We start from the raw sequence: 57671 nt of genomic DNA, 5'->3' as shown, positions 1-57671 counted from the left end.
CGCTAGCAATTTAGCATTTGAGGCAACCAAAATAGACGGCTCATATTTTAGCTTACCGCATTTTGCATGGCTCAAATTTATTAAATCTAGCGTAGTGTGGTCTGCCTCGTTACAGTTCCCAGTGGGTCTGTACTACGAAGACTGGCCTTTTCATTGGCATATTGGCTTAGCTACTAATATTAAGTATCACCTGCCCATTGATTTTTATCTATACAGACAGCGTGGCACGTCGATCACAGGGTCAACAGATAAAAAACTATTAGACCTTTTCGTTATCCACGCAGAAGTCATCAATTTAGTAGAGGACTATCAAGCGGATGAGGTTAAAAAAACACTCGCCAATAAAATTAAACAAAGTCATTGGAGTATCCTTACTCGTATAGATAATGACTATTTAGCAGCTGCATTGGCACAAGCTAAAAAAGCAGATAAAACGTTACGACTAAAGGGTTATAAGAGCGATTTGACCGTAAGAAATATGATGATTAGTAATATAGTACGTATGCCGACGCAATTTGCCTTGCTGATGTTACAGGTGCTTCGTCAAGCGCTAGACAAAAGAGCAAGGGTTAAAGGTCAAGAGAAAACAGATTCAGAATAGTTTTGAAAAATACGTTTGGTTTTATGGCTTCTTAATAGGTAAAGAGATGACTATTCAGAGAGTGCTACACATCGTGGGAAAAATGGATCGGGCTGGGGCAGAGACCATGCTTATGAATCTATATCGTCATATAGATCATAGCCAGATTCAGTTTGATTTTATCACTTTTACCGACGAGGTCGGTGACTATGATGCTGAAATAATAGCGCTGGGCGGTAGGATTATACCGATTTTAGCGGATCATTCATTAGCGCGTATGTGGAAGCTTAAAAACTTCCTTAAACAACACCCTGACTATCAAATCGTTCATGCTCATATGCTATTAAACAATGCTTTTCATCTGTTGGCTGCTAAAGGTGCTGGCGTGCCGTATCGCATTTCACATTCTCATAGTACCAGTAATGGTAAAACCAATATTGTTAAAAAAATATATGAACAGTGGGCGTTCATTACCAATCGTAAATTGGCCACGGATAAAATGAGTTGCGGTGAACAAGCGGCAAATTACCTATTTGGCAGCATAAAAGATGTGTGGCTACTGCCCAATGCTGTTGACATACAGCAGATGATGACAGTCGCTAACCAATCAAGACAGTATATCGAGCAAGAATTTGGCGATGAGGGGCTAAAAATCATCCAAGTTGGTCGTCTAAATGAGGTTAAAAACCATCAGTTTTCTTTAGAGATCGCTGAGCAGTTAAAACAATGTCAGATCGCCTTTACCTTGTATATTGTCGGACAAGGTTCATTGGAGGCAAGGCTCAGGCAACAAGTAGCAGATAAGTCACTCCTAGATACAGTCAAGTTTTTGGGGATGCGTACGGATATCACAGAATTAATGGCCAGCGCCGACTATATGATCATGCCTTCGTTGCACGAGGGTTTCCCTGTCGTCTTGGTCGAGAGCCAAACAGTTGGGTTAAAGGCGTTGGTTTCTGACCAAGTATCGCCTGAAGTAGATTTAGGACTTGGATTAGTACAGTTTTTACCGATTCACTCAGCCAAGGATTGGGTTGATTACTTATTAGCGCCTAAACAGCCAAAGCCCAATGAAAAAGACATAACCGCAGCGCTGAATTTATATGGATTTAGTGCTGCTACCAATGCGCAAATACTAATGCAAAAGTACTTGAATATGTGACAAAGTGGTTGCTTCTTATCTATAGTCGTTTCAAGGTAGTTTGGACGGAATGAGAAAAAAGCGAGGTGGATAGGAAGGCTATAGTTATATAGGTACTGGACGGTACAAAAGATACTAGACGGTGTAAACCTGCCACTATATCCGATTTATATAAGATTGACGACATTTACTTTTATAGAGGGTTAAATGCTTCCATACCTGCTGGTTCTTAGCCTTGTTGTTTTTTGGATCGTACTGGAGAAAAAATCTCTCAATCGTACGTCTTTTTGGCTGCCGCTAATTATATTGACATTGTTTGCAGGCCTTCGTAGCTACCGAGTCGGTACGGATACAGGAAACTATACGAGAAATTTCAATAGTCAATTGAATGCCGAGTACTTTAGGTTCAACGAAGACATTGAGTTCGGTTATCAGTTATTAGAGTATGCGTTATTACGTATGACCACTCATTATTTTTGGCTGCTTGTTATTACCAGTTTAATTATTGTCTATTGCTATCTTAGAGTGATTAAAAAATACAGCGTAAATTATTGGTTTTCCGTATTTTTATTTATTACGTTAGGCGTTTATACTTTTTCTTTTAATGGACTGCGTCAAGGATTGGCAATGGCAATCTTTACCTTGGCCATTCCTTATCTGTTAGAAAAACGATTTATTCCATACCTGCTGATTTGTGCAATTGCTTCATTGTTCCATGTAACCGCATTATTTATGATTCTATTTTATTTTATCGTCAATTTAAGAATAAAGCCCTTGTATAAGATTTTGGCAACGTTCTTAGGGTCGCTATTAGTAAGTGGGGTGTTGGTCGCTTATATTTCTTCTACTAATGATAGATATGAGGGCTATGCGAAAGCATCCGATGAAGCAGGCGGATTTTTAACGCTTGGTTTTTATACAGCTATCATGATTTTAATCATCTTGGTCAGTTATCTGTATAAAATTAAAGATAAGGATTTTCAAAAATTAATAACATTTTATGCATCAGGCGTGGTTTTTATCATACCGTTAGCGATGTTGGGCACCAGTCCTTCAGGTCCTCAAAGGCTGCTTGCGTATTTTACATGGACATTGGTTTTGATACTGCCTATGATTTTAAAAAGGATTAATAATATTTATTTATATATAGCGAGTATCATTATTTTTCTCATGTATTTTGTCTTGACGACATCGAGATTTAGTAACTTGAGTCCGTATATTATCAATCCGATATTTGAGGTTTTCTAATGAAAAATCAGACATATATATCTATTGGTATTCCCATTTATAATGCTGAAGCGTACTTGGAAGATGCTATCAAATCCATATTGGCTCAAACGCATGAGTTATGGGAGCTTATATTAATTGATGATGGTTCTACTGATGCGTCATTGGCCATCGCCAAGCGTTTTGAAGAGTCTGACCATAGAATAAAGGTCATTGCTGATGGCATAAATAAAAAACTGCCTGCTCGATTAAATCAGCTTATTGAAGAAGCTAATTATGATTATATAGCACGCATGGATGCCGATGATCTCATTCATCCAGATAGACTGGCGATTCAATTAATTTTTTTAGAGAGAAATACAGATTATGATTTGGTTTCTACAGGTGTCGTGTCTATTGATAATTTTAATAAGGTTTATGGTTGCCGTCATGTCGATCAAATTTATACAGAATTTAAAGAAATAGCCGCTGCTTATCCTATTGTACATGCTGCTGTTTTGGCAAAAAAGAGTTGGTACGAACGAAATAAATATAATGAAAATTATCCAAGGTCTGAAGATTACGATTTGTGGTGTAGAGCTATCTCAAATCAAGATTTAAATTTAGCGGTATTGCCTGATTTATTATACTATTATAGAGAAGAAGGGAATTTATCGTTATCTAAAATAACCAGATCATATAAAGACAGTTTTAAAACGTACTGTGAATATAAGGGAAACAGTTATTTAGGTTCTTTGAAATTATCAGCAAAACTGACAACGGTCAATTTTTTAGATTCGATAGGATTGTTACAAAAGATAGCCAATAAAAGAAATAAATTAACAATATCTGACACGCTAAGAAATCATCATCAGTCAGTAGTAAATAGTATTTGTACTAAATGATATTTTTTATAAAACGTCACTGATAAAATAATATATAAAAAATACTGAGGTGCTGAAATGACATTAAAGATATGCTTTCTAATGACAGATGCGGTGTCATTTAATGTGCTATATCGCGATCAGCTTGAATACATTAGAGATCACGCGGATGTTGATATCACCTTAATCTGCGGTGGCGATAAACAGCAGCTAGATATTTTAGGTGAGCGCAAAATAGGCAAGGTGATTAATTTAAATTTTCAGCGTAAGCCTTCTTTGTTTAAAGATGCTCAGTCACTCGCGCTTTTAACCCGTTATATGCTATCGAATCGTTTTGATGTGGTGGTTTATTTAACACCTAAAGCCTTGTTGTTAGGGAGTATAGCAAGTGCTGTTACATTGCAAAAGAGACGAATTGCTTTTAGCGTGGGTAGAGCCTATGAGAATTTTTCAGGTTTAAAAAAGAGGGTGTTTCAGGGTCTGGATATATTAAGCTTTGGCTTATCTCACGAGGTTTTATTTGTTTCTGAGTCTTTGCTCAGCGTATGCTTAGCAGAAAATATCCTCAAAAAAAGTAAGGCAACTGTCATTGATAATGGCTCATTTAACGGCATCGATACTGATTTGCTGCAACCTATGGCTCAGCTAGAAAAAGAGGTATTAAGAAAGAAGTACAAGATACCTGAAAATACCTTTGTGATTTGCGTGGTAGGACGAGTTTGTGATGATAAAGGCTTCAAAGATATTGAGTATATATCCGAAAAACTAAGAGCAGAAAACGTCTACTTTATGTTCATAGGAGACTGTGAAGACGACGTAGGAACAGTAGTCGTTGAAAAAGTTGTCAAAGATAATAGAGGTGTATATATACCAGCCAACCCAAATGTACACGAGGTCTTTCAGTGTGCTGATTTACATTTATTTTTGAGCTATCGTGAAGGGTTTGGCAGTGTCGCTATTGAAGCAGCAAGTTGCGCTGTTCCAACTTTTGCTTATGATGTCGTTGGTGTAAAGGATAGTGTCAAAGAAGGGGTCAGTGGTCGAAAATTTAATTTTAAGGATATGTCGTCTGTCGCCGAAGCGATCAGTGCTGCTGCTACTGATAAGGAATTTGAAAAGAGATATCCTGATGCAAGAGACTGGGCCATTGCAAATTTTGAACGCAAGCAATTGTGGCAAAGTTATTTAAGTTTTTATTTACGTAATAGGGATGACCGCGTAAACGACAAAAGGCGGGCTACAAAATGATAAAGCGACTATTTGACATCACGGCTGCTACGGCTGCCTTGGTAATACTATCTCCTGTTTATGCTATTACGGCTTATAAAGTCAAAAAAAACTTAGGCTCACCAGTGATATTTAAACAAACTCGCCCTGGTCTAAATGGCAAGCCGTTTGAGATGATTAAGTTTCGCTCAATGAAAGATGCGATCGATACAGAGGGTAATCCTTTAGAGGATGATGAGCGTTTGACGGCATTTGGTAAGACCTTGCGTAATAGCAGTCTCGATGAGCTGCCTGAACTATGGAATGTGATTAAAGGCGATATGAGTTTGGTGGGGCCGCGACCACTATTAATGGAATATCTGCCGCTATATAATGATGAGCAAGCGCGTCGCCACCGTGTACGTCCGGGTATTACGGGATATGCACAAGTTAATGGTCGCAATGCGATTGGTTGGCATGAAAAATTTATGCTCGACACATGGTATGTCAATCATCAGTCATTATGGTTAGATATTAAGATTTTGATTGAAACAGTAAAAAAAGTCATTATCAAAGATGGCATTAGTGCTGATGGTGAAGCGACCATGAGTAAATTCACAGGTAATAGCGTCGATAAAAACACGCTTTGATGAGGAACGCATGCTAAATACTCCTTTTTCACCTTGGCCTAGTTTTACTCAGCAAGAAGCGGATGCGGTCAGTCAAGTATTGTTATCCAACAAGGTCAATTATTGGACAGGGCAAGAATGCCGTCAGTTTGAAGAGGAGTTCGCTGATTGGGCGGGTAGCAAATATGCGATTGCATTGGGTAACGGAACTTTGGCATTGGACGCGGCATTGCAGGCACTCGGTATAGGTGTGGATGATGAAGTTATCGTGACGCCGCGCACTTTTATTGCCAGTATTTCCTCAGTGATTAATGCAGGCGCGACGCCCATTTTTGCGGATGTTGACGAGGCGACAGGGAATATCACTCCAGAGTCGATAGCGGCGGTATTGACGGACAAAACCAAAGGCATCGTCTGTGTGCATTTGGCAGGTTGGCCCTGTGATATGGATGGCATCATGGCACTGGCAGATCAGCATCATTTATATGTCATTGAAGACTGTGCACAAGCGCATGGTGCACGCTACAAAGGTCGTGGTGTTGGTAGTATCGGTCATATTGGCGCGTGGAGTTTTTGCCAAGATAAGATTATGACCACAGGCGGCGAGGGCGGCATGGTCACCACCGATGACGAGCAGCTATGGCGAAAAATGTGGGCGTATAAAGATCATGGCAAAAGCTATGCGGCGGTCTATGAGACCGAGCAGCAGCCCGGCTATAATTGGCTACATGAGAGCTTTGGCACCAACTGGCGCATGACCGAGATTCAAGGCGTGATTGGGCGTATTCAATTGGCACATATGAGTGATTGGATAGCGAAGCGCCGTGCTAATGCTCAAGCAATATTAGAGGCATGTGCTAAATGGGAAGAAAAAGGCTATCTATCGGTGCCGACATTAGAGCAAGCTTCTCATTTTCCAAACTCTAATCATGCCTATTATAAATTGTATGTTTATGTGCAACCAAATAACCTAGCTGACGGATGGACGCGTGATCGCATCATTGAAGAAATAAATACGCTGGGCGTGCCTTGCTATTCAGGGTCTGCCTCAGAGGTATATTTAGAAAAAGCATTCGATGATACAGGCTTGCGTCCAGAAAACAGACTGCCAATAGCAAAACAGTTGGGAGAGACCAGCTTAATGTTTTTGGTTCATCCTACCTTAACCACTGCCGAAATCGCGCAAACGGTAGATGCAATCGATCGCGTATTTGCTTCAATGATTCAGTAATGTGAGAATATCGCTTATTAAGGCGTGTTGATTATTTATAAGGTGTTGCGGCTATTGGCTTTTATTTGTGAGTAGACTTTCTTATAAAACGGTAAAGGTTGTCAAGGTTGCATCGGTAATGACATGATATTGCTAGATTGGCGAGTGATAGAAACTTATAAGTATCCAAGTCTTATCTCACGCTAGGATTTTTTAGCCCAGACAGGTACAATATCAGTCTTAATCATACATTGATCAAGCATAAGACAGGCATGCAAGTAGTTGCGGGCGCTGTCTTTCTTTTTTTATCGCACCCTCTATTGGAGTTCTTATGTCTATTACGTCAACTGCCCAAGGATCTGCTACCGTTTTGGACGGTAAAGCACTTGCTAAACAAATAGAACAGCAACTGAGTACCCGTGTAGACGCTATTAAAGCTAAAACAGGACGTACCCCAAGCTTAGCGACGATATTGGTCGGCGACGATCCCGCTTCTGCGACTTATGTACGTATGAAAGGTAATGCTTGTAAACGTGTCGGCATGGATTCTATACGCGTTGAGATGCCAAGTGCGACGACCACTGAAGAGCTGATGGCAAAAATAGATGAACTCAATAGCAATCCAGACGTCCATGGTATTTTGCTGCAGCATCCAGTGCCTGCGCATATTGATGAGCGTGCTTGCTTTGAGCAGATTGACTTGGCAAAAGACGTTGATGGTGTGACCTGCCTTGGCTTTGGTCGTATGGCGATGCAGCAATCTGCTTATGGTTCATGTACCCCACAAGGCATCATGCACTTATTAGAGCATTATAATATCGAGCTTGCTGGTAAGGAAGCCGTAGTTGTAGGTCGCAGTGCCATCTTGGGTAAACCAATGGCGATGATGCTATTGAATGCCAACTGCACGGTGACGATTTGCCATTCAAGAACGCAGGATTTAGAGTCGCATATTAAGCGTGCGGATATCGTGGTTGGGGCAGTGGGCGTGCCTGAACTGATCAAAGCTAATTGGATCAAAGCGGGCGCTGTGGTTATCGATGCAGGCTTTCATCCAACGGATAATGGCGGCGTCGGTGATATCGAGTTGCAAGGTGTTGAAAACATCGCCAGTGCTTATACGCCTGTACCGGGCGGCGTGGGTCCAATGACCATTAATACCCTCATTCGCCAAACGGTTGATGCTGCTGAAAAATCTGCCGGTTTGAATATCGTCTAGCAAGAGAGTCATACGAATACTGATTGCCGATAAATAAGGGACCTGAGGTAATATGTACTCAGGCTAAATCAACCACATCTCAGTTGATAGGACCTAAACATGGCTAAAAAAAACGTAGGTGTTCATGAGCGACTACAAGGTATCGGTAGAGAGTTTGTCGATGTCTGTCATTACGTTATTTTATTTCTAATCAGTGTGGTTGTCGTTTGGACCGCTGGCAAAGAGTTCGTTGGTATTGTTCAAAAAGGCTCAGCGGATTTAAAAGACATATTGATGTTGTTTATTTACCTTGAGCTGCTGGCGATGATAGGGATTTATTTTAAAACCCACCGTCTGCCGGTACAGTTTTTGATATTTATCGCGATTACTGCTTTATCACGACATTTGGTGGTCGATGTACAGGCGGTCTCAGACTATTTTCATTTATGGCTGCTGGCGACAATTTCTGTGGCCATTATGCTATTGAGCGGTTCTATCGTTGTATTAACTTGGACAGCAAAAACGTTTGGCCGTCCAGAGGACAATCTAGATAAACAGCATGCAAACTTAACGATTAAAGCGCTGTTACCTGATAATGCTCAAGCGCCTGATAGTCATACCAAGCATCGCCGTGAATAACTATTAAATAGCAGCATAAAAAAGGGTTACCACTGGTAGCCCTTTTTTTGCTTTCTTAAATCTCACATTTTATTGTTTGAGCGTTAAATGCCCTTTAAGAAGGTCATTAATGTTTGTTTTTGCGTGGCGGATAACTGTGTAAAGCGCGTCTTTGTACTTTCTGCTTCACCACCATGCCAGAGTATCGCTTCAGTCAAGCTGCTGGCACGACCATCATGCAAAAACCGCGCTTCTGGATCACGTGCCACAATGCCAATTCCCCACAATGGCGGTGTACGCCACTCAAGGCTTTCTGCATTTTTCTCCTTCACGCTGTCATCTAGTCCAGCACCCATGTCATGCAGTAATAAATCAGTATAAGGATAAATGTTTTGCTGTGATAGGAGCGGGAAGCGCTCACTATTGCCTGTTTTTTGCTTGGGTGTATGACAGCCAGCACAGCCGACTTGTGCAAACAGTTGCGCTCCTTTATTAAAATCTGATAAATCGTCTATTCGCCTTTCAGGTACGGCAAGGGCGGTCATAAAATCGGTCACAGCGTCTAGACTGCTGTCTGAGACTTCTGGAGAGCCGCCATTCGCTGCTGTCCAACAAATAGGCTGATTTACCGTACAGTTAGGATCCATAAATACCGAAGTGGTCAAACCCATATCTTGCGACATGGCATTGGCGTTTTGTGTACGCAGGCTTGAGTTAATCGCCTTCCATCCAAAGCGGCCAATGCGCTGCTGTTTGCCATCTTGTACCCAATGTACGCGGCCACTGATACCGTCTTGATTGTTATCATCAGGATCAGCTGCCGCAATGATATTCGCTTCAGGAATCAGGTCGAGCAAGCCCATGCCGACCAATTGCGGTGAGATACGTCCGCTAATCGCTGTATTTCCTAAGGGTTGATTAGGGTCAGTTGGAGTAAAGCTAAACTGTATGCCAGCAGGTTTATCATTTTGACTGGGCATTGCTGCGTAGCGTATGCTCCCTTCGGGATTGATACTTGTGGCAATACTTTGATGCTGCATTTGTTCACCGTAATAAGCATGTGGCAGGCCTTGCTTATTACCCAACCGGAATAAAATTGCATCACTCAGCTGACCATTGGCTGCATAAATAGGTTTGCGACCTTCAGCGCTATGGCATTGGGTACAGGCATTGGCATTTAACAGTGGCCCCACACCATCGAACAGTACGCGACCCTCATTTGCTGGTGTCCACTCGGTGATAAATAACTCACGTCCAGGTGATACCCCGCCTAAAGCGCTGCTCGGTAGATTGGGCATGATTTGCAAAAAAGGCTGTGATCCACTGGCGGCAATCGTAGCACTGCCACCTGCTGGCTGCCAGTTGGTATCGATTTCTGGAGTGTCAGGAATAGTGGGTGGGTTGGGTGCATTAGTATTGCCATCATTACTGGAATTATTTGAATCATCTGAGCCACCACAAGCAGTGAGCAGCAGCGCGATACTTACACTGAGTAGTGTGTTACGTATGATAGGAGGTGATGTATACAATGAAGAATTTGATATGGTTGACGAGTTTGATCGTAAAAACATGGGCTGACCTGAAATGGCTAAAATATAATGGGCTAGGATGTATCTTCATCGTCAGCTTATTTAGAGGGCTGTCGATTTAATTGAGGATATCCTGAGGATTATGCGATAAGGTACCGCGCAATAGTTAGGCGTATTGACTCAAACAAGCAGCACAAACGAGGCTGCTTGTTTGAGAATTTTATAATAGGAAATTCAACCAACTATGCACTGTTCGCTTCGTCATGCTTAAAACACTTATAGCTGACTAGGTAAAGCAACTGGGATAGGGTTGTTATACATCCAAATATGAGTGGTGTCTTTGTTGCCGAGTGAGCCTTCAAAGCTCCAGCCCCACGTAAATAAATGACCAGCTTTCAGCGTATTATTATCTTGATCAAACGATTTTTCATGAGCAATCAGATGCATGGCACCCATGGCCATATTATCGATATTCTTTAGATTCGGCAGCTTATTGGTTGGTTCATCTAGGTCGTTGTAAATGGTCTTGCCTGCGCCATTTGTCTCCCCAAACATGCCCCATGCATAGAGAATACCATCCGTTGTTGATAAGCCATTATTAGTGGCGACATTGTCCAGTAACGCATAGCTGGCATTGCCATTGGCATAGACGCGGCGAACTTCTTTATCTGTAAACCAAGGCAGTTTGGTCGGTGAGGTAATGACATCTGCCCATGCCTTTTCGCTGCCATTAAATGTCTCACCATTGTAGCCCAATTGACTAGTGGCATTTAACCCCCAGCCATACACTGCGTCTTTATTGGTCAATGCTAAGATATGGTCTTTGCCAGCCGTCAATTGGGTCACTTTTTCTGCATCTATAGCGGGTTGGTCGTCAGCTTTTTGAGTGGCGTCATCTGTCTTAGCATTGATGGCGTTATTAATCGTTTCATTAATGACATGAATACGTACAGGGGTTGCATTGACGTTGATACAGTTGGTTGTAGTGTTACAGACTTTGCCTTTGCCAAGATTGGCGTAAGCATCGCTGCCCCAACCCCAAACCTGACCTTTGTCATCTAAGGCATAAGAGCTATTGCCACTGACAACTACCTGCACGATATGTCCTGCCTCTGTGGCTGCTGAAAAGTCAACTTTGACAGGGGTGCTGCTATCGGTGCTGGTATTATTACCAAGTTGACCGTGTCCATTGGCACCAAAGCCCCAAACCGTACCCTCTTCGGTCAATACCAAGTTATGGCTATAGCCGGGTGCGACCATGACGGCATTTTCGATACCTTCGATCGCGCTGATATCCAAACGACAGTCTGCAGTCTTGCTACAGTCATTACGACCCCCATCACCGCGACCCAGCTGCCCGTATTTGTCTTCGCCCCAACTATAAACTTGACCATTTTGAGCAATAGCGAGTGAATGATTTTGATTAAAGCCAATAGATAACAAATCTTTTGGTGCGCTGTTCATCAGCATCGGCGTGTCTGGATGTCCCATAATATCGCTGATTTTTGTGGTCAGGCCGAGTCCTGTCTGGCCATAGTTGTTGCGACCCCAACCATATAGCTGACCATCACGCAGGGCAGCGGTATGCGAACCACCTGCCGCTATGGTATCGCCTACGTAGAGGGTTTTGGTTGAGCGCATGATATTACCGGCATTGTCTGTGGCTTCTAAGACAATGGTATTGCTACCTAGCGTTAATAAAATACGATCATCAAAATAACCATCAGCATCTAGCGTTAGTGCTTGGGCTGATTCGTTATTATGCATATAAGTCAATGATTTGACGCCGCTGCTATCTTGTACTTGTCCTGAGACAAATACCGCGGCAACCGCGCTATAGCCATCAGTAAAGTTGCTATCAGTGGTTAGTAGTGGCGGTGTCCCATCGATGATAGCAGTGGCTGTATCGGAATCATTGCCACAAGCAGTAAGAATCAAGGCTGCGGTAACGACCGCGACAGCTTGAGTAAGACGGGATAAACGCATAAAAACCTCGATAGATGCAAATTGACAATATGTCAGTACGCCAGCCGTAAAATAACAAAACCGTCCCATACAAATCCGACGGTTGTAGGGTTTGTGCTATTGACTGAGTCAATCGTACATGGTGGCGTTGGAATAATAGAAATGGCGGCAAGAGTTTAGCAATAATAAATGTGAATAGTATTACAAATAAGAATTATTATCAATAATAAAGTGGAAAAACAGCACCATGAAGGATGCTGTTTTTAAAAGCTGAACGCTGACTATCAATGAAACATCAACTATAAATTTTGGTTATAACCATTTAAGCCTTTTAAAATTGTAATATAAATAGCCACATAATGACCCAATGATGAGCATGATGACAAAGTAGGAATATTGCCAATGCAGCTCGGGCATAAAATCAAAGTTCATCCCATAGATACCTGCAATGGCCGTCGGTACAGCTAAAATACCTGCCCAAGCAGCAAGCTTACGCACCACCTCGTTCTGTCCCATATTAACCATGGCCATATAGGTATTCATGACCACACTCAGCATCTCATTCAGACCATTAATGGCGTCTAATGAGTGTAGCAAATGGTCATTGACGTCGCGGAAGTAGGGCTTAGCGGCCTGAGAAAACCCAGAGACCATCTCGCTTTTTTTATGATTGATAAAAAAACTACAGATATCCTGTACTGGTAAAATAATCGCCCGCATATGTACGAGTTGCGATTTGAGCTCATAAAGGTTTTTTAATGTACCTTTATCAAACTCATAGGTAAACACGTAACGTTCTTGCTCACGCAAATAGCGACCTAAACGATCGGTAATCGGCATATAATTATCCACGATAAAATCGAGAATAGCATGCAGTACAAATATCGGTCCCATACGCAGCTTTTCAGGGCGACGATGACAATGCTCACGGACAGGTGCGTAGGAGTTTGATGGACCATTACGGATGGTAATCAGGTAGTTTTTGCCCATAAATATCGCGGTGGTGCCATAGCGAATGACATTGTCCTCAAGCTTAGCGGTACGCAATACCACAAACACCATGTCATTGTCGTAGTTCTCGACTTTGGCACGCTGGTGATCGGCGAAAGCATCTTCGATTGCCAACTCATGTAGCCCAAAGGCTTCTTTGACTTTGACCATGGTTTCTAGGCTTGGATCATAGAGACCAAGCCAAATAAACTGACCATTATTATTTAATGCACGACTAACATCGTTTAGCGCCACTTTATAGAGATTTTCACCCGTCTTACGTGAGTAAGCGTAGCAATTGACGACTTCATCGGCACTGGAAGAGTCAATATCCTCATAGCGTTCAGAGTCAGGATCGTAGACCGTCATGGTCTCGATGGTGTCCTCAGTGGTGGTATCAGCATCGCCATAGATATAGCTGTCATCATTGTCTAGATAGAGATGTTCATCATTCATATCGGCGTAAATACGATTGATATTAGAGTTAGGTGCAATACGCGCGGTTTTTTTTATCAACTGGTCGTTATTATTTTCCATACACCCTCCCTTTATAAAGTAAAAAACGTGTCACATTCAGAACTTATAATGATTGTTGTTAATAATGATCGTTATTAAAGGGCGTAACTTTTCAAAGTATCAATATCGACCAAGCTCAATAAGCTTTCATGGCAAGCTTCTAGTTTGATTTGCGGGGCAATATCAAAGTCCAAAGCTTCAACCCAGCGTAACGCGCAAATGCACCAATAATCACCAGGCTTAAGACCAGAAAATCCATACTCAGGTAGCGGCGTAATCAAATCATTGCCGCGACTGGCAGAAAAGTTCAAAAACTCGCTGGTCATCTTGGCGCATACGGTGTGTTGACCAACGTCATGGTTGCCAGTATGACAAAAGCCGTTGCGGTAATAACCGGTAATAGGGTCAAAGCAGCAGCTGGCAAGTGCCGTACCTAAGACATTGGCTTGATTGTTGGCAGGGTTTGGGTGGTAATCAGATGACATAAGGCTTCCGAGATAAAAATATGGCTTAGTGTACCATGAGTCGGTATCGAAGGCGTTGTTCTCACTTTGCTCATTATTTTCTTTATGATATAAAATGATGGGAATCATTTTTGAGTCAACGATTACTTATATAGTCTACAGATAACCTTCATAGATTAAGTGCTGATAAGACGTAATTAGATAGTAATTGTGGCTAATTGTCACTAGGCGAACCTTGGCTGCTATGCTAAAATAAAGCATAAAGTGCCTTGATTATTTAACGCCGTTTATTAGCGCATAAAGATACTCGTCTTATCATTCTAAATTATACTTATTACTCACCCTTTTGCGACTACCTAGTTTGTTTATAAATAATTGGGTCAATGATGTTGCGCGTTAAAAATAAAAATGCATGGCGTCAATGCAATTGTAAATATAACCTTTAAGTACCGCATCAGTACCGCGTTTTTGGTAAGCGATACGCCAAACAAGGATTTATTGTGTCTGTCAGTTCTGATTCTGCAAAACTTGCCCAGTTAAATACGACTAATGAAGCGGCGGCTCAGCCTGCTGAAAACACTGCTACCTCTACTAGCATGCCATATTTAAACAACCTTGCCAGCGACGTTGCTAATAGCTGGTTGTTGCCTGATGGGGTGGTGGATGTGCTGTTCGAAGATGCGCGTAAGCAAGAAGTGCTTAGGTATCAGCTGACTCAGCAGCTTATTGGTCATGGTTATCAGTTGGTCAATCCACCGATGATTGAATTTACTGAGTCATTGTTGAGTGGCGCCTCAGAAGATTTAAAGCGTCAAACTTTCAAGATTATCGATCAGCTAACGGGTCGCTTGATGGGTCTGCGTGCGGATATTACCCCGCAGATTTTGCGTATTGATGCGCATTGGGGCGGTACAGGTATTGCGCGTTATTGCTATGCAGGTGATGTGATTCATACCTTGCCATCAGGGCTGTTTGGCTCACGTACGCCTTTGCAGCTCGGTGCTGAAATATTTGGCTGTGCTTCACTTGCCGCAGATATTGAGCTGATAGATGTGTTGTTTGGCATGATAAATAAGCTAAATATGAGTGCTGCACTACATATAGACTTGGGTCATGTGGCGATATTCAAACGCTTGGCTGAGTTGGCAGCGTTGTCTGATAATAACACTGAGCAACTCATGCATTTATATGCCAATAAAAATCTACCAGAGCTAAAGCGTGTCTGCCAGTTATTGTCAATGGGTGATGATTTTTATGCATTGGCACGTTTTGGTCATGATATTACCAATCTATTGGCGAGATTGTCAGAGACTGCACAGCAGGACACGCAAGTCGCAACTGCTATCAATGAATTACAACGCTTAAAAACACATTTACAAGACCAGTGGCAATGCCCTGTGAGTATCGATGTGACGGAACTATCAGGCTATCATTACCACACGGGTATTGTGTTCAACGGCTATATCAATAGTGAGACGCAACCTCTGGTACGTGGCGGTCGTTTCGATGGTATGCAAAGCGGCAACCAGTTAGCGATCAATCAGCCACGTGAAGCCACGGGCTTTAGTATGGATGTCAGTCGTTTGCTTGCACACACGCAGCTTGAGGCACCAATCATCGTATTGGTCGACTATGAAGCATTGAGCAGTGCGAACCAAGAACAGAGACAGATACTGCTACAGCAGGTTGAGAGTTTACGTGAGCAAGGCTATCGCGTCACCATGCCATTGAATGCAGAAGATCGTCCCTCTGATATGACGCATCTTTTGAGCTTTATAGATAATCATTGGCAGTTACAGAGTATTTAAGCATTAGTTTTTAATATTAAGATTAGTATTATTACCATTTTTTAACGTTTTTAAAATCAAGATAACGAAAGTTATTACAGGTTTTAAACCGTTATTGCACACACCTCAATACATAAAGGTAAGGATTGATTATGGGTAAGAATGTCGTAGTTTTGGGTAGCCAATGGGGCGATGAAGGTAAAGGTAAAATCGTCGATTTACTAACCGAAAAAGCTTCAGCAGTTGCACGTTTTCAAGGCGGACATAACGCTGGTCACACGTTAGTTGTCGATGGCAAAACCACCATCCTACATTTAATCCCATCAGGTATTTTACGTGAAGGCGTTACCTGCTTTATCGGTAACGGCGTGGTGTTAGCACCTGACGCATTATTAAAAGAGATGAAAGAGCTAGAAGACAACAACGTACCTGTACGTGAGCGTCTGCGTATCTCTCCAAACTGCCCACTTATCATGCCGTATCATGTGGCACTTGACCAAGCACGCGAAGCTAAGCGCGGTACTGGAAAAATCGGTACGACAGGTCGTGGTATTGGACCTGCTTATGAAGACAAAGTGGCGCGCCGTGCCATCAAGCTTGCTGACTTGTTCCGTGATGATTTAGAAGAAAAACTACGCAACTTAATCGAATATCATAACTTTCAATTGACGCAGTATTATAAAGTTGAAGCGATTGATTTTGATGAGACACTTAAGCTTTGCCAAGAGTGGAAAGAAGAAATTAAAGGTATGGTTACTGATGTAACCGAAGACCTTAATCAATTGCGTCTGGCTGGCAAGAACCTGATGTTTGAAGGCGCGCAAGGTACATTGCTTGATATCGATCATGGTACATATCCGTTTGTGACCAGCTCAAGCGTAACTGCTGGCGGCGTATCGACTGGTACAGGTATCGGTCCATTGTACTTAGATTACGTACTTGGTATCACTAAAGCTTATACTACCCGTGTCGGTAGTGGTCCATTCCCAACTGAGCTATTTGATGATGTTGGTGCGCATTTGGCTAAAGTCGGTCATGAATTTGGTGCGACCACTGGTCGTGCGCGTCGCTGTGGTTGGTTCGATGCGGAAGCATTACGCCGTGCAGTGGTACTGAACTCTATGTCAGGTATCTGCTTAACTAAGCTTGACGTATTAGATGGTCTTGAAGAGCTACTAATTGGTGTGGGTTATAACCTGCCTGAGACTGAGTGTGCAGGTGCACATGATGCTGAATTCTATGAGTCAGTCACGCCTAAGTATGAGACGATGCAAGGGTGGAGTGAGTCAACCGTTGGTATCACTAACTATGATGAACTTCCAGAAAATGCGAAAAAATATATCAAACGTATCGAAGCGTTGATTGGTTGCCCAGTTGATATTATCTCAACCGGTCCTGATCGCGAAGAGACAATCGTATTGCGCGACCCATACGACGCTTAGTTTCTTATCGTAAAATTTAATTAGTTTAAGCGTTCATAAAAAATCCCAGTGCTGAGCATTGGGATTTTTTTTATGAGTATTATCTTGTGAGTAATGTCTCATCATTTTCTATTATGTGAACTATTATTAATGCCAAATGATAAAAAGTGTTAATCACTATTAATTTCTAACGATAAAAAATCAAGATATTTGGTAATTGAATAAATTGAGATAAGAAAAAATAGCATAAAGGAGAGAGTTGCTAACATTATTCTGGTTTAATTGGTATATTATGTTATAAATAAATGTAATTTTATCAATATATAAAAAGGAAAACGTGATGAAAGCGACTATTATCAAGCACTCTATAGGCAAAACAGCTTTAGCGCTGCTAACGTCTGCGGCTTTTATGTTTCCTATGCTGTCATGGGGCGCGCAAAACTGTGATAAACCCAACAATGATTTTGATGATTTATATTGCTTAACGAAAGTATATTTAGAAGCGGATAAAGAGCTGAATAATTCTTATGCAAAATTGGCTAAGCAGTTAAATAGCCAGCAAAAATCCAAACTCAAACGTGGACAATTGGCGTGGATACGCGAGCGTAATGACCAATGTAGTTATAATAATGATGAAGGATTTTTTGTCAATATGGGCTGTGCGACTCGGGTGACAACTGAGCGAGTGAACTTCTTAAATGATCGTGTGCGTGAATGTAGCGCTGGCAGTTGCCGCGACAGCCGCTTAGGCGAGTAGTTGTTTTTTAGTATTGCTTGAAAGCAGTGACCTTCATAGCTGCGTATTAATAAAATCCCTTAGCATTATATGCTGAGGGATTTTTGTTGGTAACACTTACATAGAGTTTCCGCCAAGTTGGTTTTATGCCCATCAATGACAAAGATAGTTAGCGATGAGATACATAGGGCAAGAATCTGCTATTGATGAATGCTCACTTTGTCTTAAGATAAGCTATGGTAATAAATTTACTTTTATGCAAGATGCGGTCATAAATTAACCCTATCATTTATAGCGCTAATCATTATAATAGGCAGCAATCCTGTGTTGGCGCTCATATTATCGCATTGATAGACCATGAGTTATTTAAATATGCCTAAGTCAACATTGCGGCCAAAGATAAAACAAAGTATTTACCATCTCATTTTTATCGAATTCATTATTTATTAGGAGCTTTTCATGGCTAACGAACGTACTTTATCTATCATCAAACCTGACGCAGTAGCTGGCAACAACATCGGCGCTATCTACGATCGCTTTGAAAAATCAGGTCTAAAAATTGTTGCCGCTAAAATGATGCAACTTGATGATAAAAAAGCGGGCGGTTTTTACGCTGAGCACGCTGAGCGTCCATTCTACAACGATCTAGTGTCATTTATGACTTCAGGCCCAGTATTGGTATCTGTATTAGAAGGCGAAAATGCGATCGCTAAGCATCGCGATATCATGGGCGCTACTAACCCAAAAGACGCCGCTGAAGGCACTATCCGTGCTGACTTCGCTAGTAGCATCGATGAAAACGCCGTTCATGGTTCAGATTCAGCTGAATCAGCAGCACGTGAAATCAGCTACTTCTTCAATGAAGAAGAAGTGTGTGCACGTACGCGTTAATATAGTAAACCAAATATAGTCTGTTACGGTGTCAGACTCGCTTAATGTACTCAATGTACAATTGGCGCTTGTCTTCCTTGTACCAGCTCTATATTTGATTCACTATGCACTAATAGCTTATAAAATTGACTATAAATTATTAGTGTGGCAAGACGGCTTATATCTTTTGGTATAAGCCGTTTTAGCTATTATAATAGTCTGACTATGTGTTGAAATTTTAGTGTTGAAATTTTAACTTTTCTCCCTCATTATTGGTTTTATATAGCGTTATCAATCCTTTATCAGCATATTACTTTCAGTTTTTGGTAAAAAATGCGCTCATAACGGATTGCTTATGCACTCATATATTGAGTACGACTAGCAACACCCATCTCAACAATTGCATCGCTCATACCAGTAGATGCAAAAAGGTTATTTATTATGTCAACTGCTCAAACTCCTATTCAAACTGACGTCCAACATGTCCCTGCTAAGACTACTAAGAGTATAAAATTAGTAGACGAGGCGCAGGCGAAAACCAATCTACTAGGTATGACACAAGCGCAGCTGGCGGAATACTTTAAGAGTATTGGCGAAAAGCCGTTTCGCTCGACGCAAGTCATCAAGTGGATATATCAGCAGGGTGTCACTGATTTTGAGCAAATGACCAATCTGAGTAAATCTTTGCGTGATAAATTATCAGCCAATGCCTGCGTCATTCCGCCAAAAGTGATTCATCGTCAATACAGTGATGACGGCACGCGTAAATGGGTCTTTGAAGTCACTGGCGGCTCGTTGGTTGAGACGGTACTGATTCCCGCAGATGATAGTAAATTAAACGGTCGTAAAACCTTGTGTATTTCTTCGCAAGTGGGCTGTGCGCTCGACTGTAGCTTTTGTAGTACGGGTAAGCAGGGCTTTGAGCGCGATTTGACGGCGGCTGAGATTCTTGGACAATTATGGGTGGCAAATGCCTCTTATATGACCGATGAAAATGACAGTTTAGAAAATGTCGATCATAGTTTATGGGAAAACAACGTCACCAACGTCGTCATGATGGGTATGGGCGAGCCGTTATTAAACTATCGTCCCGTTGTCAGCTCAATGGAATTGATGCTCAGTGACCATGCTTATGGTTTATCAAAGCGCCGCGTTACTTTGTCGACTTCAGGCGTCGTTCCAAAAATGTACGAGTTGGCACAGGAGCTTGACGTGGCTTTAGCGATTTCATTGCATGCACCAAATGACGAGCTGCGTAATGAATTAGTGCCGATCAATAAAAAATATCCATTAGAGCAGCTCATGGCGGCAGCGAGAAATTACGTTTTTGAAGTAAATCCGCGCCACAAAAAACACGTGACTATTGAATATGTGATGCTAGATGGTGTCAATGATAGTAATGAGCATGCTGAGCAATTGGTCGCATTATTGGGCGATTTACCAAGTAAGATTAACTTGATACCGTTCAACCCGTTCCCTCATGCAAATTATGATAAGTCGAGTAATAATCGAATTCATGCCTTTAGCAACATATTAAGTGAAGCAGGTTTTGTTTGTACCATACGTCAAACACGCGGTGATGATATTGATGCGGCATGTGGTCAATTGGTTGGGCAAGTGGCTGATAGAACGCGTCGTTCAGCCGCGTGGCAGCAAAGCATCAAGGATCGTGAAAGTGTTTAGTATGATGGTCATATAAATGGTGAATAGACATTTTCGATGTAGCATCGTATTTGTCTTTTATCTGTCGCAATGGTAATAAAAATGTAGCAATAACGATTAGTTTGGATGTGCACAGCAATTAATGACAACTAAATTGTACTTATGCGGGCTAAATCTATTAAACTGATGCCTCGAGGATCGAACGCATTGAATCACAGTTTTATGATGGCGGCTATGATGACTTCTAGAAATTCTTGTCAGTTCAATTATCAAAAAATATTTTCTCAGACTTATAAGCGATTGAGTACAGCGAATGGACAAGTGGCTACTGACCCAATAGCGATATCGAAGCGTACGGTATTAGTGACGGCATTGGTAGGGTTGCTGCTCACTGGTTGTCAAAGCACGCCGACCAATGACTTGACAAACATCGCGGCTTATCAAACGTCTACGCGACCCAATGACAATCGTAACTTAGATCAACAAGAAATTGCTCGCGTGCGCACTTCACTTGCCGCGCAATATATCCGCAAAAATGAGCTTGATACCGCTCAGCGTCAACTCGAAAAAGCCTTTGCTGCCGATAGCCGTTACGCGCCAGCCTATGATATGATGGGCGTTTTGCTGCAGCAAGAGGGCAGTCGACTCAATCTCGAAAAAGCCGATCAGTATTTTAAAAAAGCGATCACGCTTGATAAAGATTTTGAGCAAGCCCACAATAACTATGGCGTTTATTTGTCACAAATGAAGCGCTATCGTGAGGCGGCAGAGCAGTTTGAGATTGCGGGTTCAGCATTAGGTTACGAAGGTCGTATTGGTGCGCTAGAGAATCTAGGGCGCACTTACTTACAGCTAGGGGATCGCAGTGCGGCTGCTAAAGCATTTTTACGGGCACTTGATGGCAATCGTAATAGTATTATTGCCCATATCGAGTTGGTCGACTTATTGCTTGAGCAGCAACGTGTTCCACAGGCTCAAAGGCTTTATGATGAAACCTTGATACTGGTGCAAGGGCAGGGCATTAGCCCGCGCTTGCTATTACAAGGTATCAAATTGGCCGCTGCACAAAATAACATAACGACGCGCCAGCAATTGGCACAGCAGCTTTTATCCGCTTATCCTTTAAGTGATGAAGCAAAACAACTTAAGACTTGGCTTAACAATCCAGAGGCACCATGGAAATGACCACCCCATCATTAAACACTCAATCTAACGCTCAGGGATCATTTGGTGCCGTGTTGCAGCAAGCCCGTAAAAATAAGCAAATCAGCTTAGACGAGGTAGCTGCCGAGTTATTTATTTTAAAGCGTCATTTGCAAGCGCTTGAAAATGAAAATTTTTCGGAGATGCCGCAAGCTGCTTTTGCCCGTGGGTTTGCCATCAATTATGCTAAGTTTTTGGGTTTGGATCCTGTAAAAATAGCGACCAGCTTTGATGCCGCTTATCCTACGGAGCTGAAAGCCAAGTCAGTGAATAACACGGATACGCCACTGCGTCCAATGGGAACGTTGCAACGTGATACGCACAATCGAATTCGTTTTAACCCACTACTGATCATCGCCGTTATTGGTGTCATTATTTTAGCGATTTTCTTATTTCGCATGGTGAGTAATGCAAGTAAAGAGAATACCGAGCAGCCAGTATCGACGGTCGAAGACGTCTCAGCGATAGAGCAAGCGCAAGGGGCGGCAATCAATACTGATGAGATGGGCGTTGGTGCCTCTGGCTCTGCTCTAAACTTGGGCGGCGATGCAAGTCCAGCGTCTTTAGATGTCAAACTGACGGATACCGCCGTCGTGAGTATTACTGATGCCTCTGGTAGTAGTCTAATGAGTGGCTCGCAGACATCTGGGGATTATAAACTGTCAGGTACGCCGCCGTTTAATGTACAAATTGATAATGTCGATAATGTCAGCATAATGCTTAACCAAGAAGCGGTTGCGCTAAATACTTATGCAACGGATAAGCAAGCCAATTTTGAGTTAGCGCCTTAATTTTTAAAGCGGCTAATTTTGAATGCTAGTCTTATCGACTGCTGTACAAGATTTATTTTTAAAAGTTGCTATCTGCAAGCTATTATAAGTGTATTTTTTCTGCGTTTTTTCGCTTTAACTGAAGGGTTTGTCTATGTCAACGCCTATTAACCGTCGCCTTACCAAGAAAATATATGTCGGTGATGTCGCGATTGGTGGTGATGCGCCGATTAGTGTGCAGAGTATGACCAATACAGATACTTGCGATGTGGCAGCAACTGTCGCTCAAATCGAACGCTGCGTTGAAGCTGGTGCGGATTTGATGCGGGTGTCGACGCCAACGATGGATACGGTCAAAGCTTTTGGCGAAATTCGTAAGCTGGTCAGCGTGCCTTTGATTGCAGATGTGCATTTCGACCACAAAATTGCGTTAGCAGTTGCCGAAGCAGGGGCTGACTGTCTGCGTATTAATCCAGGTAACATCGGTAGCGACGCCAAAGTACGTGAAGTGGTCGCCTGTGCCAAACATTACAACATCCCTATTCGTATCGGTGTCAATGCAGGCTCGCTCGAAAAAGACATTCAGCGCAAATATACCGAGCCAACTGGCGAGGCGATGCTTGAATCAGCCATGCGCCATATCGATATATTAGAGCGTCTAAATTTTGATCAGTACAAAGTATCAGTCAAAGCTAGTAATGTGTTTTTGACCTTGGATGCGTATCGCCTGATTTCTGCCCAAATTGATAATCCGCTGCATTTAGGCGTCACCGAGGCAGGCGTTTATCGTACGGGCGCAGTTAAATCCGCGATTGCACTTGGCGGTTTATTATTAGATGGCATCGGTGATACCATCCGTATCTCACTGGCGGCAGAGCCTGAAGAAGAAATTAAAATCGGCTTTGATATTTTAAAATCGCTCAATATACGTTCTAATGGTGTCAACTTTATTGCGTGCCCAAGCTGCTCGCGCCAAGAGTTTGATGTGATTCGAGTTATGACGGCTTTAGAGTCGCGCTTAGAAGACATTCGTGAACCGATGAATCTGTCTGTGATCGGCTGTAAAGTAAATGGTCCTGGTGAAGCGAAAGAGGCCGATATTGGCATTGTTGGTGCCGCACCAAGATCCTTGGTATATCGTATGGGTGAAAAAAGCCATCTTATCGATACCGACAATTTGGTCGATGAAATAGAAGGCATGGTACGCGCACATGCCGAAGATTTGGCTAAAAAACGCGAAAATGAGATTATCCGCGTAAAATAAAACACTATTATGAGCAAAAAATAAAAGAGACACTTGTTAAAATTTTTAAGGATACGACCGTACCATGATTAAAGCTATAAAAGGGTTTAATGATATTTTGCCTGATCAGTCCGCAAAATGGCTGCATTTAGAAGCGATATTGGCTGAAGTACTGGGCAGATACGGCTTTGAGCATATTCGCTTGCCAATCGTTGAGCAAACCGATTTGTTTGCGCGTGCCATTGGCGGCGCGACTGATATTGTCGAAAAAGAGATGTATAGCTTTACCGATAAATCTGAGCCACCAACGCCGTTGGCTCTACGCCCCGAAGGTACAGCAGGTGCAGTACGTGCTGTGATTGAGCATAACTTGCTGCGCGGTGATACGCCTAAATTATGGTATATCGGTCCGATGTTTCGCTATGAGCGTCCACAAAAAGGCCGTTATCGTCAGTTTCATCAAATAGGTGTTGAAAGCTTTGGTAGTGCCTTACCAGACGCTGACGCTGAGCTGATCGCCATGACCCATCTGATGTGGCAAGAGCTGGGTCTAAAAGATGAGATGCGTTTAGAGCTAAACAGTCTGGGTGAAATTGATGAGCGTTATGCTTATCGCGAAGCATTGGTTGCTTATTTAACCGATAAAAAAGATCAGCTGGATGAAGACAGCAAGCGCCGCTTGACCACCAATCCGCTACGTATTTTAGACAGCAAAGAAGCAAGCACCCAAGCTCTATTGGTAGACGCGCCTAAGCTTGCTGACTTTTTAGGTGAAGAGAGCGTGGCACACTTTGAACAAGTGCAAACGTATCTGACTGAGCTTGGTATCAATTTTGAGATCAATCCGCACTTAGTACGCGGTCTCGATTATTATAACAAAACGGTTTTTGAGTGGGTGACTGACAAGCTTGGTAGCCAAGCGACTGTTTGTGCTGGCGGCCGTTATGATGGTCTGATCGGGCAGTTAAAATCCATCGGTACTGATGGTAATAAGCCAGTAAAATCTGAGCCTGCTGTTGGATTTGCCATGGGGCTTGAGCGTTTATTACTATTAATGGAAGCGGTTGCGCCAATTGCTGATGTTCCAGCTTGTGATGTTTTCGTGGTTGCACATCCAGAAGTTTATAGTGCGGGTATTGGCTATGCCCAGCGCCTACGCTATAGTCGCCCAGATATTCGGGTGAAAATGGCGAGTGCGACGAGCCTAAAAGCGCAAATGAAGAAAGCCGATAAGTCAGGTGCTGCATTGACCGTTATTATTGCACAGCAAGAGCTGGATGATAATACCCTCAGCGTTAAAGACATGCAGACGGGCGAACAACAGACGGTTGCGACAGATTGGCTGTCGAGCAAAGAAAATTTTATCCGTCAGTAATCGATTGCGGTTTTAGCATTAGCAATTTCATAACAATTTTATCAGGTAAACATATATGGCTCTGACACCCAATTCGCCGAATGCAGACAATTCAATGCAAGCGTTAAAGCAGTATGGCAGCTATATTGTCACTGCGATTTTGTTGGCACTGGCCGCTTATTTTGGTTGGACATATTGGCAGGACAACCATGCGCGCGTAGACACCGTTGCAGCAGATCATTACGCAGACATTCAGCGGTTGAATGAAGAAGTCAGTTTGGCCTCACAAAACCCTGATTTGGAAGCAGAAGCACAAGCAGCACTTGCCCAAAGTCGCATCCAGCTAAATAAAGATATTGATGCGCTAGTCAGCAAGCATGGTGAGTCGGTTTACGCTTGGCAGGCACTGATGATTAAAGCGCGTCAGCAAGTAGATAATAATGAATTTACCGAAGCAAGTGAAACCCTCAAAAAAGCATTGGCCATTGATTTAGGTGATGCAGGCTTACAGGCAATTACTCGTTTGCGCTATGCGACAACGTTACTAGCGGCAGGCGATGCGGATGCTGCATTAGCAGAAGCCAACAATGATATGCCAAGCTCATTTGAAGCCAGCCAACAAGAGTTGTTAGGGGATATTTATTTGGCACAAGATAATAAAGACTCAGCGATCAAGTCTTATAATAATGCTTGGGAGTTGTTACGCAGCCGTCAAGAGACGCGTGCAGTATTGGCATTAAAGATGGAGAGTCTGGGCATCGTACCTGAGCCTATCGACGAACCAGTCAGTCTGATTCAAGAGTCAAGTAATCCTGCACAGCCCTTGGTGGAAGAAAATGCTGCTGCCGAGGTTGCGCAATAATTGTACAGTGACAAGCGCTGTTAACCAATAATAGCGTTTGCGTTCTACCTAATGTCTGATAATTGCTAGTCAATAGCGCGTATCTATAACCGTTCTACAAGCTAAGTGGTGCAGTAAAACAGCATCGGATAGACCATCAGCACTCATTGAATGTGCTTGATGAATACTAATCGCCGATCTTATACTTACTGATAACCAATTTACTAATTAATAATAATTTATTTGTAGTGAGAACTCATAATGACTCAATCTATTCGCTCTAGCAAGATATCAAAAGCTAAAACCATCAAATCGACGGTGATGCATGTGGCAGTATTGGCAGTGATGAGCACTGCAGTGATTGGGTGTAATCGCGGTATTAAACCCGTCGTCAATGATCCAGTCAAGCTGGTACAGATTGCTGAGCCTATCAGTGTGTTGCAACCGGTTTTTAGCACAGATATTGGCAATAAAAAAGCCAGTAAGAAAGATCCATTAGACTTGCAAGTAGGTTATGTCAATGGACAAATCGTCACTGCATCGCGCGGTGGGGACTTGACCGGCTTTAACAGTGCAGGCGAACGTTTATGGTCGATCAACGTTGGCGATCAAATCACGGGCGGCGTTGCTCTAGATGCTTTAAGCCAAACAGCGATTATTAGCACACGCGGTGGTCAAGTGATGGCATTTGATAGTGTGACTGGCGCAAAACGCTGGCAAAAGCAGCTATCAGGATCAGTATTGACACCCGCTTTAATTACCAATAACCGTGTCATTCTATCAGCGAACGATGGCTTTTTACATGGCTTGTCACTACAGACAGGTCAGTCAGTCTGGCAGTTTGCCACACAAGTGCCAGCCATCAGTGTGCGCGGTAGTGCGGCGCCAACGTTATTAGATAGCAAAACGGCATTATTGGCGACTGCTGATGGTCGTTTACATGCGGTGACGACTGATAGTGGTTTACCGCAGTGGTCAAGACGTGTTGGCGTTGGCACTGGTAGTAGTGAAGTTGAGCGCATGAGTGATGTCGATGGTACGCCGATCGTCGATAAAAACCAGCTATTTGCCATCAGTTATAGTGGTCAGTTATTAGGTATTGATTTGGCTTCGCGTCAAGTCATGTTTGTCAACGAGCTTGCCAGCTTAAAGTCACTTGCTGTAAATAACCAGCAAGTGATTGGTACCAGCTTAGAGGGCAAAGTGGTTGCCTATAATCGCAGTAATGGTGAGGTTCTTTGGGAAAGTGAAGAGCTGGCTTATCGTCATTTAACCAATCCTGTAATGATTGGCAATTATATTGCCGTGGGTGATTTTGACGGCATGGTACACTTATTTGATCCAGCTAGCGGTAAAATCGTTAGCCGTGTACAAACTAAGGGTGCTTTGAGTAGCTTGCAAGTACAAGGCAGCCGCTTGATGACACAGAGCACATCAGGACAAGTTGCTATTTGGCAATTAGCCCGCTAAGCTTTTTATCGGTTAATGCTTACTTAGATAGTATGTTTGATATTATCGTTAAGCCAACGGGTTGATTGCAATTTTAGAAAACACAAACGCTGCTTCGTCAGCGTTTAGTGCCTTGTGTAAATTGCTTGTTTAAATACAGGCTTTCGCGTACTCTATGCGACCGATGCGCTGTAGGTGTTATCCATATATATTATTTATTTATCATTTAGTCATCCTATGTACCACTTGCTAATTGTAAAATAGCTGACTATTATTTTTGCTATTGTTTTATCATTCATTTTAATTTGCGGTCAAGAGCAGCTTATTCACGACTACTGTTATATCACTGGTTATAAGAATAACTGTACTGCCCGCCATTGTGCCTTTCACTGAGAGTAACCCATGAGTATCAAGCCTGTGGTCGCCTTAATTGGTCGTCCAAACGTCGGTAAATCTACCTTATTTAATCAGTTCACAAAAAGTCGGCAGGCATTGGTTGCTGATTTGTCAGGACTGACTCGTGATCGTCAGTACGGTGATGCGACCTATGAAGACAAATCTTTTATCGTTGTAGACACTGGTGGTATTGGTGAGGCGGATGACGGTAGCGGCAACATTGATGATTATATGTCTGAGCAATCGCATACAGCGATTCATGAAGCAGACATCATCGTATTTGTGGTGGATGCTCGTGCTGGTATGATCGGCGCAGATGCTGAGATTGGTAAGTTTTTGCACACCCTTGGCAAACCAGTCTATGTGGTTGCCAATAAAGTCGATGGTGCTCACGACGCTGCACCTGCCGAGTTTTATGCATTAGGATTGGGTGAGCCATATCCGATGGCAGCAAGTCATGGTCGCGGTGTCGGTAATTTGCTTGAAATATTGACGGCTGATATGCCTGAGCAAGAGAATGTTGTAGAGCCAAAAGGTTTGAAGCTAGCGATCATAGGTCGTCCAAACGTTGGTAAATCGACGCTAGTCAATCGTCTATTGGGTGAAGACCGAGTAGTGGTTTTTGATATGCCCGGTACCACGCGTGACAGTATTTATATTCCTTATACACGCGAAGGTAAGGACTACGTCTTAATCGATACTGCTGGTGTGCGCCGCCGCGGTAGAATTGATGAAAAAGTAGAAAAATTCTCGGTCATTAAAACCCTACAAGCAATCGAAGATTCTAACGTAACCGTTATTGTTATTGATGCGCATGAAGGTATCGTTGATCAAGACTTGCATATGATTGGCTATGCGCTTGATGCGGGTCGTGCTCTAGTTGTTGCGATTAATAAGTGGGATGGTCTGACTGCTGATCAGAAAAATTATATCAAGATTGAGATGGATCGCCGCTTTAACTTTATCCCTTATGTAAAAGTGCATCTAATCTCAGCGCTACATGGTACGGGTGTGGGTAATCTATACCCGTCTATCTTGCGTGCTTATAAATCTTCGATGTTTGAAGTGTCAACCAATCGTTTGACTCAGATTCTGCAAGATGCAGTGACAGCCAATCCACCACCAACGGTTGCTGGTCGCCGTATTAAACTACGTTTTGCTCACATCGGTGGTCACAATCCGCCCGTGATTGTCATTCATGGTAACCAAACCAGCGCGCTACCTAAGAGCTATCAGCGTTATCTTGAAAACCAATTCCGTCAAGTATTTAAGCTCGAAGGCACGCCGCTCAACGTTGTTCTTAAACAAAATGACAACCCATATGCCAACAAGAGCGATACACCAACCAAAGCGAAGACGCAACAGTTGCGCCAACGCGAGCGTAATCGGGCACAGAAATTTACTACCAAAGATAAGCAGAAATTCACCAATAAAGATAAAAAGCGTTAATTTAGCAAAATGATGATGGTCTTTATATTGTTGTTGTAAATAAAGACTGTTTTATTCTATTGTTCATGCTTCTCTGTAATGTGCCATATCATGATGATTATATCGGTCATCATGATATATTAATACGTTGTTAAGTTTTATTAACATGTGATATTTCCCTCACTACTCCTACAAAATACCTGTACTATAATCAAAAGTTTTCTTAACTCAGTTAAGTAATATGAACAACCGTCCCTCTCAAACCATCTCTACGCTTATTTGGCGTTCTGTCGTACAAGCCATCATTTTGGCTGTGTTGGCAGGCTTCTTGATGTCTATCGTTTATGGTTTGTTATACCACTATAAAGAGAAGCGTCAGCATATCCAGCAATTGGCTACCATGTTGACCACCAGCGCATCGACAGCCGATGGTGCTGATATCGTGGCTGAGCAAGTGAGATTCTTGTTAGAAAGTGAACCCAGCATTAGAAGTATTTTATTTTATTCAACACCCAAACCTATTAATGAAGTTAATCAATCCAGAGATGATTGGAAGAATGCCTTATTTGCAGATACTGTCAGCTTCAATTATCCCGTTACCAGTGACGATATCAGTGATGATAGCGCGCTAGATACGTTAAACAGCAGTCAGCAATCGTCCACAACTTTATCAAATGGTGAGCAAGAATCGTCAGCGTCTAGTGAGGCCAATAAAAATAGCGCGTTAGTTGGATATATTAATCTCACTTTAGATGTGAACACCCTGCGTTCACATTGGTTTCGAAGCAATATATTGCTATGGCTTATCACCACGATATTGACGGTACTTTGGGTATTGTACATTCTGCGCAAACTCAAATGGCCAATCAGAGATATTGAAGCTTTGAAAGAAGTCTGTCACATCGTTGTGAAAAACCCAGAGCTTGAGCAGTTACCAGTGATTCCACAGCTTTTTGAATTTCAGGAACTGGTACAAATCAAGCAAACTTTGGCTGTATTGTTTGATCGTTTACAGAAAGTCCAACAAGGTTATGAGGCGCTTGCTATTTTTGAGCAGCAATTACACAACAAAGACGTATCCCTCGATGTGCAGCTGCATAACTTTCAAAGCATGATCACCCATGAGCTGAAAACTTCGCTAAATGCTATCGTAGGCGGTTTACAGCTGTTAGATTACGATACCCTCAATAGAGAACAAAAAGATGCGGTTGAAATTATCAGTGACGGTAGTGATAAATTGGTGTCGTCGCTTGATCATATTATCCAATTGAATCAAATACAAAAAGGTCAGATGAGTATTAATTGTATTGCGTTCAATCCACTGCAGTTAATCGCCGATCTGTTGGCAGAATATGAGCCTATTGCTCGGCAAAAAAGGCTAGAGTTGATTAGCCGTATTCATCATATAGACTATGGTCTGGAAGGGGATGCGGAAAAAATAAAACAAATATTATCAATATTACTGAGTAATGCGATTAAGTTTACTCCAGCGGGGCAGGTGACTATTACGTCGCAATTGACTCATTTTGATAAAAGCAATCGCTGGCAAATCAGTGTGAAAGACACAGGTATTGGTATCGATAGCACTCATATCGATGATATTTTTAATCCGTTTTTCCAAGTGGATTCATCACAAACTCGTCAATATGAAGGCTCAGGTGTTGGTTTACCAGTCGTCAAGCAAATGGCTCAGCTGATGGGCGCTACTATAGAAGTCGATAGTACGTTAGGGTCAGGCACCCAATTCATGCTGACCATATCGATGACCAATAAACAGCAGTCTCGGCAGCAGCATTTATTGGCTGGATTGACTGTTATTTACTATTATTATCATGAAGTTGGGTTTTTAGCGAAGGAGCTAGAGCGTTTAGGCGCGACGGTCATTTATCGTCAGCATGAAGCACTGGTTATAGAGGAGATGAGTATAAAACAGGTGAATATGGTGATGTTTGCGGAAGATGTTTTTCCAAGTAAAGCTGAGTCGTTAGCCAAGCGTATTCGTCAATTTGAAAGTGAACATCGGGCTTTATTGGTATATTGGTATCCACCACATCGAGCGAAGCAGTTAGATAGCTTTGAGCATGGTTTGAAAGCAGCTGGTGTCGATTACTGTTATAGCGCCACTTATAAAGATAAAGCATTAAGCGATTTGCTTAAGCGCTGGTTGGTATGGACGTAATAGGTCAAAGTATTTGTCACGCTTACCGCCCTAACCTCGTTTAATGTAATCCGTTGCCTTTCATTTACTCATTTACTGTAAATAGTTTCGAACATCGTATTTTCGACAAGAGTGCTTGCTTTTAATCTGAAAAGTATGATGAACGAGAACAAACCTGCTGATTCTAGTAAATCAGTGTTTATCACAGTTTGATGATGACACTACTTAATAGCAATAATAAAATCTGTGCGGTAAATGAAGATATAAAAAAGACGCCCAGTTTTGAGGCGTCTTTTTTGTCAGTAATGTTCTTGAAAAATAGTTTTTACTAATATTCTCTAAAACAGATTTTGTGCCCAACGTACGACACGCTGCCAAGTGCGGCTCATAAAGCCTGATTGCTCGATATCACTGGTCGCTATAATAGGCACTGAAGCCACCGCTTTACCATCAATAACCGCCATCATTTTGCCAATTTCTTGACCTTTTTTGATGGGTGCTTCTAGGCTCTCAGGAATATCTACCACAGTCGTGATTTTATTTTTTTGCGTTTTGCTGGTTAGAATTTGCAAATTATCCGCAGTGACTAGCTCAACTTCATCAGCTTCACCGAACCAGACTGGAACTTTGCTGACGAATTGTCCGGCAGGTGCTTTGGTGACAGTAGTGAAGTGGCCAAAGCCCCAGTTGAGCAGCTCACGTGATTGATCGGCACGTGCTTGCTGGCTCTCTGTTCCCATAATCACAGAAATCAAGCGCATGCCATCACGATTGCTTGAAGCCGCTAAGCAATAGCCTGCGGCATCAGTGTGGCCAGTTTTTAAACCATCGACGGTAGGATCGGTTGCAAGTAGAGCATTACGGTTACCTTGAGTAATGCCGTTATAGGTGAACTCTTTTTCTGCATAAATACCATAATAGTCGCCGCTATTCTTGATAATAGCGCGTGACAATTTGGCCAAATCTAGTGCTGATGCCTCATGCCCTTCGTCAGGCATACCAGTAGAATTGACGAAATGGGTATTTTTCATACCAAGCTTTTCTGCTTGCTCATTCATCAAGATAGCAAATGAGGCTTCGCTACCAGCGATATGCTCTGCCATAGCTTTTGAAGCGTCATTACCTGATTGAATAATAATACCGCGTAGCATGTCGATAACGCTCGCAGATTTATTTACCGGCACATACATGCAAGACTGGCTGCTACTACCACGACACCAAGCATTTGGACTCATTATGACTTGGTCATCTTCTTTGAGGTCGCCTGATGCTAAGCGCTGCTCAATGATGTAACTGGTCATCATTTTTGTCAAAGACGCTGGCGGTAGCGACTCATTGGCGTTCTTTTGTGCCAAAATCTCACCAGTATTATAATCCATCAATACATAGGCGGTATTATCCATCTCAGGCGGCTGGATGGCTGCGTTTGCCATCACTGCACTCATAGAGATACTCACACCGACTACCAGCTGCACCAGCTGATTTTTTACACGCTTTACTGTCATATATCGTTACACCGCATCATGAAACCAAATGTATCTACCGCTTGTACCTTGCACTAAATCTTATGCATCATTTTAAGTAGCCTGTCTTAAACATTCTGTTTAAAAACAATATATTAATAAGAGTGGTGATGGCTGAGCGACAGACATAAAATTAACGCCTTATCTTAGCAAAATGCCAACCGATGGGGAATCGATAAATGCAAAAAAAGACCCGATTAAAAAGAAAGAGTAGTAAGAAGTAAACGTTTGCTCAGACTAGGAACGCCATAGTGCCTCGAATAGAAATAATTCGACTGTCATAAAAAAGCTTACGGTCATCCTGTTGGTATAAACAGAATTATCGTAAGCTTTTTTGTTACTTACAAGCCTGATGAACAAGCTTATAAGTTTTCGCTAAATAGCCCATAATCAGCGTTCCAAGACAGATAATGCCATGATTTATTGTCATTAATTATAGCTGACTTTATCAATTTAGAATCAATGCTGGGGCATAGCTATTGTAGGAGAGACGATAGGATCTCTGATAAGTAAGCCAATTATAATGTTGTAATTGTTGAGCTTAATTATGATGATCCACTACTGGTATTCAGCATTCGCCAAATCTTCGCATAGAGCTTTGTTATCTTGTTTAGAGAAGCCCATTGTCCAGCTACGAATGCCTTGTAATATCTGGCGATAATCTTGCTGAGTGGATAGATATTGAATCGCAGCTTTTGGATCTTCTAAAGACGGCATCAACTCGTGAAGCTGCACATTATAAGATTTATAAAAGCGCTGTTTTTGTTTGCCATTGAGCATCGGTGGACATATCTCTGATAGCACTTGCATAACCGCAATTTCATGCTTAGTAACATTGATGCCAGACATATCTAGAGGTATGGTTGTAGCAGGATTATTCGCCGCAAAGGATGCTTGAGACAGCATGGCAACAGACGTTACCAGTCCTGCAAGACTAATTTTGGACGCCGTCTTTGCTATCACAGAAGCTATAGATAATATCGATTGATTTTTCATGCAGTATTACACTCGCTTATCTTTATTTAATGGTGATATGTTAATGGGTAAAAAAACAAAAGTCACATAAAATATTGATTTATGTGTAGATATCTTGTGAGCCAAAGCTCTTTTTGAGCAACATATCAGCAGCATAGACTCATAAGTTACGTCAGCATAAAAATATAAGTTTGTATTGTTGTAAGGTGTTGCCTATTGTAACGTCACGCCAAGTTTTTTTTGCTGTTATTGATGCAGATATCATCGTGATAAAATTATAAATTGAATAGATTCTGCCCACAGACTGGGTTCGTGTCAGCGTATTATTAGGGTATAATCGCCCAAAATTATGGTGGCATCCGCGTTTTGCTATAGCAATTTTCTCATATAAATATAGTGTCACTTTATATGGATTGTGGTGTTGGCTTTTTTTATTTTATAGCAAATCCAACTGCCATTTATCACATATTGTGTATGCAGAAAAAGCCAATGTGAATGCAAGCATCAAAAGTATCGTTAAAGAATCTAACCTCCATTTTCGGGTCTGATTATAGCAATTTTATGCGGCTAAAGTTCATAAGTGGACAGGCGGTCATTAATGAGTATATTGAGTGAAAATGAAATTTTTAATTAGTAATGATGATGGGGTTTATGCACCAGGGTTATTGGCATTATATCAAGCCCTGTCTGCTATTGCAGAGGTGGTAGTGGTTGCGCCAAACAGTGAGCAAAGTGGCTGCGCGAGTGCTTTGAGCTTATCGATGCCATTATATACTCATCGATTGGATTCTGGTTTTATAGCGGTAAATGGTTCGCCCGCGGACTGTGTACATTTGGCATTGCATGAGTTGTATCCTGATACACGTTTTGATTGTGTGATTACTGGCATTAATTCTGGTGCCAATCTTGGTCAAGACGTTTTATTTTCGGGTACCTTTGGTGCTGCATTAACCGCACAGCTCTTTGGAATACCTGCCATTGCGACCTCCCTAGTGGGCGGCGGCGTCAATGGAGAAGGGCAAGAGCAGACCAGTCATTATCAAATGGCGGCAGCTGAAATTGTTAAATTATTGATAGAAAAACCGATATTAGATGCTTGCAAAAATTTGCCCTATCATGTATTAAACGTTAATATTCCTGATGTGGATAGTGCTGATGAGATCAAAGGTCGGAAAATAACGGCGTTAGGGCACCGTCAGATTGCGCGTCCTGTACATCATGTGGTCGATCCACGTGGGCGTGATGCTTATTGGTTGTCGCTACGTAAACGCCCACATGAGTTGCCATTAGAAACTGAAGATTTACAATCCTCTGCAACAGATATGACGGATGATCAAGCGGTAGCGGCGGGTTATATTAGTCTATCACCAGTGCGCCTGCATCATACGCCAACAGACACACTCAAAACGCTGTCGGCGTTAATGCTATAAATTTACGCTGCCAAAATGCGTCAAACAGCTGGTCAATATCTTGATATTATCTGCGCTATTTTTCTTGTTTGGCTGCCATTTATCTCATCTCTATCACCATTTTCAAAATGAAGACACGCCTTAGAAAATGGTTTACTATCGAGTGATTGATAATGGTATTTGCCAAATACTAAATACTAAACGGTATGAAAGTTAGCAAAATGCTTGTGAGTAACACAAGGAGTTTGTGAGTAACATAAAGAATAGGAAATCTTGTATGAAGAAGCTTATTGCTGGATCGCGCTTTGCAACAGTGGCATTGATAGGTACTTTAACAGCAGCAACGTTAACGATGGTGGGCTGTGCAACCAAGCCTACTTACCAATCAGCCAACCAAGCGGGACCTAAGATTATTACCAATGCACAAGGCGTTCCTAACTACCATCGCGTACAGCGTGGCGATACGGTCAGCCAGATTGCTGAGCGCTATCGTCTCAGTTACCGTCAAATCGGTTCGCTCAATGGTTTGGACAGCAAGTATACAATTTATAGTGGTCAATGGCTCAAGCTGTGGCAAGGTACGCCAGCCGATAACAATCGTTATAACGCGCCTACAACGACACAGCCAACGTACACACCGCCTGTAACGAGCGTACCTAATAATAGCTCACAAAGCCCTGTATACGAAGTGACGGCTAACGCAACGTCAGGCTATGAATATCCAAGTCGCAATCAAGTGACCCGTAACTTTGATGCGGCAGCGGGCACGATGGGTATGTGGTTTGCTGGTAATGTCGGTGATCCCGTACTTGCTAGCCAATCTGGCACGGTACTGTACTCGGGCGATGGTCTGCCAGAGTATGGCAATCTTATTATGATTCGTCATAGTGATAATTACATCACCGCTTATGCGCATAATAGTCAGCTACTGGTCAAAGAAGGCGATGCTGTACAGCGCGGTCAGCGCATTGCTAGCATGGGTAACAGTGGCCAAACCAATCAGGTCGGCTTAGAGTTCCAAGTGCGCTTAAATGGCAATCCTATTGATCCACGTGCGGTACTGGGGCGTTAAACGTGCTGCCAAGTTGTGACTGATTTGGCGAGTTTAGTGGCTTTATTCAGAGTGCTTGAATTTTAGAGCGCTTGAATAAAGCCACCTTAACTAAATCGGTTTATTTGAGTCGCTTTACTTATTCATACTTGAGAATTTTATGATGTTAAAAAAACAATATCTTGCCCTGTTTCCTGCGTTAGTGATGGTTGGGTGTACCAGCCAACAGGCGATGCAAAAACCTAGCAAACCCGTGCGTCAAGGCAACGTTCAGATTACCCAAACTCAAACCATTCAAGTGAAGCCAGCACCGAAGCCTGTCATCAAGCCGCAGCCAGTGGCAAAGCCAAGCTATAACAGCTTCTCTGATTGGAAGTCGGATTTTTCTATGCGGGCGATTTCATCAGGCCATGATGCAGCGACGGTGCGTCGTCTACTTGATACTGCTTATTTAAATCAGCAAGTCATCTCGCTTGACTCAGGACAGCCAGAGTTTTCTAAGATGCCATGGGAATATGTCGATTCTGCCGTATCTGATGGGCGTGTGAGTACTGGTAAGCGTAAGTTCGCCGAGCAACGGGCATTTTTGTCACAATTAGAATCGCAGTACGGTGTCAATGCAGAAATAATCGCTGCCATTTGGGGCATGGAGTCGTCATACGGCGTGGTGACGGGTAATAGCAGCATACCAAGCTCACTTGCGAGTCTGGCTTATGATGGTCGTCGCCAAGAGTTTGCCGAAACTCAGTTGTTGTCATTAGCGACGCTATTGCAGCGCGGTGATGTGTCTTGGTCGCAGCTCGATGGTTCTTGGGCAGGCGGCATGGGACAGACGCAGTTTATCCCTGATACTTGGCTGAAGCACGGAGTGGATGGCGATGGTAATGGTCATCGTAATCCGTGGGCAACGGGCGATGCACTGGCGTCCACCGCTAATTATTTGAGCAACTCAGGTTGGGTTAGAGGTCTAGCGCCATTTTACGAAGCGACCATTCCTGCCTCATTCGATTATTCCATGGTTGGTAGTAAGCAGCCTGCCGCGAGATGGGCAGCGATGGGTGTTGATACGATAGCTGATGTTTATTTGGATGCCAATACCGAAATGGAGCTGTGGCTACCAGCTGGCAAGGATGGTCCTGTACTGTTACTCAGTCCAAACTTTGATGTGATCAAAGTTTATAATAACTCATCGAGCTATGCGCTAGGTGTCAGCTTATTGGGTAAAGCGCTTGCTGGGCAAGGCGGATTACAGAAATCATGGCCGCGTTATGAGCGTCCATTATCCACAGCTCAAGTACGAAATTTACAGCAGCGTTTGACCAACTCAGGCTATGACACCAAAGGCGCTGACGGTATCGTTGGTACCAATACTCGATTGGCGTTCCAGCGCTGGCAAGCAGACAATGGTCAGACTCCAGACGGCTTTATTACTCAGCGTAGTGCGTCATCGTTAGCTTCGTGGTGAAGCAGGTTGATAGAACTTTTTTTGACTCGTATTAATTCTAATATTAGCGTGTTAAAAGAAATTTTTTAACCATCATTTTTGACGGTAATAGTTAATACGATGAGCTTAGTGAATACAATAAAAAAGCACCTTATTAGGGTGCTTTTTTATTTTACGCTATGATTATTTTGCAAAAGACCATAATCTTGTCAGGTTTTAATAAATAATATGGACACAAGAAGGCTGATACTGTGACTGATAAACGCTACACTGTTTGTTTATCAATGTGCTTTACTTATCAACGCGCTATTTATAAGAGCTGGCATTATATTTGTCTGTTCAATCTTTTAATATTAGATACAATAGATCCTTTATCCTCATAACGAATGGCAACGAGCAGTGACATTATGATAGACCAGTCTCTTATGTCCGATATGCTTAGTCCGTTTTGGGTAAGTATTAAGCTTGCTGGTGTCACTACCATTTGTTTATTACTGTTTGCAACGCCTGTGGCTTATTGGCTCGCTAAGCCTAGCCGTAGGCAAGTTGTGGCACGTCTTAAAGTCTTGCTTATGGGCATCATTGCCATGCCATTGGTTTTGCCGCCTACCGTCATTGGCTTTTATCTTTTATTACTGTTAAGCCCTAGTGTCGGTATTGGTAAATGGCTTAGCGAACATCATATCAGCCCCTTGATATTTACCTTTGAAGGTCTTGTCATTGGTTCGATTATTTACTCATTGCCTTTTTATATTCAGCCTGTCTACGCCCAATTTTTACGTATTCCACAAAGCGTGATGGAAGTGGCACATTTATTGGAGCCAAGCCGTTTCAAACGGTTTCTCAGAGTCGCTCTGCCACAAGCGCGTGTCGGTATTGTGCTCGGCAGCTTAATAAGTTTTGCCCATACTATTGGTGAGTTTGGCGTGGTTTTGATGATAGGGGGTAGTATATCCGATGAGACTAAAGTGGTCTCGATTGCGATATATGAGCAAGTAGAGGCGCTAAATTACGAGGCAGCGCACATGATGTCTGGGATTCTCATCGTTATGGGAGTGATTATGGTGGCGTTGATTGCTAGTGTGAGCCGGCTGAATCAACGCTCATAAGATTGCAGTTAATACCTATAGCTTGAGTTAATGCGTCAAAATTTATTTATCCATTTCTTTTCATCATATCTAAGTCACTTGAGTAGGCAAATAAAGCTGGTGCACCGCCCGTATGCCAAAATAAGACACGATCGGTTTTCTTGATTTTGCCAGACCTAATCATATCTATGAGTCCGCCCATCGCACGACCCGTATAGACAGGATCTAAAAGTATGCCTTCTGTTTGAGCTGTCATCGCAATGGCGTCATTTTCTAATGTACCAACCACGCCATAGCCCTCGCCCACATAATCAGAGTTGAGTGTTAAATCGGTTTCTGAAAACTGATGATCGGCACCGATAAGGGAGGCCGTGCTATTGGCAAGCGCGACGGTATACTGATCAAAAGGCACTTTGTCTGTTTCACCTTTATCGATATTGATACCTACGATTTGGGCGGGCGAATTGAGTATTTTTTTGCCAAGTATCAAACCGGCTTGTGTTGCCCCAGAGCTAGAAGCAAAAACGATATGAGTAAATGATAGGTTCATGCTTTCACGTTGCGATTCTAACTCTTTAAAAGCTTCTACAAACGCTAAAGCACCCAGCTCATTGGAGCCGCCATAGGGTATGACATATGGTTTTTTGCCTTGTTTTGTTAACTGCTCAACGATTTTAGGAATGTCTTCTCCTTTGCGATTGGCGCCTGCCCAGTAAATATGTGATCCAAAAATTTTGTCTAATAAAAGATTGCCACTTGTTTGTTCGGGTTCTTCTCCACCTAATACTAAATGGCAGTCAAGTCCCAAGCTTGCCGCTGCGGCAGCAGTTTGACGACAATGGTTCGATTGTGCGGCCCCTGCCGTAATCACGCAATCAGCACCTTGAGCAAGGGCATCACCCATAATAAATTCAAGCTTACGGGTTTTATTGCCACCCAATGCCAGTCCCGTGTTGTCATCTCGTTTCATAAAAATAGTAGGGCCATCAAGCGCTTTACTCAATCTGCTAAGCTCTATCAATGGAGTGGGGAAGAAGCCCAATGCTTGTCTGGGTATGTGGTTACATTCCATATTTTGTCCCTTTTATAATAAAAAAATGCTGAATAAGTTTGAAATACACACATTAATAAATTCAGCTAAAGATGATGATTTAGCGGATATAAATAGCCAATAATTATATGTCGTAACAGCCTTACAAACCGTATGGATGCGTATCCAGCTTGAAAATCAGTGGAATCCTAAGGGTTAATTTATCAAATATAAAATGAAAATCCTCATGCAAGCTTTCAATTTTGCATGAGGACTATTTGTTTTATTGAGAAAGAGTTGAGAGCCGTTTTAGAACTATTCGTCAAACCAATTAGACGGTTAAAAATGAAACTTCACTAGAGCACTAGGCACATTTTGAGTTGTATCACTGCCATACTTATTTTTCCAGTAACTATATTCCATACCGACCTCTAAGCGATTATCAATGCCTAATAGTGGTTGTAAGTTATACTTTATTTGCGGATTGATATGTAGTTGGTTTTTTAAGTCATCATTGTTAAAAGAGTAGTCTACATAACCATCGACCACAAAATTGTTTTTCTCCCAACCGTAAGTTAAGGTGATTTGCTGGTCATCATCAGTATTATCATTGAAGACATGATATAGGGAAGCAGAGGCGTACTTCATACCTGAAATAGGCACATTCAAATCTGCCCCTAGTCCTATCATATAGTTGTCTTGGCTAAAGCCTTTGCTGTTCGAGCCAAACTCATATTGCCCCGCTAGATTGAGCTGTTTGATAAAGCTATCATCGAAAGTTGTAAGCTTAAGCTTGGGCGCAAACTCACCATACGTTTCTTTAAATCTATTGTTTTCAATATCATTTGCGCCTTGATGACGATCGACGAAGAAAAATACGCCGCCCCAACTGTGGGTAGATGCGTGCTCCAGAGTGATGGTCGTCAATTCTCCGTCTTCTACCAGCTCATAGTCATTACCATATAGTACCGAAAGACTGGTATCGGTGAAAAGCACCTTTGCATGGCTGCTGCTCATCGTACCCAAGGCAACGATCGCGGCTAAAGCGGTGGTTAATGAGCTACTAAAAAACAGTTTTTTCTGAATATTGGTTCTACATAATTGGCTAGCCAGTGGCAGGTTTACAAACAAGTGATAACGCACAGTAATATTCCTTTATATAGAGTGGGTCATCCTAGCAGGCTGGGTATATGACAGAAGCGCGTTTTAACTTCCTGTCAAAACGGGTCAATGCTGCTAAGGACGAAGCGCGGTCAATTTTTGATAGCAGTCTAAAATAATGAAGATAAATGTTATCAATATAAGTATTGTCAAAAGTATAAAAATGCTCTGTTGGCTATATTATCCGCAATAATTCTTAACACTTTGAAACAGTTAAGCATGTTTTATAATGAGTAACAACCATAAGCTGGCTCAAAATAATGGTCTATCAAGCCTTTTAAGTATTTGATATTACCTAAGTTTATGATTTTATTAAATTAACTGACTAAATGGTCAGCTTTATTATTTTTGTAAACAAGGAGATGTGTCGAAGTAGCTGGTAGGCTCAACCACTAGCAATAATTATTACGATTCAGAGTAGTGAAAAGAGCTGGTAGGGTAGTTTGGAACAAATGATATGAGAGGCAAGTGAATAGAGGTATGGCAGAATTAATAGACACAAAAAAACCTCAAGTAAACTAATACTTGAGGCGAAACTTGCTTAAACTCGAAAGTTTAAACTCGTTTTAAATATGGCGCAGCGGACGGGACTCGAACCCGCGACCCCCGGCGTGACAGGCTAGAACCACTAAACTTTATAAATCGTTATTAAGTTATATTAACCTATAAAAACATACATATCAATATCTTAAGTCAATAAATATCTATGACGTTTGGCGTAATTTAAGACATTTTACGTGAGCTATATTCCATATTTTGGTCACTAAAAATGTTTAATTATTGCACATTAGAATTCGAAAAAAGCATAGTAATTATACATGTTTTTTTGCGTTTATTATTTAGATTAACGTTTTTAGATTATTATCTATTAGATATATCTGGAAAATTAGCTTCTAAAGTTTAAGGAATGGTCTATCCAGTTCAACCACCAAGCCACCCTTTATCCAAACCATAATCTATCCATTTTACCTTTATCTGATCGGTAATATTCGCGTTAGGATAAGTAAATACAGTACCACCAAGATAAAGCTCATCTCCGATTTTATACGGTTTTTCTTCAAAGGTCAGAATCTCTGTATGCGCATCCCAAGAAAAAGAAGTGTCCTCCATTGCCAGTAAATAAGTGTTGTCTTTAGTCGTTACCTCTTCAGTGTTCCTAGCTAAAGCAAGACAGTTATCCAAACTTAACATCTGCGTACCTACTAGCTAACTCTCATCTTTATACTTTCTTTATATCCTGCCTATTTATCTTAATAACACTTTTATACTTCTCTCAGCATACTAATGACATTATCCAATGAGCAGCAAGGTCTTAGTAATCTTGCGGCAATTAATTGACTGATCTTGGTGTTAGGAGAGTGCTATGGAAGTATTTTCAGGGCTTATCGCCCTAGGTTTATTTGTCTATTTGCTATACGTACTGATTAAACCGGAGGCGTTCTAATGACCATCCAGGCTTTATCTCAGTTGATTATTTATCTTCTCATTTTATTTACTTTGGGCTATTTTTTATCCGGTTATATCATGCAGCGTATGCAAGCACCGATATCTCGTCTTGAATCTCGTGGTTTTACGGCACTTGGCATGCTTGGGCGGGATGCAAAAGGTAATGTTGCATCTGGGATGAATTGGAAACAGTATGCACTCGCTATTGTTTTATTCAACGTTATTGGCTTTTTGGCGCTATTTATATTGCAACTGGTGCAAGGCAATCTACCGCTCAATCCGCAAGCGATGACCGGAGTTACTTGGGACTTGGCCATGAATACGGCCATCAGTTTTATGACCAATACCAACTGGCAGGCTTATGGTGGCGAAAGCACGATGAGCTATCTAACGCAAATGATGGGTATGTCGCTACAAAACTTTTTATCTGCAGCAACAGGTATTGCCGTCGCTTTTGCCTTGATGCGTGGCTTGATATTTAAGAAAAGCGCTCACCTTGGTAATGCGTGGGTCGATTTATGGCGCTGTAATATTTATATCCTATTACCGATAGCGACAATCATCGCGCTTCTATTAATGAGTCAAGGTGTTGTACAAACCTTATCAACCTATATGGACGTGCAAACCCTTCAAGGTGATACCCAAACCATCGCCTTAGGACCAGTCGCGTCACAAGAAGCGATTAAAATGTTAGGTACTAACGGCGGTGGTTTCTTTAACGCCAACTCTGCCCACCCGTTTGAAAATCCAACGCCTTTTTCTAATTTAATTCAGATGCTCGCTATTTTTCTTATTCCTACTTCACTGTGTTTTTGTCTCGGTAAGATGAGCGGCAACCTGAAGCAAGGGGTGGCGATATTAGCAGCCATGACCGTATTGTTTGTCGGTATGTATTCATTAACGGTGAGCAGCGAGCTTACTGGTAATCCTTGGTTAACGTCACAAGTGTCAGGGCTAACCGCTGCTGATGTCAATGGCAATATGGAAGGTAAAGAAGTGCGCTTTGGTATTGTGGCTTCATCGTTATTTGCCACTATTACTACTGCAGCATCATGTGGTGCGGTAAATGCGATGCATGACTCATTTACGCCCATGGGCGGCTTTGGTTTGATGTTGCAGATGCAGTTAGGTGAAGTGGTATTTGGCGGTGTCGGAGCCGGACTGTACGGCATGTTGCTCTTTGCAATATTGGCGGTATTCGTATCAGGACTCATGATTGGACGGACACCAGAATATCTTGGTAAAAAGATTGAACCATTTGAGATGAAAATGGTTGTATTAGCATTACTTGCAGCACCCACTATGGTGCTAATGGGAACGGCGATTAGTGTGATGACTACGAATGGTCAAGCAGGGATTTTTAATCCTAGCGCCCATGGTTTCAGTGAAGTGCTGTATGCCTTTAGCTCTGCTGCCAATAATAATGGTTCTGCTTTTGCAGGGTTGGGGGCCAATTCGGTCTTTTATAACTCCATGCTTGGGCTTGCGATGGTGGTTGGGCGTTTTGGGGTCATCATTCCAGTACTGGCTTTGGCAGGATCGTTGGCGAAAAAACCAAGACTTGAAGTCAATAGCGGTACTTTACCGACGACCACGCCATTATTTGTGGGTCTATTAGTCGGAACTGTGCTGATGATTGGCGCATTGACTTTCATTCCTGCGTTAGCGCTTGGACCTATTGTAGAGCATATATGGATGATGAAAGGTTAGCCGCTGCCTATTTGTCTAGACTTCAGCAAATTTGCCAAAGTCGATAGATTTGATAATTTGATAAATAGACACTTACCTTTTTAGTGGTGAATTGCTCCCTTTTTATGATTATGTTAGGAATAAAGACCATGAATGTTTCAATAGATGCTAATAATAAAGACTTAGATGTGCCCCCTCAGCAAGAGCCTGATAACTCTGATTTACCCGAAAAACCTTCCCAAGACCTCCTAGATCCGGCGTTGATTAAACCGGCGCTAAAAGATGCGCTACTCAAGCTTGATCCTCGCGTTCAGTGGCGTAATCCCGTGATGTTCGTCGTTTATATCGGCTCATGGTTGACGACCATATTAGCCATTAACATGTTAATCCAAGGTCAAACGGGACTACTCTTTACTTTGTTAATTACCTTTTGGCTATGGTTTACCTTATTGTTTGCCAATTTTGCTGAAGCCTTGGCAGAAGGTCGCAGTAAAGCGCAAGCATCGAGTCTTAAGCAGGCACGTCAAGATGTGCAAGCGCGTAAGCTTGCTGGTAGCGAGCGATTATCCGCCGCTACTATGGTGCAGGCGACTGAGCTTAATCAAGATGATATTGTATTAGTGCAAATGGGAGAAATCATTCCAGCGGATGGTGAGGTGATAGAAGGACTTGCTTCAGTCGATGAATCAGCCATTACTGGTGAATCCGCTCCTGTAATCCGTGAAAGTGGCGGTGATTTTAACGCGGTCACCGGCGGTACTAAAGTCTTGTCTGACTGGCTGATTATTCGTATCACCCAAGCGCCGGGGCAAGGATTTTTGGATCGTATGATTGCCTTGGTAGAAGGTGCCAAACGTACTAAAACGCCCAATGAGATTGCACTGACTATTTTGCTTATTGCATTAACCCTGATATTTCTAATGGTTTGCGTCACCCTGTTGCCATTCTCTCAGTTTGCAGTGCTCGCATCAGGTCAAGGCGAACCCATCTCTATTGTTATTTTAGTCGCATTACTGGTCTGCCTTATTCCAACAACGATTGGCGGTTTATTGTCGGCTATCGGCGTAGCAGGTATGAGCCGTATGATGCAAGCCAATGTCATTGCGACCTCTGGACGGGCGGTAGAAGCTGCTGGCGACGTTGATGTGCTATTGCTCGATAAGACCGGCACTATTACTTACGGTAACCGTCAAGCTTCGTTATTCCTGCCATCGAATGGTATTAACGAGCACTTGCTGGCTGAAGTGGCATTGATTAGCTCGCTAACCGATGAGACACCCGAAGGTCGCAGTATCGTCAAACTGGCCCAAAGCCGTTTTGATATTGATGAGAATATCTGGAAATCAAAGCCATTTGAAACCATCGAATTTACCGCACAAACTCGAATGAGTGGTACCAATATTGAGCAACGCCGCATCCGTAAGGGCGCTTATGACGCCATTGTAAATTGGGTGACAGAACAAGGTGGCACACTACCGAGTAACTTGGAGCAACAAGTAGAAGAAGTGGCTCGCCGCGGTAGTACACCACTGCTGGTGGCAGATGGTCAGCAGATATTAGGCGTTATTGAGCTCAAAGACGTGGTTAAATCTGGTATCAAAGAGCGCTTTGCTGAACTGCGAAAAATCGGTATTACTACCGTGATGATTACTGGGGACAATCCTTTAACGGCTGCTGCTATCGCTGCTGAAGCTGGGGTTGATGACTTTATGGCGGAGGCCACACCAGAACAAAAACTTGAATTGATTCGCAGTTACCAACGCCAAGGTAAGCTAGTGGCAATGACTGGTGATGGTACCAATGACGCGCCAGCACTTGCTCAAGCTGATGTTGCCGTTGCTATGAATAGTGGGACTCAAGCGGCCAAAGAAGCGGCAAACATGGTGGATTTGGACTCAAATCCGACCAAGCTTATTGAAGTGGTGCAAACCGGCAAGCAGATGCTGATGACCCGTGGGGCGCTGACGACTTTTAGTTTGGCTAATGACGTCGCTAAATACTTTGCGATTATTCCAGCAGCTTTTGCTGGTACTTATCCTGCTCTAAACGTCTTAAATATTATGCATTTGGGCAGCCCAAAGAGCGCTATTTTATCAGCGGTTATTTTTAATGCTTTAATCATTGTATGTCTAATTCCACTAGCGCTGCGAGGGGTAAAGTATCGTCCAGACTCTGCTATTAACCTATTGCGCCGGAACCTCTTGATATATGGATTGGGCGGACTACTGCTACCGTTTGTGGGTATTAAACTTATCGATATGCTCATTAACGTATTGCACCTGGTCTAACCATTCACAAGGAATATTACTATGCACACTCATTCTCACCCAGATACCAACACTAAGCCATCAGTGCAAGATGCAACAGATAGCAGCAACGCATTAGATGACGCTGCTACTCATATGCCAATGCTCAAACCTGCTATATTGCTATTTATATTATTAGGTATCATTTTAGGTTTATGCTATCCATTACTAATGACGGGCGTCGGGCAAGTGACTATGCCCAATCAGGCAAATGGTAGCTTAATAGAAAAAGAGGGACAATTAGTTGGCTCTGCGCTTATCGGCCAACAGTTTGATCAACCACAATATATATGGACACGACCTTCTGCTGCTGGTGACGGTTATGATGCCACCCAATCTTCAGGTAGTAATTTGGGACCTTTAAATCCTGAACTTGCCAGCAATGTTGAGGCGCAAGTGCAAAAGCTTAAGGCTGCTGATCCACAGAATAAAGCGCCGATTCCGATTGATTTGGTAACCATGTCGGGAAGTGGCTTGGATCCACATATCTCACCTGCGGCTGCCCAGTGGCAAGCAAATAGAGTGGCAAACATACGCGGAATAAGTGCTGAACAAGTACAAAAAGCAATCGACGATAATACCGATAGTAAGCAGTTTAATATCTTTGGAGAGCCGCGTGTCAATGTGCTGGCCGTTAACTTAGCTTTAGACCAGATATCTACTCTCCCAGTTAAATAGTAAGACAGTATTAAACAACACTAACGGATTAACCAAAAGCCGCCACTTTAATTTACTTTTATTTAAGAGCTATCGAGGGTCATAATGAATACTAACCGCCCTAGCCCAGATGCGTTATTGCAGCAAATCAAGCAGCAAGAGTATACGGTCAATAGAGGTAAATTAAAGATATTTTTTGGAGCGTCGGCCGGGGTTGGTAAAACGTATGACATGCTGACCTCTGCACACCAAGCACAAGCGCATGGACGTAATGTATTGGTTGGTATTGTAGAGACACATGGTCGCAGTGAGACAGCAGCACTGGTACAAGGGCTATCAGTATTGCCGCTACGCGAGATTGAATATCATGGACAGATGTTACAAGAGTTTGACATTGATGCCGCTCTCGCCAGTCATCCAGATATTTTGCTGGTTGATGAGCTGGCACATAGTAACATCGCAGGGTCTCGCCATCCTAAACGTTGGCATGATGTTGAAGAGTTACTAAAAGCAGGTATCAGTGTTTACACGACACTAAACGTTCAGCATTTAGAAAGCTTAAATGATGTTGTCAATCAAATTACCGGAGTGGTGGTTCAAGAAACCTTGCCCGACTGGTTTTTTGATCAGGCAAATGAAGTGGTATTGGTTGATTTACCGGCAGATGAATTATTGGCGCGTCTTCACGAAGGTAAAGTATACATTCCAAGCCAAGCCAAACACGCTATTAATAACTTCTTTCGTAAAGGTAATTTGATCGCGCTGCGAGAGCTGGCATTACGCCGAACCGCAGACTTGGTCGATGCAGATATGCAAGATTATCGTAACCAAGCTCGAATTTCACCTATTTGGAATACCGCAGATCAGCTATTGGTAGGAATCAGTACGGGGGCGCACAGCGAACGCCTCATTCGTCATGCTGCTAGGCTGGCCAGTAGTCTACATTCACAGTGGTATGTGGTACATGTCGATACACCACGCGGTTTAAATCGTTCAGTTAATAATAAGCAGAAAGTTTTGGAGGCATTGCGTTTAGCGGATGATTTGGGTGCAAAAACCGAAGTGATTAGTGCCATTACCGTGGCAGAGGGTTTGACCAGCTATGCCCATCAATTCAATATTGGCCGTATTATTATTGGACAAAACCATGCTAACCGCTCTAGACCGTATCACTGGGGTCAGTCGCTGGTCAAGCTCATCTCACAGCAAGACGTTAATTTAGATTTGATATTGGTTAATCAAACTAAGCAGTTAAGCAAAACTATTAATGAGCGTCAATTACCGTCTTGGAACGTGGCAGAATTATCATCGGTAGATAACCGTAATGGCTATCTTATGGCAGTTTTGGGATGCGGATTAGTAACTGTTACCCTAGTTGCCCTGACACGCTGGTTTGATTTAGCCAACGTGGTCATGCTGTACTTATTAGTAATTGTCTTTATCTCGGTACGCTTTGGACGCGCTCCCGGCATATTGGCTGCATTTTTGAGCGTACTGAGCTTTGATTTATTTTTTGTTGAACCTAAGCTGTCATTTAATGTTAGTGACGTTCAATACTTAGTTACCTTTGCCGTTATGCTTATCGTCTCTTTAATCATTAACAACCTAGCAGTTGGCCTGCGATTTCAGGCACAAGCTGCCCGTAAACGTGAACAGCAGGCAATATCCATGAGCTATCTTGCTCAAAGCCTAAGTGCTGCTCGTAAAAACAATGACATCATCAGCCAAGCTGCAGCATGGCTAACACAGCATATTGCTAGCACTGCAATCATAGTGATGCCAGATGCGGACAATAAACTCGTTGTTATGACAGATAGTAGCATACCTGCAGAGTTCAATTGGGTAGTGACTCGGTGGGTGCTTGATCACAATGAGAGCGCTGGATTAGGCACAAATACACTCAACGCTAACACGATGCACTATCGAGCGCTTTCGACTTCCAGTAAAGTGCTTGGTGTACTAGCGTTAATGCCGACAGATAGTGAGAGTTTTAATCAACCCGAACAACAACGAACGCTTGATGTGGCTATTGCCCAAATAACGCTAGCCTTGGAGAGGGTATATTATGCAAAAGTGGCTCAAACCGCACTTATAAAGGTAGAATCAGAAAGGCTGCGTGGGACGCTATTATCAGCGCTGTCTCATGATATCCGAACGCCAATAACGGTATTATCTGGTTTAGCGTCTTCTCTTGCTATCCAGAGTTTAACGGCAAGTGAGCAGAAGCAACTGGCAGTCGATATTGAGCAGCAAGCAAACGTCATTCAGCGTTTAGTCATTAATATTTTAGATTACGTCTCGCTACAGTCTGGCGGCATGAAACTAAACAAGCAATGGGTGAGCTTAGAAGAAATCGTTGGTAGTAATATCCGTCAGCTTGAGCACTATTTAAAAGAGCGCCAGATAGAAATAGACATTCCCCATAATATTGACTTTATTTATACCGACGAATTGATTTTGTCGCGTATTTTAAATAACTTAATAACCAATGCAATCAATTATACCCTAGACAATGCCTGTATTTGCATCAAAACAATGCTTGATAATAATCGGCAATACCTGATAACGGTGACAGACACAGGAGAAGGTCTACCTGTAGGTATGGAGACGCAAATATTTGAGCGCTTTACTCGAGGGAATTCGGAAGGTACTACAACGGGATTGGGTTTAGGCTTAGCTTTGAGTAGAGATTTAGTTGAGCATCTGGGTGGCACGTTAAGCGCTAATAATATACAACCTCACGGTGCACAATTTATTATAACGCTACCTTGGCAACCTTTGCCTGAACAAGATTTATTGAGTGACGACTTTATAGCAAGCAGCCCAAACATTGATTCAGCAAACTTAGCACGATAAGTGCTATATCATAAGGTTAATACTAATAGCGAAAAACACACTAATGAAGACCATACTAATTATCGAAGATGAAGCCCATATTGCGCGATTTATTAAAACAGCGATGGAGCAAGAAGGCTATCAAGTTTATATCGCTGATAGCTCGCACAGGGGCTTAATAGAAGCTGCAACGCGCCGTCCTGATTTACTTATATTAGATCTTGGCTTACCTGACGGTGATGGCTGTGACGTCATTGCAGATATTAGGACGTGGTCCTCATTACCTATTTTAGTATTATCAGCTCGCAGTGATGAACAGGATAAAATAAAAGCGCTCAATTTAGGTGCAGATGATTATTTAGTGAAACCTTTTAGTATGGGCGAATTGGTTGCGCGTGTTAATGCACATATGCGCCGCTGGCAGGTTGGCTACGAAGCACCTAGTCAGATAGAGCTTGGCAATGTCAGCATCGATCTGACGCAGAGACAAGTCAAGAAAAATGGTAAAGACGTCCATTTAACACCTATTGAGTATCGCTTGCTGACTGTCCTGATCCGTTATGCGGAAAAAGTACTGACCCATAAACAACTGCTTAATGAAGTTTGGGGTAAAGGTCATAATCATCAAGAACATTATGTTCGCATATTTATGTCAAATTTACGCCAGAAACTAGAAGATAATCCTTCTCGACCAAATTTCTTCTTAACCGAAATCGGTGTCGGCTACAAGCTACATATCCCTAAAGACTGACAATACATGAATGTATTTAGTCTCCTAACTAGAATATTAAGCTGATGGTAAGATGCAAAAAAAGAGGGAAACATCATGAACAAGCTCAGTATGTCCGCCATAGCCATTGCTATATTGATGCTGTTATCAGGTTGTGATAAATCAATAAAAGATCCCAATATAGTATTTTCAGAAGATAATAAAGATCCTATTAAAGAGCTTGAAACAACCTCTACCGTCGATTCCCGTCAATTAAGTTATAAACAAACCTTTTATGTGCCCATTTATTCAGACATTTATATTGATAGGTACAATCAAAAAGTATTGCTATCAGCGACTTTGAGTATTCGTAACACCACATTAAACAAATCGCTTTATATCAATAAAATTGATTATTACGGTACTAACGGAGAGCTAATAAAGTCATATATCAAGAACTCAATTAAGCTGCCACCTATGGCAACCCTCAACTATATCGTTGAAAAAGAAGAAAATAAAGGGGGTCCTGGTGCAGACTTTATCATTGAGGTTGAAGCTTTAGATGATACGGTTAAACCAGTGATTGAGGCGGTAATGATTGGTAATTTTAGTAATAAAGCTTTTGCTTTTAACACGCAAGGGACACCAGTTATGCACTGATAAAAAATCATTTTATATTCAATGTATATCGTTCGTTAACTCATAAAGTGGAACACAAAAATACATTTTAAAAGTGACCTTCTTTATCTTTAAATTGTCCATTTGATCAATAACGATTCATCTGATAGCTCTGTTCTAACCTGAACTTAGGTATGTTCAAAAGACCTCATTATTAGATCTCTTGCAAAAGTACCGTTTTATTGACCTCCGCTAACAGAGTATCAAGGGCTAGCAATGACTTATGCAAGAGATCTATTTTAATATTACTAAAGATTGTAGCAATGTATCCATTAATAATACATCTGGCAGTAATTCAGGAATCCTTTGCTTGGTATGTGAAACCTTTAAGTTTGTTATGATTATTCACAGTACCCCGAGTCTTACCAATAAGCATTGAAAAATCTTTCTGACTAAGATAGTTTATTGGCGATTCATCTTCATTACCAAATATTTCGTTCCAAACAGCACTACTATATTTGCTTTTAGCCTGTGATAACTCTCTAATTTCTGAATACATGACACCTGGTTTTGAAAGTGAGAGAATAGAAATCGCCCTAATATAATCCATATATATAAAGTCTATTACGTCTTGGTCAAACTTATCTTGAATTCTTTTTTTTACTCTCTTTACCTGTTCATCAGTTTTATTCTTTGTATCATGGCCTTGAGATGTTGTATAACTTAGAATCACAGTATTTTCATTAGAAATATCATTTAGATCAAATATAGGAGAAAAACAGCCCCCGATTATTTCGTATGAACCGTCTTTAAATATGACAGAAATATTATGAATAGGTATCTCAACTCTGCTGCCAAAATAGTTAGGTACGTTTTTGAGGTAGGTACTCTTATCACTACTAATATAGGCTTTGATCAGTACTTGATGAAGCCTACTGGCTAAAGGATGGAGTTTTACGGTTGAGTTGCTATTTAAACTAATTGTTTTAGCAGATAGTTTCATATTACGCTACTTCCTTATTAATTCTGTCACCCATCATAATAAATACATAGTGGCTAAATATTTGTATTGTCCTAACATTCCACTGCCTTATAGGTATAACAGAGTTTGCTCTATTTTGAATTCTTGTAACTTCGGTTTGACTAGCGAGTGATAGCTCTACTCGGATCTGCTTTTGATTTTGACAAAAGCTTTCTTCTTGCTCATTATCCATATTTCTTCTCTGCGAAATAGGTATATCTTTTAAAGCATTGTCCCAAGCATCCTGATCTTGTTCGGCAGCTTGCGCATAGTTGTAGTATCTGAGTCGAATATCTTTTTTATAGACTAGTTTACGAATAACTTGAAGATAGTTATAGAGGTCTACTGCGCAGTTAAATATAATAAAGTTTTTATTATATTGAGAGTGAGTAAGTGTATGATATATAAATTGATGGATATGTTTTTTGTCCTCACTCTCTAAGTAAAGGCTACGAAATTTTTCCGTCATTTGCATCATGATTTTTCTATCATCATCATATCTATCTTTAACAGGTAATAAGCCTCCTTTATTATTGATATCAAACAACCTAGGGTTACCTTTCCTAGTTTGAAACTTTGAATCGTCTCTTAGTCGCTTTGCATTATGATGCCATGTTTCAACAGTTTCTTGACTGACATCATAGATATGCATGAGGTTCTCATAATCACCTTTCTGAGTATAAGCTTCAAGAACTTGATGTACTTCATCGAAAGAATATTTCTTAACTTTTACAATTTTTTCATCAAAACCATCATTAAGTATTTTACTGTGCATAGGTTTCGGAAAATAAGGCAGTTTAAGCTTATCAATGAGATATTCATTTAGTCTTAAATGCATATTTTCAGTTTCAAATTTTTGTCTTCTCGGTATTTTTAGTATCTGATTGTGCTTCATAGCTAGTTTAAAATTGGTCTGCCATAATAATAATCCCACCTGAATGTCCGTAAAATGTACATATGATGAAAATGTTGTACTAGGGGTAGCGTGGCCTGCTATTCCTGCCAAAGCATATATTTTCTTGTATGCAAGATTCGTTTCGAAATGATTGACGATGCTAGCAGCTTGAGCTGATTCGTAGGGTAGCAAGCCTTTTAAAAACGTTGCACCTGGATAGCCATTAAATTGATAGTCTTTATCGTATAAAAATGACATTAACTGAAAATTAGTTAGACAACTATGGCGTAGATGATGTGTAGTAAGATAGCTTAAGCCAGTAACCTCTTTTATAAGATGTGTAAGCATTCTTGATATTGTTTGAGCGTTGTAAGACATGCCATCTTGGCTGGCTATAAGCGTTTGACCTTTATCGCCTGAACGTTTGATGTAAACACGCTTAATTAACTTAATATCAGACTCTGTTAATAGTTGTGCAAGTAATACACGACGTAAAGCAGAGAGGCTTTTATTGTTTCCAAACTTATTATTTCTAATCTCTAGATAATTCTGAGTTTCGGCTACATCATTCAATCTTATTTTAACTATTTCACCAATTCTCAGCCCGCACCGATGTCCTAATATTAACGCTAAGCTCAAAGCCTGTTTTTCATCTATATTTGTAGTAAGGCTATCAATCTTATCAAGGATAGCTTGGAACATCTGCTCTGATATATAACCAACTTTATGATGGGGTTTATCGCTTGTAATCAATGGAGCTATAGGTTTTGTATGGTAGTGTTTAACCATGTATTGGTGTATTTCATTAATTAATGTAGCGACTGAATTCTTTGCTTTCGTGGTCTTACTGAGTTCAATCATCTCACTGTATAGCGTTATAAAATCTTCTTCCTGATAACTTTGTAGGTTTGCGTCTTGAGTAAGTGCTAGCCAGCGACTAGTGATGGTATTACTATAGGTTTGAACACTGCTTACTTTACAGGTACGTGCTTTCAATAATAGCCAGCCAACTATTGCCTTTTCTTGTAAAGAGCTTTGATCACTTTTTAATCGATTATAAATTTCATCTAGCTCTTTAATTAATTTCTTTTCAGATAATTTGGCATTATTGTCTTTAACGTCTTTCCTAAGTAACTTCGCTATCTCCACTACTAAGCGAGGACTACTTTCTACATGACTATTACTGTCCATGTTAGTCAAAACGCTATTAAATTCTTCTTGTTTCTGATTCTCATTATGTTGAATATTATAGATCAGAGACTGCCAATTGGAAGTTGCCATGCTATAGGTATTCTCTTTACCCGTTATAATATACCAAGTATGTTCAGGGAGATCGAAGAAAAAATAATTTTCTAGCACATAGACCGCACCTATCAAAAAACGTTTCAAACCAAGTTCTATTTCATTACCTTGGTTTGCTTGTGTGAGTTGTATGCTTTGATATCTTTTATATATTGTGAGATTCTTACTGCGTTCTATCACAGTATTTTTCTGCTCTTTGTTATAAGACTGGATAATATGAGCTGATAGTGGAGAAATAAAAACCTGTGCTTGATGAACCGCTTCTGACGCTTTATAAGTATTTGTATGATAAGCCTTGTCCTTAACGATCACAGTGATGGTTGGCAAACCTGAAATTTGTTCGATTTTTAAACGTTTCCCAATTACTTGATCCAATATCTCCTGTAGTACAGGAGCCTTTAGGATTGCACTGTGAAAGATGAGAGTGAATAAGATATCACTTACAGTTATATCAACAGTTTTTTTAGTTTCTAAATCTTTAACCCAGTTTAAATAAAAATCTAGCACGCGCTTACCGTCATTAAACCATTCTTGTGTACGAAAAGATTTGGCACGAGATGATTGAATGATAAGTTTAGGAAAACCCATATCAATATTTTCATCTTCTATTCGACTCTGACAGTATTTTACGGCGTGATTATATGAGGCAGAATATTTTTTAACATCTTTAAAATATTTATTAGCGGACAAATTAGTATCAAACTTTAGCCACATCAAGTCAAACGATCGCTGTTTATCTTCAGATGCTACAATTTTTGTCAGGTCGATGTGTTTGTCTATTAGTTTGCAAGCTAACGAAAAGCGCTTTTCTTCTAGTTTATCTCGTTTTTCTTCTCGTATCTTAATACCAGATTTTTGACGTGCCATCTTTAGCGCTCCAATTGAATGACTGTAAAGCCAATACCGTTGATAAGCTCATCTAGTGTATTTGTAAACCCTCTAAGTTCAGATCGTTTCAAACCGCTAAAAGGGTCGTAAAAGCTGAATCCTAGTTCATCAGAATGTCCCATCCAAGCACTAATAACGTCATATCCAATGGGTCTTTCATTGAAGTCTGAGTTGTATGAATATTTGCCGATGTGTATATTTTTGAGCGAGCGTATAAAATGTCGATGCCAATTAAGAGGTAGTGATATATATTGTGACATACGCTCTTTTATGAATACTTTGTTTAACTTCAACTGAATAACTGTATTAGTTATCTCATCTAATTTTAGATAATTTATCAGTCCAATACGGCTATCTAAAATATCCATGTATATTTGACTAATATTACTTCCTAATTTATTAAAGAGAATGCCATTACTTTTAATAAATTTTTCATACTCATTGATTTGCTGACATACGGTGTGTGGTAGGTAGATTAATCTGCCAATAGTGTCATCTTGCATTTCCTTATCGCTAATAAAGTAGACTCCAGTTCTGGTATCTATATCTGACAACCTGCCAAATGGCTCATTAACAGGTCGATAACCACTTGCAACAGACATCAAAATATATAGATAGTCCATAAAGCTGTTATGAAGACAAACCAATGAATTCAAGCTACTTAATTTTAAATTTGCAGTGGCGGCTTCCACTTTTTGTCTTAGTTTAACCACAATCTCTTCTAGTCTAAATTCATTAACAGCTAATGCACTCCCTATAGTCTTATCCCAATAATCTGTTAATGTTTCATCGGGTAGTTCAAAAAGCATATATAGTTTAGTTTGATTTGGCTCATACTTATTTTCAAGTAGCACTATTAAGTGATCCATATAATCGCGTTGGCATCGAAATAAATCATATTGACTGACATTATAATAAGGTAGGGCTGAGAGGTGATGAACAGCACAGTTAGTCAATACTTCTATAAGCGCTTTATCTATATTGGTCTGAGCTAAATAGTGAGGCAAATAGTTTTTAACCTTATTTATACTCAGTCTTATTCCAAACTCTTTATTGAGTTTACGGAGATCCTCTTTTGCTTCTTCATGAATAGAGTCTTTCATTTTATCATCAATACTTTCAACCATTTCAATGTGCATCGCACCTAACGGATACGGCATAAAAACATATAGCTTGTCTGGCTTATTCAATTTATTTGATTTATAGGCACATAACGATTTATCCCAGTCATCATCGATATGGCTACGTGCTGGACAAAACGTGAGCTGGTAGCGATAACCGTTAGATCCAAGCTTTAACTGCTCAGAAGTATATATGTCATGAATACCTGTCAGTAAGAGCATGTATAGATATAGTGCGGATTGATCAGATATATCGAATTTAAACTTTCCCTCTTCATACTCATGCTCATATTCGTACTCTTTACCAATAGATAAAAAATCAAGTTTGCTTAGTTTGCTAGCTATATATTCGACCAATCTTTTTATTTCATCTTCATGTGCCGTATTAACATCAGTCATCTGGTTCATAGCATTTTTTCGACGACTGTTTGATTGGCCTTCTGCTTTTACCAGATCTAAATAATAGTTACTTGGATTATCTATAGTTACTTGCTCAAAGGATTCCTGCTCATTATCTTGGCGTTCATCAGCTTCAAAAGCATCTGTATTGCTTGTAGATTCAAAGATATTTACTAAGTCACTGAACGTATTTCCTGTCGTATCGTCATAATATGAGGGACCACTAACAACTTGATAAGTAGTGCTGGTTATTCGAGTAATACCAGAAACATTTTTGAAGTAATTTTCAATCGGTAGAATATACTCGTAAAGATATTGGGCTATACGCTCATTAATATCATTTTTAGCATCGCTAGAAGGAAATAATGTATTTTTATTCAGCAACTTGCTTTTATATCTTTTTATTTCTGACTCAAAGGTATCAGGAGAGCTATTAAACCATCTGGTATAGTTATCGCTTTCTTGAGCTTCAGTAAGATTTTCCTGCACATCTTCCAAGCTATCCATTTCTGTTAAGTCCGGTAAGAAAGGAATCAGAAATTCACGGGTTTTATTGGTTAAAAATCTGCATTCATCAAGTGTCGTCTCAACTCGACTGTCATAATCCGTTAGCTCAACCATCCTTAGACACAAGAAAAAATAAAGAGCAC

General features: G+C 41.4%; 45 protein-coding genes (2 of these 45 cut by a window edge). 33 read left to right on the top strand and 12 right to left on the bottom strand.

Features of this window, described 5'->3' with window-relative positions; genetic code table 11:
• From ACI2JM_RS03340 to ACI2JM_RS03300, 9 genes are all read left to right on the top strand, one after another.
• A protein-coding gene (locus tag ACI2JM_RS03340; RefSeq protein WP_404642095.1) for a glycosyltransferase family 2 protein crosses the window boundary here: on the top strand, nucleotides 1-601 show its 3' portion. Its footprint begins 413 nt before the window's first position; only the last 601 of its 1014 coding nucleotides appear in the window; its start codon lies beyond the left edge, outside the window; its stop codon occupies nucleotides 599-601.
• Nucleotides 602-647: 46 nt separating this feature from the next.
• Nucleotides 648-1742: a glycosyltransferase gene (locus ACI2JM_RS03335; protein ID WP_404642093.1), complete on the top strand. Its 1095-nt coding sequence runs from the start codon at nucleotides 648-650 to the stop codon at nucleotides 1740-1742.
• A 186-nt stretch (nucleotides 1743-1928) separates the two neighbouring features.
• Nucleotides 1929-2969, top strand: a complete 1041-nt coding sequence (locus tag ACI2JM_RS03330; protein ID WP_404642091.1) for an EpsG family protein — start codon at nucleotides 1929-1931, stop codon at nucleotides 2967-2969.
• On the top strand, nucleotides 2969-3832 hold the full coding sequence (locus ACI2JM_RS03325) for a glycosyltransferase family 2 protein (RefSeq protein ID WP_404642089.1): 864 nt from the start codon (nucleotides 2969-2971) through the stop codon (nucleotides 3830-3832). The genes ACI2JM_RS03330 and ACI2JM_RS03325 overlap by 1 nt, the downstream gene beginning before the upstream one ends.
• Before the next feature lie 57 nt (nucleotides 3833-3889).
• Nucleotides 3890-5059 carry a glycosyltransferase gene (locus ACI2JM_RS03320; RefSeq protein WP_404642087.1) on the top strand — a complete coding sequence of 390 codons (1170 nt, stop codon included), beginning with the start codon at nucleotides 3890-3892 and terminating at the stop codon, nucleotides 5057-5059.
• On the top strand, nucleotides 5056-5667 hold the full coding sequence (locus ACI2JM_RS03315; protein WP_404642085.1) for a sugar transferase: 612 nt from the start codon (nucleotides 5056-5058) through the stop codon (nucleotides 5665-5667). Before ACI2JM_RS03320 ends, ACI2JM_RS03315 begins: the two co-directional genes overlap by 4 nt.
• Before the next feature lie 10 nt (nucleotides 5668-5677).
• Nucleotides 5678-6877, top strand: coding sequence for a DegT/DnrJ/EryC1/StrS family aminotransferase (locus ACI2JM_RS03310; RefSeq protein WP_404642083.1), 1200 nt, complete (start codon nucleotides 5678-5680; stop codon nucleotides 6875-6877).
• Nucleotides 6878-7187: 310 nt separating this feature from the next.
• Entirely contained in the window at nucleotides 7188-8075 is an 888-nt protein-coding gene (gene folD / locus ACI2JM_RS03305; RefSeq protein ID WP_404642081.1) for a bifunctional methylenetetrahydrofolate dehydrogenase/methenyltetrahydrofolate cyclohydrolase FolD, read from the top strand.
• A 99-nt stretch (nucleotides 8076-8174) separates the two neighbouring features.
• Nucleotides 8175-8693: a phosphate-starvation-inducible protein PsiE gene (locus ACI2JM_RS03300; RefSeq protein ID WP_045451736.1), complete on the top strand. Its 519-nt coding sequence runs from the start codon at nucleotides 8175-8177 to the stop codon at nucleotides 8691-8693.
• 83 nt (nucleotides 8694-8776) lie between these two features.
• On the opposite strand, the gene ACI2JM_RS03295 is transcribed toward ACI2JM_RS03300, so the two are convergent.
• The 4 genes from ACI2JM_RS03295 to ACI2JM_RS03280 all read right to left on the bottom strand — a co-directional run bounded on the left by ACI2JM_RS03295 (nucleotide 8777) and on the right by ACI2JM_RS03280 (nucleotide 14157).
• Entirely contained in the window at nucleotides 8777-10243 is a 1467-nt protein-coding gene (locus ACI2JM_RS03295) for a di-heme oxidoredictase family protein (RefSeq protein ID WP_404642079.1), read from the bottom strand.
• Between the two features lie 234 nt (nucleotides 10244-10477).
• Nucleotides 10478-12187 carry a chromosome condensation regulator RCC1 gene (locus ACI2JM_RS03290; RefSeq protein ID WP_404642077.1) on the bottom strand — a complete coding sequence of 570 codons (1710 nt, stop codon included), beginning with the start codon at nucleotides 12185-12187 and terminating at the stop codon, nucleotides 10478-10480.
• 291 nt (nucleotides 12188-12478) lie between these two features.
• Nucleotides 12479-13693 (bottom strand): magnesium/cobalt transporter CorA, encoded by a 1215-nt coding sequence (gene corA, locus ACI2JM_RS03285; RefSeq protein ID WP_404642075.1) that lies wholly within the window; start codon nucleotides 13691-13693, stop codon nucleotides 12479-12481.
• 74 nt (nucleotides 13694-13767) lie between these two features.
• Nucleotides 13768-14157, bottom strand: a complete 390-nt coding sequence (locus tag ACI2JM_RS03280) for a DUF2237 family protein (RefSeq protein ID WP_045451983.1) — start codon at nucleotides 14155-14157, stop codon at nucleotides 13768-13770.
• A 479-nt stretch (nucleotides 14158-14636) separates the two neighbouring features.
• Between ACI2JM_RS03280 and ACI2JM_RS03275 the strand changes: the two genes are divergently transcribed.
• From ACI2JM_RS03275 to ACI2JM_RS03215, 13 genes are all read left to right on the top strand, one after another.
• Entirely contained in the window at nucleotides 14637-15944 is a 1308-nt protein-coding gene (locus ACI2JM_RS03275; RefSeq protein ID WP_404642073.1) for an ATP phosphoribosyltransferase regulatory subunit, read from the top strand.
• Between the two features lie 131 nt (nucleotides 15945-16075).
• Nucleotides 16076-17365 carry an adenylosuccinate synthase gene (locus ACI2JM_RS03270; RefSeq protein ID WP_045444847.1) on the top strand — a complete coding sequence of 430 codons (1290 nt, stop codon included), beginning with the start codon at nucleotides 16076-16078 and terminating at the stop codon, nucleotides 17363-17365.
• 319 nt (nucleotides 17366-17684) lie between these two features.
• Nucleotides 17685-18101, top strand: a complete 417-nt coding sequence (locus ACI2JM_RS03265) for a lysozyme inhibitor LprI family protein (protein WP_060490620.1) — start codon at nucleotides 17685-17687, stop codon at nucleotides 18099-18101.
• A gap of 438 nt (nucleotides 18102-18539) precedes the next feature.
• On the top strand, nucleotides 18540-18971 hold the full coding sequence (gene ndk, locus ACI2JM_RS03260; protein WP_055124481.1) for a nucleoside-diphosphate kinase: 432 nt from the start codon (nucleotides 18540-18542) through the stop codon (nucleotides 18969-18971).
• A gap of 420 nt (nucleotides 18972-19391) precedes the next feature.
• Nucleotides 19392-20633, top strand: coding sequence for a 23S rRNA (adenine(2503)-C(2))-methyltransferase RlmN (gene rlmN, locus ACI2JM_RS03255; RefSeq protein WP_404642070.1), 1242 nt, complete (start codon nucleotides 19392-19394; stop codon nucleotides 20631-20633).
• Between the two features lie 213 nt (nucleotides 20634-20846).
• Complete coding sequence (gene pilW, locus ACI2JM_RS03250) at nucleotides 20847-21797, top strand: type IV pilus biogenesis/stability protein PilW (protein ID WP_404642068.1); 951 nt, start codon at nucleotides 20847-20849, stop codon at nucleotides 21795-21797.
• On the top strand, nucleotides 21794-22606 hold the full coding sequence (locus ACI2JM_RS03245; protein ID WP_109591647.1) for a helix-turn-helix domain-containing protein: 813 nt from the start codon (nucleotides 21794-21796) through the stop codon (nucleotides 22604-22606). Before pilW ends, ACI2JM_RS03245 begins: the two co-directional genes overlap by 4 nt.
• Before the next feature lie 133 nt (nucleotides 22607-22739).
• Nucleotides 22740-23849, top strand: a complete 1110-nt coding sequence (ispG, locus tag ACI2JM_RS03240) for a flavodoxin-dependent (E)-4-hydroxy-3-methylbut-2-enyl-diphosphate synthase (RefSeq protein ID WP_404642066.1) — start codon at nucleotides 22740-22742, stop codon at nucleotides 23847-23849.
• 64 nt (nucleotides 23850-23913) lie between these two features.
• Nucleotides 23914-25203: a histidine--tRNA ligase gene (hisS, locus tag ACI2JM_RS03235; RefSeq protein WP_404642064.1), complete on the top strand. Its 1290-nt coding sequence runs from the start codon at nucleotides 23914-23916 to the stop codon at nucleotides 25201-25203.
• Between the two features lie 55 nt (nucleotides 25204-25258).
• Entirely contained in the window at nucleotides 25259-26044 is a 786-nt protein-coding gene (locus ACI2JM_RS03230; RefSeq protein ID WP_404642062.1) for a YfgM family protein, read from the top strand.
• Between the two features lie 240 nt (nucleotides 26045-26284).
• Nucleotides 26285-27493: an outer membrane protein assembly factor BamB gene (bamB, locus tag ACI2JM_RS03225; protein WP_045451756.1), complete on the top strand. Its 1209-nt coding sequence runs from the start codon at nucleotides 26285-26287 to the stop codon at nucleotides 27491-27493.
• A gap of 381 nt (nucleotides 27494-27874) precedes the next feature.
• Nucleotides 27875-29317 (top strand): ribosome biogenesis GTPase Der, encoded by a 1443-nt coding sequence (gene der, locus ACI2JM_RS03220; protein WP_055124475.1) that lies wholly within the window; start codon nucleotides 27875-27877, stop codon nucleotides 29315-29317.
• Between the two features lie 220 nt (nucleotides 29318-29537).
• On the top strand, nucleotides 29538-31475 hold the full coding sequence (locus ACI2JM_RS03215; protein ID WP_404642059.1) for a sensor histidine kinase: 1938 nt from the start codon (nucleotides 29538-29540) through the stop codon (nucleotides 31473-31475).
• Between the two features lie 317 nt (nucleotides 31476-31792).
• On the opposite strand, the gene ACI2JM_RS03210 is transcribed toward ACI2JM_RS03215, so the two are convergent.
• Entirely contained in the window at nucleotides 31793-32959 is a 1167-nt protein-coding gene (locus ACI2JM_RS03210; RefSeq protein WP_045444873.1) for a D-alanyl-D-alanine carboxypeptidase family protein, read from the bottom strand.
• A 576-nt stretch (nucleotides 32960-33535) separates the two neighbouring features.
• Nucleotides 33536-33973, bottom strand: coding sequence for an MCR_0457 family protein (locus tag ACI2JM_RS03205; protein ID WP_404642056.1), 438 nt, complete (start codon nucleotides 33971-33973; stop codon nucleotides 33536-33538).
• Between the two features lie 596 nt (nucleotides 33974-34569).
• On the opposite strand from ACI2JM_RS03205, the gene surE reads away from it, so the two are divergent.
• The 4 genes from surE (at nucleotide 34570) to modB (ending at nucleotide 38965) form a co-directional block, all read left to right on the top strand.
• On the top strand, nucleotides 34570-35382 hold the full coding sequence (surE, locus tag ACI2JM_RS03200) for a 5'/3'-nucleotidase SurE (RefSeq protein ID WP_404642054.1): 813 nt from the start codon (nucleotides 34570-34572) through the stop codon (nucleotides 35380-35382).
• Nucleotides 35383-35638: 256 nt separating this feature from the next.
• Nucleotides 35639-36433: a M23 family metallopeptidase gene (locus tag ACI2JM_RS03195; protein WP_270894600.1), complete on the top strand. Its 795-nt coding sequence runs from the start codon at nucleotides 35639-35641 to the stop codon at nucleotides 36431-36433.
• Nucleotides 36434-36572: 139 nt separating this feature from the next.
• Nucleotides 36573-37877 carry a lytic murein transglycosylase gene (locus ACI2JM_RS03190; RefSeq protein ID WP_055124471.1) on the top strand — a complete coding sequence of 435 codons (1305 nt, stop codon included), beginning with the start codon at nucleotides 36573-36575 and terminating at the stop codon, nucleotides 37875-37877.
• 386 nt (nucleotides 37878-38263) lie between these two features.
• Nucleotides 38264-38965, top strand: a complete 702-nt coding sequence (gene modB, locus ACI2JM_RS03185) for a molybdate ABC transporter permease subunit (RefSeq protein WP_404642051.1) — start codon at nucleotides 38264-38266, stop codon at nucleotides 38963-38965.
• Between the two features lie 46 nt (nucleotides 38966-39011).
• On the opposite strand, the gene ACI2JM_RS03180 is transcribed toward modB, so the two are convergent.
• The 3 genes from ACI2JM_RS03180 to ACI2JM_RS03170 form a co-directional block, all read right to left on the bottom strand.
• Nucleotides 39012-40016 carry a D-cysteine desulfhydrase family protein gene (locus ACI2JM_RS03180; RefSeq protein ID WP_404642049.1) on the bottom strand — a complete coding sequence of 335 codons (1005 nt, stop codon included), beginning with the start codon at nucleotides 40014-40016 and terminating at the stop codon, nucleotides 39012-39014.
• A 297-nt stretch (nucleotides 40017-40313) separates the two neighbouring features.
• On the bottom strand, nucleotides 40314-41117 hold the full coding sequence (locus tag ACI2JM_RS03175; RefSeq protein WP_404642047.1) for a DUF5020 family protein: 804 nt from the start codon (nucleotides 41115-41117) through the stop codon (nucleotides 40314-40316).
• Between the two features lie 939 nt (nucleotides 41118-42056).
• On the bottom strand, nucleotides 42057-42326 hold the full coding sequence (locus tag ACI2JM_RS03170; protein ID WP_404642045.1) for a hypothetical protein: 270 nt from the start codon (nucleotides 42324-42326) through the stop codon (nucleotides 42057-42059).
• Between the two features lie 172 nt (nucleotides 42327-42498).
• On the opposite strand from ACI2JM_RS03170, the gene kdpF reads away from it, so the two are divergent.
• The 7 genes from kdpF (at nucleotide 42499) to ACI2JM_RS03135 (ending at nucleotide 51437) form a co-directional block, all read left to right on the top strand.
• Nucleotides 42499-42579 carry a K(+)-transporting ATPase subunit F gene (gene kdpF / locus ACI2JM_RS03165; protein WP_084674193.1) on the top strand — a complete coding sequence of 27 codons (81 nt, stop codon included), beginning with the start codon at nucleotides 42499-42501 and terminating at the stop codon, nucleotides 42577-42579.
• The gene (gene kdpA, locus ACI2JM_RS03160; RefSeq protein ID WP_404642043.1) at nucleotides 42579-44291 is read left to right on the top strand and encodes a potassium-transporting ATPase subunit KdpA; all 1713 of its coding nucleotides are present in this window, start codon (nucleotides 42579-42581) and stop codon (nucleotides 44289-44291) included. Before kdpF ends, kdpA begins: the two co-directional genes overlap by 1 nt.
• Before the next feature lie 128 nt (nucleotides 44292-44419).
• Nucleotides 44420-46558: a potassium-transporting ATPase subunit KdpB gene (gene kdpB / locus ACI2JM_RS03155; protein ID WP_404642041.1), complete on the top strand. Its 2139-nt coding sequence runs from the start codon at nucleotides 44420-44422 to the stop codon at nucleotides 46556-46558.
• Nucleotides 46559-46579: 21 nt separating this feature from the next.
• Complete coding sequence (gene kdpC / locus ACI2JM_RS03150) at nucleotides 46580-47254, top strand: potassium-transporting ATPase subunit KdpC (RefSeq protein WP_404642039.1); 675 nt, start codon at nucleotides 46580-46582, stop codon at nucleotides 47252-47254.
• A gap of 84 nt (nucleotides 47255-47338) precedes the next feature.
• Complete coding sequence (locus ACI2JM_RS03145; RefSeq protein ID WP_404642037.1) at nucleotides 47339-50089, top strand: DUF4118 domain-containing protein; 2751 nt, start codon at nucleotides 47339-47341, stop codon at nucleotides 50087-50089.
• Nucleotides 50090-50132: 43 nt separating this feature from the next.
• The gene (locus ACI2JM_RS03140) at nucleotides 50133-50819 is read left to right on the top strand and encodes a response regulator (protein WP_020442997.1); all 687 of its coding nucleotides are present in this window, start codon (nucleotides 50133-50135) and stop codon (nucleotides 50817-50819) included.
• Nucleotides 50820-50894: 75 nt separating this feature from the next.
• On the top strand, nucleotides 50895-51437 hold the full coding sequence (locus ACI2JM_RS03135) for a DUF3124 domain-containing protein (RefSeq protein ID WP_404642035.1): 543 nt from the start codon (nucleotides 50895-50897) through the stop codon (nucleotides 51435-51437).
• Nucleotides 51438-51750: 313 nt separating this feature from the next.
• On the opposite strand, the gene ACI2JM_RS03130 is transcribed toward ACI2JM_RS03135, so the two are convergent.
• The 3 genes in view from ACI2JM_RS03130 to ACI2JM_RS03120 are tightly spaced (at most 2 nt apart) and all read right to left on the bottom strand, a layout consistent with a single transcriptional unit that may run on beyond the window.
• Nucleotides 51751-52398 (bottom strand): hypothetical protein, encoded by a 648-nt coding sequence (locus ACI2JM_RS03130; RefSeq protein WP_404642033.1) that lies wholly within the window; start codon nucleotides 52396-52398, stop codon nucleotides 51751-51753.
• Between the two features lies 1 nt (nucleotide 52399).
• Nucleotides 52400-55480, bottom strand: a complete 3081-nt coding sequence (locus ACI2JM_RS03125) for a tyrosine-type recombinase/integrase (protein WP_404642031.1) — start codon at nucleotides 55478-55480, stop codon at nucleotides 52400-52402.
• A 2-nt stretch (nucleotides 55481-55482) separates the two neighbouring features.
• A protein-coding gene (locus tag ACI2JM_RS03120; RefSeq protein ID WP_404642029.1) for a hypothetical protein crosses the window boundary here: on the bottom strand, nucleotides 55483-57671 show its 3' portion. The gene runs 361 nt beyond the window's last position; 2189 of the gene's 2550 nt are visible here — the last part of the coding sequence; its start codon lies beyond the right edge, outside the window; its stop codon occupies nucleotides 55483-55485.

This window comes from Psychrobacter sp. NPDC064578 (genome assembly GCF_044901245.1).
Classification (GTDB): Bacteria; Pseudomonadota; Gammaproteobacteria; order Pseudomonadales; family Moraxellaceae; genus Psychrobacter; species Psychrobacter cibarius_C.
The sequence above is the reverse complement of the archived record's forward strand: the minus strand, read 5'-3'. Positions and strand labels throughout refer to the sequence as shown.

Coding starts and splice junctions, on each gene's coding strand:
- ACI2JM_RS03335 (WP_404642093.1), top strand. CDS start 648: ATGACTATTCAGAGAGTGCTACACATCGTGGGAAAAATGGATCGGGCT.
- ACI2JM_RS03330 (WP_404642091.1), top strand. CDS start 1,929: ATGCTTCCATACCTGCTGGTTCTTAGCCTTGTTGTTTTTTGGATCGTA.
- ACI2JM_RS03325 (WP_404642089.1), top strand. CDS start 2,969: ATGAAAAATCAGACATATATATCTATTGGTATTCCCATTTATAATGCT.
- ACI2JM_RS03320 (WP_404642087.1), top strand. CDS start 3,890: ATGACATTAAAGATATGCTTTCTAATGACAGATGCGGTGTCATTTAAT.
- ACI2JM_RS03315 (WP_404642085.1), top strand. CDS start 5,056: ATGATAAAGCGACTATTTGACATCACGGCTGCTACGGCTGCCTTGGTA.
- ACI2JM_RS03310 (WP_404642083.1), top strand. CDS start 5,678: ATGCTAAATACTCCTTTTTCACCTTGGCCTAGTTTTACTCAGCAAGAA.
- folD (WP_404642081.1), top strand. CDS start 7,188: ATGTCTATTACGTCAACTGCCCAAGGATCTGCTACCGTTTTGGACGGT.
- ACI2JM_RS03300 (WP_045451736.1), top strand. CDS start 8,175: ATGGCTAAAAAAAACGTAGGTGTTCATGAGCGACTACAAGGTATCGGT.
- ACI2JM_RS03295 (WP_404642079.1), bottom strand. CDS start 10,243: ATGTTTTTACGATCAAACTCGTCAACCATATCAAATTCTTCATTGTAT.
- ACI2JM_RS03290 (WP_404642077.1), bottom strand. CDS start 12,187: ATGCGTTTATCCCGTCTTACTCAAGCTGTCGCGGTCGTTACCGCAGCC.
- corA (WP_404642075.1), bottom strand. CDS start 13,693: ATGGAAAATAATAACGACCAGTTGATAAAAAAAACCGCGCGTATTGCA.
- ACI2JM_RS03280 (WP_045451983.1), bottom strand. CDS start 14,157: ATGTCATCTGATTACCACCCAAACCCTGCCAACAATCAAGCCAATGTC.
- ACI2JM_RS03270 (WP_045444847.1), top strand. CDS start 16,076: ATGGGTAAGAATGTCGTAGTTTTGGGTAGCCAATGGGGCGATGAAGGT.
- ACI2JM_RS03265 (WP_060490620.1), top strand. CDS start 17,685: ATGAAAGCGACTATTATCAAGCACTCTATAGGCAAAACAGCTTTAGCG.
- ndk (WP_055124481.1), top strand. CDS start 18,540: ATGGCTAACGAACGTACTTTATCTATCATCAAACCTGACGCAGTAGCT.
- rlmN (WP_404642070.1), top strand. CDS start 19,392: ATGTCAACTGCTCAAACTCCTATTCAAACTGACGTCCAACATGTCCCT.
- pilW (WP_404642068.1), top strand. CDS start 20,847: ATGATGACTTCTAGAAATTCTTGTCAGTTCAATTATCAAAAAATATTT.
- ACI2JM_RS03245 (WP_109591647.1), top strand. CDS start 21,794: ATGACCACCCCATCATTAAACACTCAATCTAACGCTCAGGGATCATTT.
- ispG (WP_404642066.1), top strand. CDS start 22,740: ATGTCAACGCCTATTAACCGTCGCCTTACCAAGAAAATATATGTCGGT.
- hisS (WP_404642064.1), top strand. CDS start 23,914: ATGATTAAAGCTATAAAAGGGTTTAATGATATTTTGCCTGATCAGTCC.
- ACI2JM_RS03230 (WP_404642062.1), top strand. CDS start 25,259: ATGGCTCTGACACCCAATTCGCCGAATGCAGACAATTCAATGCAAGCG.
- bamB (WP_045451756.1), top strand. CDS start 26,285: ATGACTCAATCTATTCGCTCTAGCAAGATATCAAAAGCTAAAACCATC.
- der (WP_055124475.1), top strand. CDS start 27,875: ATGAGTATCAAGCCTGTGGTCGCCTTAATTGGTCGTCCAAACGTCGGT.
- ACI2JM_RS03215 (WP_404642059.1), top strand. CDS start 29,538: ATGAACAACCGTCCCTCTCAAACCATCTCTACGCTTATTTGGCGTTCT.
- ACI2JM_RS03210 (WP_045444873.1), bottom strand. CDS start 32,959: ATGACAGTAAAGCGTGTAAAAAATCAGCTGGTGCAGCTGGTAGTCGGT.
- ACI2JM_RS03205 (WP_404642056.1), bottom strand. CDS start 33,973: ATGAAAAATCAATCGATATTATCTATAGCTTCTGTGATAGCAAAGACG.
- surE (WP_404642054.1), top strand. CDS start 34,570: ATGAAATTTTTAATTAGTAATGATGATGGGGTTTATGCACCAGGGTTA.
- ACI2JM_RS03195 (WP_270894600.1), top strand. CDS start 35,639: ATGAAGAAGCTTATTGCTGGATCGCGCTTTGCAACAGTGGCATTGATA.
- ACI2JM_RS03190 (WP_055124471.1), top strand. CDS start 36,573: ATGATGTTAAAAAAACAATATCTTGCCCTGTTTCCTGCGTTAGTGATG.
- modB (WP_404642051.1), top strand. CDS start 38,264: ATGATAGACCAGTCTCTTATGTCCGATATGCTTAGTCCGTTTTGGGTA.
- ACI2JM_RS03180 (WP_404642049.1), bottom strand. CDS start 40,016: ATGGAATGTAACCACATACCCAGACAAGCATTGGGCTTCTTCCCCACT.
- ACI2JM_RS03170 (WP_404642045.1), bottom strand. CDS start 42,326: ATGTTAAGTTTGGATAACTGTCTTGCTTTAGCTAGGAACACTGAAGAG.
- kdpF (WP_084674193.1), top strand. CDS start 42,499: ATGGAAGTATTTTCAGGGCTTATCGCCCTAGGTTTATTTGTCTATTTG.
- kdpA (WP_404642043.1), top strand. CDS start 42,579: ATGACCATCCAGGCTTTATCTCAGTTGATTATTTATCTTCTCATTTTA.
- kdpB (WP_404642041.1), top strand. CDS start 44,420: ATGAATGTTTCAATAGATGCTAATAATAAAGACTTAGATGTGCCCCCT.
- kdpC (WP_404642039.1), top strand. CDS start 46,580: ATGCACACTCATTCTCACCCAGATACCAACACTAAGCCATCAGTGCAA.
- ACI2JM_RS03145 (WP_404642037.1), top strand. CDS start 47,339: ATGAATACTAACCGCCCTAGCCCAGATGCGTTATTGCAGCAAATCAAG.
- ACI2JM_RS03140 (WP_020442997.1), top strand. CDS start 50,133: ATGAAGACCATACTAATTATCGAAGATGAAGCCCATATTGCGCGATTT.
- ACI2JM_RS03135 (WP_404642035.1), top strand. CDS start 50,895: ATGAACAAGCTCAGTATGTCCGCCATAGCCATTGCTATATTGATGCTG.
- ACI2JM_RS03130 (WP_404642033.1), bottom strand. CDS start 52,398: ATGAAACTATCTGCTAAAACAATTAGTTTAAATAGCAACTCAACCGTA.
- ACI2JM_RS03125 (WP_404642031.1), bottom strand. CDS start 55,480: ATGGCACGTCAAAAATCTGGTATTAAGATACGAGAAGAAAAACGAGAT.